General features: G+C 72.0%; 43 protein-coding genes and 1 pseudogene (1 of these 44 running past the window's edge). 28 read left to right on the plus strand and 16 right to left on the minus strand.

Translation table 11 applies throughout. From position 1 onward, the window contains the following. The 9 genes from ABFX50_RS44950 to ABFX50_RS44990 form a co-directional block, all read left to right on the plus strand. Window positions 1–695: acyl carrier protein (locus ABFX50_RS44950; protein ID WP_346155905.1), on the plus strand; the 695-nt coding region annotated here is incomplete at its 5' end. A gap of 4 nt (window positions 696–699) precedes the next feature. Next, complete coding sequence (locus tag ABFX50_RS44955) at window positions 700–5469, plus strand: type I polyketide synthase (RefSeq protein ID WP_346155908.1); 4770 nt, start codon at window positions 700–702, stop codon at window positions 5467–5469. An 8-nt stretch (window positions 5470–5477) separates the two neighbouring features. After that, window positions 5478–14810, plus strand: a complete 9333-nt coding sequence (locus tag ABFX50_RS44960; protein ID WP_346155910.1) for a type I polyketide synthase — start codon at window positions 5478–5480, stop codon at window positions 14808–14810. 45 nt (window positions 14811–14855) lie between these two features. Then, window positions 14856–15707: a 3-hydroxyacyl-CoA dehydrogenase family protein gene (locus ABFX50_RS44965; protein WP_183644341.1), complete on the plus strand. Its 852-nt coding sequence runs from the start codon at window positions 14856–14858 to the stop codon at window positions 15705–15707. A gap of 12 nt (window positions 15708–15719) precedes the next feature. Beyond that, entirely contained in the window at window positions 15720–15974 is a 255-nt protein-coding gene (locus ABFX50_RS44970) for an acyl carrier protein (protein WP_183644338.1), read from the plus strand. Continuing rightward, window positions 15971–17131, plus strand: a complete 1161-nt coding sequence (locus tag ABFX50_RS44975) for an acyl-CoA dehydrogenase family protein (RefSeq protein WP_346155914.1) — start codon at window positions 15971–15973, stop codon at window positions 17129–17131. The genes ABFX50_RS44970 and ABFX50_RS44975 overlap by 4 nt, the downstream gene beginning before the upstream one ends. Then, a complete protein-coding gene (locus tag ABFX50_RS44980; RefSeq protein WP_346155920.1) occupies window positions 17128–18201 on the plus strand; it encodes an HAD-IIIC family phosphatase in 1074 nt (357 codons plus the stop codon). The genes ABFX50_RS44975 and ABFX50_RS44980 overlap by 4 nt, the downstream gene beginning before the upstream one ends. Before the next feature lie 10 nt (window positions 18202–18211). Then, complete coding sequence (locus tag ABFX50_RS44985; RefSeq protein ID WP_346155922.1) at window positions 18212–19006, plus strand: thioesterase II family protein; 795 nt, start codon at window positions 18212–18214, stop codon at window positions 19004–19006. Beyond that, window positions 18997–19752: a 4'-phosphopantetheinyl transferase family protein gene (locus ABFX50_RS44990; protein WP_346155925.1), complete on the plus strand. Its 756-nt coding sequence runs from the start codon at window positions 18997–18999 to the stop codon at window positions 19750–19752. The genes ABFX50_RS44985 and ABFX50_RS44990 overlap by 10 nt, the downstream gene beginning before the upstream one ends. On the opposite strand, the gene ABFX50_RS44995 is transcribed toward ABFX50_RS44990, so the two are convergent. The 5 genes from ABFX50_RS44995 to ABFX50_RS45015 form a co-directional block, all read right to left on the minus strand. Then, window positions 19715–20875: an acyl-CoA dehydrogenase family protein gene (locus ABFX50_RS44995; protein WP_346155926.1), complete on the minus strand. Its 1161-nt coding sequence runs from the start codon at window positions 20873–20875 to the stop codon at window positions 19715–19717. The genes ABFX50_RS44990 and ABFX50_RS44995 overlap by 38 nt on opposite strands. Before the next feature lie 7 nt (window positions 20876–20882). Then, the gene (locus ABFX50_RS45000) at window positions 20883–24764 is read right to left on the minus strand and encodes an SDR family NAD(P)-dependent oxidoreductase (protein WP_346155928.1); all 3882 of its coding nucleotides are present in this window, start codon (window positions 24762–24764) and stop codon (window positions 20883–20885) included. Next, a complete protein-coding gene (locus ABFX50_RS45005; RefSeq protein ID WP_346155929.1) occupies window positions 24761–29458 on the minus strand; it encodes a type I polyketide synthase in 4698 nt (1565 codons plus the stop codon). Before ABFX50_RS45005 ends, ABFX50_RS45000 begins: the two co-directional genes overlap by 4 nt. Window positions 29459–29577: 119 nt before the next feature. After that, the gene (locus tag ABFX50_RS45010; protein WP_183644321.1) at window positions 29578–30363 is read right to left on the minus strand and encodes an ABC transporter permease; all 786 of its coding nucleotides are present in this window, start codon (window positions 30361–30363) and stop codon (window positions 29578–29580) included. After that, window positions 30353–31183 carry an ABC transporter ATP-binding protein gene (locus ABFX50_RS45015; RefSeq protein WP_346156022.1) on the minus strand — a complete coding sequence of 277 codons (831 nt, stop codon included), beginning with the start codon at window positions 31181–31183 and terminating at the stop codon, window positions 30353–30355. The genes ABFX50_RS45010 and ABFX50_RS45015 overlap by 11 nt, the downstream gene beginning before the upstream one ends. A 176-nt stretch (window positions 31184–31359) precedes the next feature. On the opposite strand from ABFX50_RS45015, the gene ABFX50_RS45020 reads away from it, so the two are divergent. Genes ABFX50_RS45020 through ABFX50_RS45030 form a run of 3 tightly spaced genes read left to right on the plus strand, consistent with a single transcriptional unit; the run spans window position 31360 to window position 33713 of the window. Further along, complete coding sequence (locus ABFX50_RS45020) at window positions 31360–32037, plus strand: phosphotransferase (RefSeq protein WP_346155932.1); 678 nt, start codon at window positions 31360–31362, stop codon at window positions 32035–32037. 18 nt (window positions 32038–32055) lie between these two features. Continuing rightward, window positions 32056–32475, plus strand: coding sequence for a DUF1707 SHOCT-like domain-containing protein (locus tag ABFX50_RS45025; RefSeq protein ID WP_346155934.1), 420 nt, complete (start codon window positions 32056–32058; stop codon window positions 32473–32475). A 2-nt stretch (window positions 32476–32477) separates the two neighbouring features. Next, the gene (locus tag ABFX50_RS45030) at window positions 32478–33713 is read left to right on the plus strand and encodes an acyltransferase family protein (RefSeq protein WP_346155936.1); all 1236 of its coding nucleotides are present in this window, start codon (window positions 32478–32480) and stop codon (window positions 33711–33713) included. An 18-nt stretch (window positions 33714–33731) separates the two neighbouring features. Here the strand turns inward: ABFX50_RS45030 and ABFX50_RS45035 are convergent, their stop codons facing one another. Beyond that, window positions 33732–34406, minus strand: a complete 675-nt coding sequence (locus ABFX50_RS45035; RefSeq protein WP_346155939.1) for a DUF1345 domain-containing protein — start codon at window positions 34404–34406, stop codon at window positions 33732–33734. A gap of 127 nt (window positions 34407–34533) precedes the next feature. On the opposite strand from ABFX50_RS45035, the gene ABFX50_RS45040 reads away from it, so the two are divergent. Further along, window positions 34534–34887, plus strand: a complete 354-nt coding sequence (locus ABFX50_RS45040; RefSeq protein ID WP_346155942.1) for a VOC family protein — start codon at window positions 34534–34536, stop codon at window positions 34885–34887. A gap of 58 nt (window positions 34888–34945) precedes the next feature. Here the strand turns inward: ABFX50_RS45040 and ABFX50_RS45045 are convergent, their stop codons facing one another. Continuing rightward, on the minus strand, window positions 34946–35611 hold the full coding sequence (locus ABFX50_RS45045; protein WP_346155944.1) for an AIM24 family protein: 666 nt from the start codon (window positions 35609–35611) through the stop codon (window positions 34946–34948). 473 nt (window positions 35612–36084) lie between these two features. Between ABFX50_RS45045 and ABFX50_RS45050 the strand changes: the two genes are divergently transcribed. The 3 genes from ABFX50_RS45050 to ABFX50_RS45065 all read left to right on the plus strand — a co-directional run bounded on the left by ABFX50_RS45050 (window position 36085) and on the right by ABFX50_RS45065 (window position 38494). Beyond that, a complete protein-coding gene (locus tag ABFX50_RS45050) occupies window positions 36085–36945 on the plus strand; it encodes an SDR family NAD(P)-dependent oxidoreductase (protein WP_346155948.1) in 861 nt (286 codons plus the stop codon). A 120-nt stretch (window positions 36946–37065) separates the two neighbouring features. After that, on the plus strand, window positions 37066–37500 hold the full coding sequence (locus tag ABFX50_RS45055) for a MerR family transcriptional regulator (protein ID WP_346155951.1): 435 nt from the start codon (window positions 37066–37068) through the stop codon (window positions 37498–37500). A 421-nt stretch (window positions 37501–37921) separates the two neighbouring features. Beyond that, on the plus strand, window positions 37922–38494 hold the full coding sequence (locus ABFX50_RS45065) for a DedA family protein (protein WP_346155954.1): 573 nt from the start codon (window positions 37922–37924) through the stop codon (window positions 38492–38494). On the opposite strand, the gene ABFX50_RS45070 is transcribed toward ABFX50_RS45065, so the two are convergent. Further along, window positions 38405–38743, minus strand: a complete 339-nt coding sequence (locus ABFX50_RS45070; protein WP_346155957.1) for a DUF6204 family protein — start codon at window positions 38741–38743, stop codon at window positions 38405–38407. The two genes, ABFX50_RS45065 and ABFX50_RS45070, sit on opposite strands and share 90 nt — an antisense overlap. After that, on the minus strand, window positions 38740–39378 hold the full coding sequence (locus ABFX50_RS45075; protein ID WP_346155959.1) for a TetR/AcrR family transcriptional regulator: 639 nt from the start codon (window positions 39376–39378) through the stop codon (window positions 38740–38742). Before ABFX50_RS45075 ends, ABFX50_RS45070 begins: the two co-directional genes overlap by 4 nt. 72 nt (window positions 39379–39450) lie before the next feature. Here ABFX50_RS45075 and ABFX50_RS45080 point away from each other — a divergent pair, with 72 nt between their 5' ends. Next, a complete protein-coding gene (locus ABFX50_RS45080) occupies window positions 39451–39981 on the plus strand; it encodes a DinB family protein (RefSeq protein ID WP_346155961.1) in 531 nt (176 codons plus the stop codon). Window positions 39982–40274: 293 nt separating this feature from the next. Here the strand turns inward: ABFX50_RS45080 and ABFX50_RS45085 are convergent, their stop codons facing one another. From ABFX50_RS45085 to ABFX50_RS51590, 3 genes and pseudogenes are all read right to left on the minus strand, one after another. Further along, a complete protein-coding gene (locus ABFX50_RS45085) occupies window positions 40275–40511 on the minus strand; it encodes a hypothetical protein (RefSeq protein ID WP_346155963.1) in 237 nt (78 codons plus the stop codon). Between the two features lie 60 nt (window positions 40512–40571). Continuing rightward, on the minus strand, window positions 40572–42329 hold the full coding sequence (locus ABFX50_RS45090) for a serine/threonine-protein kinase (protein ID WP_346155965.1): 1758 nt from the start codon (window positions 42327–42329) through the stop codon (window positions 40572–40574). Window positions 42330–42544: 215 nt separating this feature from the next. Continuing rightward, window positions 42545–42759: pseudogene (locus tag ABFX50_RS51590) on the minus strand (IS982 family transposase); the annotation flags it as partial. A 292-nt stretch (window positions 42760–43051) separates the two neighbouring features. On the opposite strand from ABFX50_RS51590, the gene ABFX50_RS45095 reads away from it, so the two are divergent. Beyond that, complete coding sequence (locus tag ABFX50_RS45095; RefSeq protein WP_346155968.1) at window positions 43052–43210, plus strand: hypothetical protein; 159 nt, start codon at window positions 43052–43054, stop codon at window positions 43208–43210. Window positions 43211–43220: 10 nt separating this feature from the next. Next, window positions 43221–43433, plus strand: a complete 213-nt coding sequence (locus ABFX50_RS45100; protein WP_346155970.1) for an NAD(P)H-binding protein — start codon at window positions 43221–43223, stop codon at window positions 43431–43433. A gap of 403 nt (window positions 43434–43836) precedes the next feature. On the opposite strand, the gene ABFX50_RS45105 is transcribed toward ABFX50_RS45100, so the two are convergent. Next, complete coding sequence (locus ABFX50_RS45105; RefSeq protein ID WP_346155971.1) at window positions 43837–44106, minus strand: hypothetical protein; 270 nt, start codon at window positions 44104–44106, stop codon at window positions 43837–43839. Between the two features lie 689 nt (window positions 44107–44795). Between ABFX50_RS45105 and ABFX50_RS45110 the strand changes: the two genes are divergently transcribed. The 3 genes from ABFX50_RS45110 (at window position 44796) to ABFX50_RS45120 (ending at window position 47415) form a co-directional block, all read left to right on the plus strand. Continuing rightward, window positions 44796–45359, plus strand: a complete 564-nt coding sequence (locus ABFX50_RS45110; protein WP_346155974.1) for a hypothetical protein — start codon at window positions 44796–44798, stop codon at window positions 45357–45359. A 372-nt stretch (window positions 45360–45731) separates the two neighbouring features. Further along, entirely contained in the window at window positions 45732–46274 is a 543-nt protein-coding gene (locus ABFX50_RS45115) for an SIS domain-containing protein (protein WP_346155977.1), read from the plus strand. Window positions 46275–46644: 370 nt separating this feature from the next. Continuing rightward, window positions 46645–47415 (plus strand): arylamine N-acetyltransferase family protein, encoded by a 771-nt coding sequence (locus ABFX50_RS45120; protein ID WP_346155979.1) that lies wholly within the window; start codon window positions 46645–46647, stop codon window positions 47413–47415. An 11-nt stretch (window positions 47416–47426) separates the two neighbouring features. Here the strand turns inward: ABFX50_RS45120 and ABFX50_RS45125 are convergent, their stop codons facing one another. From ABFX50_RS45125 to ABFX50_RS45135, 3 genes are all read right to left on the minus strand, one after another. Continuing rightward, window positions 47427–47837 carry a DoxX family protein gene (locus tag ABFX50_RS45125; protein ID WP_346155982.1) on the minus strand — a complete coding sequence of 137 codons (411 nt, stop codon included), beginning with the start codon at window positions 47835–47837 and terminating at the stop codon, window positions 47427–47429. A gap of 404 nt (window positions 47838–48241) precedes the next feature. After that, window positions 48242–49285 carry an alpha/beta fold hydrolase gene (locus ABFX50_RS45130; protein ID WP_346155985.1) on the minus strand — a complete coding sequence of 348 codons (1044 nt, stop codon included), beginning with the start codon at window positions 49283–49285 and terminating at the stop codon, window positions 48242–48244. Next, a complete protein-coding gene (locus ABFX50_RS45135) occupies window positions 49282–49542 on the minus strand; it encodes an AbrB/MazE/SpoVT family DNA-binding domain-containing protein (RefSeq protein ID WP_346155987.1) in 261 nt (86 codons plus the stop codon). The genes ABFX50_RS45130 and ABFX50_RS45135 overlap by 4 nt, the downstream gene beginning before the upstream one ends. Before the next feature lie 257 nt (window positions 49543–49799). Here ABFX50_RS45135 and ABFX50_RS45140 point away from each other — a divergent pair, with 257 nt between their 5' ends. The 6 genes from ABFX50_RS45140 to ABFX50_RS45165 all read left to right on the plus strand — a co-directional run. Next, window positions 49800–50873 (plus strand): YihY/virulence factor BrkB family protein, encoded by a 1074-nt coding sequence (locus ABFX50_RS45140; protein ID WP_346155989.1) that lies wholly within the window; start codon window positions 49800–49802, stop codon window positions 50871–50873. A gap of 857 nt (window positions 50874–51730) precedes the next feature. Continuing rightward, complete coding sequence (tuf, locus tag ABFX50_RS45145) at window positions 51731–52897, plus strand: elongation factor Tu (RefSeq protein ID WP_346155991.1); 1167 nt, start codon at window positions 51731–51733, stop codon at window positions 52895–52897. 291 nt (window positions 52898–53188) lie between these two features. Continuing rightward, the gene (locus ABFX50_RS45150; RefSeq protein ID WP_346155995.1) at window positions 53189–55024 is read left to right on the plus strand and encodes a S9 family peptidase; all 1836 of its coding nucleotides are present in this window, start codon (window positions 53189–53191) and stop codon (window positions 55022–55024) included. Further along, window positions 54988–56298, plus strand: a complete 1311-nt coding sequence (locus ABFX50_RS45155) for a serine hydrolase domain-containing protein (protein WP_346155997.1) — start codon at window positions 54988–54990, stop codon at window positions 56296–56298. The genes ABFX50_RS45150 and ABFX50_RS45155 overlap by 37 nt, the downstream gene beginning before the upstream one ends. Before the next feature lie 10 nt (window positions 56299–56308). Further along, complete coding sequence (locus ABFX50_RS45160; protein WP_346156000.1) at window positions 56309–57631, plus strand: serine hydrolase domain-containing protein; 1323 nt, start codon at window positions 56309–56311, stop codon at window positions 57629–57631. Then, window positions 57624–57671: the 5' end (the start) of a serine hydrolase gene (locus ABFX50_RS45165; RefSeq protein WP_346156002.1), read on the plus strand. 801 nt of this gene lie beyond the right edge of the window; only the first 48 of its 849 coding nucleotides appear in the window; its start codon is at window positions 57624–57626; the stop codon falls past the right edge of the window. Before ABFX50_RS45160 ends, ABFX50_RS45165 begins: the two co-directional genes overlap by 8 nt.

Genomic DNA, 57671 nt, shown 5'->3' on the forward strand with positions numbered 1-57671 from the left:
GTGTGGAGCAGGGGTTGGAGCTGTTCGACGCGGCTGTGTCGAGTCCTGATCCGTTGGTGGTGGCCGCGCGGTGGGACATGGCGGGGCTGCGCGCCAGAGCAGAGGCGGGCGAGCTGCCTGTCATGCTCCGCGGGCTCGTCCGCGCACCCCGACGCACCGCCGGAACCGGCGCCGGAGCCGGACCTGGCGCGCTCGCAGGACGCCTGGCCACGCTGCCCCGCCAGGACGCGCTCCGCCTCCTCGTCGACACCGTCCGCGCCCAGGTCGCCGCCGTCCTCGCGCACGGCAGCCCCGACAGCGTCCAACTCGACCGCCCCTTCAACCAGCTCGGCTTCGACTCCCTCACCGCCGTCGAGCTGCGCAACCGGCTCAACGCCGACACCGGCCTGCGCCTGCCGCCCACGCTCGTCTTCGACCACCCCACCGTCAACGCGCTGGCCGCCTACCTGGCCGAAGTCCTCGCCCCCGCGCCGCCCTCAGCCGAGGACACGCTGCGCAGGGCGCTGGAGCAGATCGACGACCTGCTCCTCAACGCCAACGGGGAGGGAGACGTCGTCCGCGCACGGCTCGTGCCGATCCTGCAGGGCGCGCTCACCAAGCTCGGAGCCGCCCCAGGGGACGCCGGCGGTGTGATGGACAAGATCGACACCGCCTCCGACGAGGAGATCTTCGCCCTCATCGACAACGAACTGTGACGACATGACCGCGACAGGAAAGGCTCCACCGATGGGGACCGAGGACAAGCTCCGCGCCTACCTCAAACGCGTGACCGTCGAACTGGCCCAGACCCGCCGCCTCCTCGCCGAGGTGGAGGAGCGACGCGACGAGCCCATCGCCGTCATCGGCATGGCCTGCCGTTACCCCGGTGGCGCGGACACCGCCGAGGGCTTCTGGGACCTGCTCAGGGACGGCCGGCACGCGGTCCGCGAAGTGCCCTCCACCCGGTGGGACATCGACGAGTACTACGACCCAGACCCGCGGGTCCCCGGCGGCATCTACACCCGCTACGGCACCTTCCTCGACGACATCGCCGGCTGGGACGCCGAGTTCTTCGGCCTGTCACCCCGCGAGGCCCTGCGCATGGACCCCCAGCAGCGCATGCTCCTGGAGCTCGCATGGGAGGGCCTGGAGAACGCCGGCCTGTCACCGTCACGGCTCAGAGGCAGCCGCACCGGCGTCATGGTCGGCTTCATGGACACCCTCCAGTACGGCAGGCTCCAGATCGAGTGGCAGGGCCGCGACGCCCTGTCCGACCCCTACCTCGGCCAGGGCGCCATCCCCAGCGTCGCCGCCGGGCGCATCGCCTACCAACTCGACCTGATCGGCCCCACCCTCACGGTCGACACCGCCTGCTCCTCCTCGCTCATCGCCGTCCACCTGGCCGCCGAGAGCCTGCGCAGAGGAGAGTGCGACCTCGCGCTGGCGGCGGGGGCGTCCCTGTCGCTGCACCCCACGCTCTACATCCAGGCGTGCGCCGGGCTCATGATGTGCCCCGACGGCAGGTGCAAGACCTTCGACGAGAACGCCGACGGCTACGTCATGGGCGAGGGCGGCGGCCTCGTCGTGCTCGAACCGCTGTCCAAGGCCCTGGCCAACGGCCGCCGCATCCGCGCCGTGCTGCGCGGCTCGGCCGTCAACCAGGACGGCCGCAGCAACGGGCTCACCGCCCCCAGCCGCAGGGCCCAGGCCGACGTGATCACCCGCGCGCTCGCCGCCGCGCACGTCACGCCCGACGAGATCGACTATGTCGAGGCGCACGGCTCAGGCACCCACCTCGGCGACGCCATCGAGCTGTCCGCGCTGCACGACGTCTTCGGCGGACGCCCCGCGAGCCGCCCCCTCATGGTCGGCGCCGTCAAGACCAACATCGGCCACACCCAGGCCGCCGCCGGGGTCGCCGGCCTGATCAAAACGGTGCTCATCCTGGAGAACGAGCTGATCCCGCCCAGCCTCAACCTCAGCACCCCTGCCGCCGCCATCCCCGGCGACGGCACCGTGCAGCCCGTCACCGGAGCGCTGCCCCTGCCCCGCCAGGACACCCCGAGGCTCGCCGGCGTCAGCTCCTTCGGGCTGTCGGGCACCAACGCGCACCTCGTCCTGCAGGCGCCCCCGTCCCCCGCGAGCGCCGACCGACCTGCGGGGGAGGTTCCGGCCGCGCCGTACGTGCTGCCGCTGTCGGCGGGCAGCGAGGCGGCGCTGCGAGAGCAGGCCGACCGCCTGGCCGGCTGGCTCGAAGAGCGGCCGGGTTCCGCCCTGGCCGACGTCGCCCACACGCTCCAGACCGGCCGCGCCGAACTGGACCACCGTCGCGCCCTCGTCTGCGCCGACACCGGCGAGGCCCTGCGGCAGCTGCGCTCCGCCGCCGCCGGCGGTCACCGCGTCAAGCGCCGCCCCCGCATCGCCTTCCTGCTCCCCGGCGTCGGCGACCAGTACGCCGGCCTCGGCAGGGAGCTGTACGCCGCCGAACCCGTCTACGCCGAGACCGTCGACCGGTGCGTCGAGCTCGTGCGTCGACGCTCAGGCGTGGACCTTCACCCCCTGTTCTTCCCCGAAGGCGCCACCCCCGCCGGCCGCCCCGCCGACCTGGCCGCCCTCCTCGGCCGGGCGCGCGAGGAGTCCGGCGACTCCCACGACCCGCTCGACCAGGCCGCGATCGCCCATCCCTTCCTGTTCACCGTCGAGTACGCGCTCGCCAGGCTCCTCGGCCACTGGGGCGTCACGCCCGACCTGCTCGTCGGCTACAGCCTCGGCGAGTACGTCGCCGCCTGCCTGGCCGGCGTGTTCACCCTCGAAGACGCCCTGCACGTGGTCGTCGAGCGGGCCCACCTGATCAGCGCCGTGCCCGCGGGACGCATGGTCGCGGTCGCCGCCCCCGAGGACCGGATCCGCGCCGCCCTCGCGGGAAGCGGCGCCGAAGTGGACGTCGCCGCCCGCAACGGGCCCGCGATGACCGTGCTCAGCGGCCTGCCCGCCGAGATCGACGCCGTGACCGCCGCGCTCGCGGCGGACGGCCTCGCCTGCCGTCCCCTGCGCTCGGCGCACGCCTTCCACTCCACGCTGCTGCAGCCTGCCAGGGAGAAGCTCGCCGCCGTGCTGGAGGGCGTGACCCGGCATCCTCCGGCCATCGCCATCGTGTCCAACCTGACCGGGCGGCAGCTCACCGCCGACCAGGCCACCAGCACCTCCTACTGGGCCGACCAGCTCGTCGGCACCGTCCGCTTCGCCGACGGCGTCCGGCACTGCCTGGAGCAGGAGGTGTCCGCGTTCGTCGAACTCGGCCCCGGCCAGACACTCGGCGGGCTGGTCCGCCAGAATCTGACCGGCGGCACCGGCGGCGCCGCCGCCGTCCTCGGCACGCTCACCCCGCGGTGGAACGCGGCGGAGAGCAGGCAGAGCCATGGCGACCTCGTCGCCACCTGCGCCACGCTGTGGGAACTCGGCGTGGACGTCACCTGGGACCTCGCCAGGCCGGGCCGCGGCCGGGTCCTCGACCTGCCCACCTACCCCTTCCAGCGCGTCCGCTTCTGGCCCGAGCCGACCCAGCCCCTCCCCGAGACCGCCGGGACAGGGACGGCCGAACCCGCCGATCACACCTTCGCCCCCACCTGGCGGCGCGACCCCGCCGCCCGCGCCACCTCACCGGCCGGCCGCCCGCTGTCCGGCCCGCTCGTCGTCTTCGCCGACCCCGAGGGGGCCGGGACGGCCCTCGCCGACCTGGCCGCCGCGTCCGGCACTCACGTCGTCGAGGTGGTGCCCGGCACCGGGCCGCGCCGCGAAGGACGCCGCCTCACCATCGACCCCGCCGACCCCGCGCAGTACGCCGAGGCGTTCGCCGGGCTGGGCGACGGGCCCGTGCACGTGGCCCATCTGTGGAGCCTGGCCGTTCCCGGCGCGAAGGGAGCGGCCCCGCCCGGCGATGACGACCTGCGCGCCGCCGTGGAGCACGGCTTCCACAGCCTCATGCTCGCCGTGCAGGCGCTGGGGGAGCGGCCCGCCCGGTTGCTCACCGTGACACGGGGGGCGGCGGACATCCTCGGCGGCGACGCCACCGCGCCCCACCAGGCGCTGGCCCACGGGCTGGGCCGCGCGGCGCGGCACGAGTACCCCGGCCTCACCTGGTCAGGCGCCGACCTCGACCCCGGCGCCCCGCTCGACGACGCCGCCCCGCAGCTCCTCACCGAGCTGCTCACCGAGCCCGGCGCGGGCGACGCCCCCGACTCGCCCGACCCGCTCACCGGCTGGCGGCGCGGCCGGCGCTGGGTACGCGGCTGGACCCCCGTCCCCGGCCACGCCGAGCCGGACCTGCCCCCCTGGCGCCCCGACGGCACCTACCTCATCACCGGAGGCACCCGCGGCCTCGGCATGGCTCTGGCCAGGCACCTCGTCCGCGCGGGCGTCCGCCGCCTCGCCCTCCTCGCCCGGACCCCTCTGCCCGAGGGCGACGAAGAGGTCGCGCGGCTGGAGGCCGCGGGCGCCGAGGTGCTGCTGCTGACCGCCGACGCGGGGGTCCCCGAGCAGCTGCGCGCCGCCCTCAGACGAGCGCGGGAGCACTTCGGCGCGCTGCACGGCGTGATCCACGCCGCAGGACTGCCCGCCGGCGGGCTGCTGGTGCGGCGCACCCCCGCCGAGGCCGCCCAGGTGCTCGCCCCCAAGGTGTACGCCATGGGCCCGCTCGCCGAGCTGGTCGGCCAGGACACCCCCGAGAACGAGCGGCTCGAACTGCTCGTCCTCTACTCCTCCGCCGTCACCGCCTTCGGCGGCATCGGCGAGGGCGACTACTGCGCCGCCAACACCGTGCTCGACGCCTACGGCCAGGCCCTGGCCGGCGCCGCGCCCTCCACCCGGGTCGTCTCCGTCGCCTGGGGGCCCTGGCAGCACGACGTCTGGCAGTCGGAACGGCTCGGGACCACCGGCGGCCTCGCCGACAGGGTCGCCGCCTACCGCGCCCGCTACGGCTTCGCCGACGACGCCGGATGCGCCCTCCTGGACCGCATCCTCGCCGGTGGCCACGGCTCGGTCATGGCCGTCAGGCAGCCGCTGCGCGAGGTGCTCGACGCCTGGACGAACATGCTCGACCTGGACGGCCTCCTCCAGGCGGCCACGGCCGCGCCGCAGGGCGAGCGCTTCCCCCGGCCCCGCCTGCGCACCGACTTCGCCGCACCGAGGACCGAGGCCGAGGCCAGGATGGCCGACCTGTGGGGCGCCTACCTCGGCATCGACCAGGTCGGCGTGCACGACCCGTTCTTCGACCTCGGCGGCAACTCCCTGACCGGCATGGCCATGGTGCTCGCCATCGAGAAGGACCTCGGCCGTCCCATCGCGCCCGCGGTGCTGTTCGAGCACCCCACCGTCGCCGCCTTCGCGGCCGCACTGGACGGCGGCGGCGACCCCGGCGCGCAGGAGGCGCTCTCCACCAGTTCCGCACGGGGGCAGCGGCGGCGCCGGGCCCGTTCAGGCAATCGCAAATGAGGCCGGACATGAGGACGGTAGACGTGATCGACGACATCGACGGCCCTGGCACCGACATCGCGATCGTCGGCATGTCCGGCCGCTTCCCCGGGGCGTCAGGCGTCGCCGAGCTCTGGTCGGCCATCCGCGCGGGAGCCTCAGGGATCACCCGCTTCACCGACGAGGAGCTGCGGGCCGCCGGCGTCCCCGCCGAGCTCGTGGACGACCCCGCGTACGTGAAGGCCGCGCCGGTCATCGACGGCGTCGAGGAGTTCGACGCGGCCTTCTTCGGCTTCAGCCCAAAGGAGGCCCAGATCCTCGACCCGCAGCACCGGCTGTTCCTGGAGCACAGCTGGGCGGCGCTGGAGGACGCGGGCTGCGACCCCAAGCGCTTCGACGGCGCCATCGGCGTGTTCGGCGGTTGCGCCCACAGCTCCTACATGCAGAACAACCTGCTGCCCAGCGGCATCACCGCCGTCATGGGCGACCTCGCCGTCGGCCTGGCCAACGACAAGGACTCGCTCACCACCCGGGTGGCGCACACGATCGGCCTGTCGGGCCCCAGCTACGGCGTGCAGAGCTACTGCTCCACCTCGCTCGTCGCCGTGTGCGCCGGCGCCTCGAGCCTGGCAGGCTACGAGTGCGACCTGGCCCTGGCCGGCGGCGTCGCGGTCAACGTGCCGCAGCGGGTCGGCTACCTGTACCAGCAGGGCGGCATCGCGCCGCCGGACGGCAGGTGCCGCGCCTTCGACGCGCGCGGCCTCGGCAGCCCGCTCGGCAGCGGCGTCGGCGTCGTCGCCCTGCGGCGCCTGGAGGACGCGCTGGCCGACGGCGACCAGATCTACGCGGTCATCCGCGGCTGGGCGGTCAACAACGACGGCGGGCGCAAGGTCGGCTTCACCGCGCCCGGCGTGCAGGGCCAGGCCGCCGTCATGGCCGAGGCGCTGGCCAGCGCCGACCTCTCGCCCGCCGACATCGACTACATCGAGGCGCACGGCACAGGCACCGCACTCGGCGACGCCGCCGAACTGGCCGCGCTCCAGCAGGTCTACGGCGGCCAGTCGCTGCTGATCGGCTCCGTCAAACCCAACGTCGGCCACCTGGACCGGGCCGCGGGCGTGACCAACCTGATCAAGGCCGCGCTCGCCCTGCGCCACGACGAGATCCCGCCCACGCTCAACCTGTCGGAGCCGAACCCGCAGCTCGGCACCGGTGAGGCCCGGCTCGACGTGGTCACCAGGCTGCGCAGCTGGCCGCGCGAGGCCGGCCGCATCCGCAGGGCAGGGGTGAGCGCGTTCGGCATCGGCGGCACCAACGCCCACGTGGTGCTGGAGGAGGCGCCGCTGGTGCCCAGGACCGAGGAGAGCCCGCGCCCGGAACCGCTGATCTGGTCGGCGCGCACGGCCGCGGCCGCCGACGAGATGACCGCCCGGCTCGCCGGCCACCTCGCGGGCGACGGGCGCGAGCACCGGCTGGCCGATGTCGCCCACACGCTGCAGGCCGGACGGCAGCAGTTCGGACACCGCAGGCTGCTGGTCGCCTCCTCCACCGCCGAGGCCGCCGTGGGGCTGGCGGGCGCGACCGTGCTCGGCCGCGCCGAGAGCCGCACCGACCGGCCCGTCGCCTTCCTCATCGCGGGCACCGGCGAGCAGTACCCCGGCATGGCCGCCGAGCTGTACGTCAGCGAGCCGGTCTTCGGCGAGGTGCTCGACGACTGCCGCGCGCAGCTGCGCAGGCTCATGGGCGGCGCCGACCCGCTCGCCGAGATGCTCGCCCCCAGGACGCCCCCGGCGGACGGCACGCTCGGCGCGCTGTTCGGCCGCGCGCCCGAGCCCGCCGCCGCGACCCCGACCGGCGTGCTGCAGCCCGCCCTCTTCGCGGTGGAGTACGCGCTCGCCAGGCTCGTCCAGTCGTGGGGGATCCAGCCGGCGATGCTGGCCGGGTACAGCCTCGGCGAGTACGTGGCCGCCTGCCTGGCCGGCGTCCTCTCCCTGGAATCGGCGCTCGCCCTCGTCACCCACCGCGCCCGCCTCATCGACGAGCTGCCCGCCGGCGCCATGGCCGCGGTGCCGCTGGCCGCCGCGGACGTGCTGGAACGCATCGAACGCGCCGGCATCCCCGGTGTCGGCGTCGGCGCGATCAGCGGGCCCGAGCTCACCGTGCTGTCCGGCGAGCCGCAGGGCATCGCCGCCGTCAGGGCGCTCCTGGAGGCCGAGGCGGTGCCGTGCAGGCCGCTGGCCACCACGCACGCCTTCCACTCCGCCATGATGGAGCCGCTCCGCGAAAGGCTCACCTCGTGGATCGCCGCCAACGTGCCGCTGCACGCGCCGCGCGTGCCGTACGTGTCCAACGTCACGGGCGAGCCGGCCGTCGCTGAGCAGGTCACCGACCCGGCCTACTGGGCCGAGCACATGTGCGCGCCCGTCCGCTTCCACGACGTGCTGCGCACCCTCCTGCGGCAGGAGGGCGAGCCCGCGCTCCTGGAGATCGGGCCCGGCCAGTCGCTGGGCGCGATGGCGCGCGGTCACGCCGGCTGCCCGCCGGAGCGCTGGCCGCTCATCGTGGCGTCCATGCCCGGCGCGAGCGACCCCCGCCCCGCCCAGGCCGTGCTCGCCGAGGCGGCGGGGCGGCTCTGGCTGGCGGGCGTCCCGATCGACTGGACCGGCTACCGCCAGGACCGCCCCGTCGCCAAGGTCGGTCTGCCCACGTATCCCTTCCAGCGCGAGCGCTTCTGGGTGAACCCCCCAGGAGGCGGCGCAGCCGCCCTCCCCGGCGGCGCGCTCGCCCGCGACACCGCTCCCTCCGTCGGCGAGCCCATCCCCTCGAACGGGCGGGCGGGGGAGGGCGCGTCCGCCAGGGGCGGGGCCGGAGACGGCGCTTCGCGGGCCGCTCACGTGACGCTGATGACCCCCCGGTGGACACCCGGCGCGCCCGCAGAGGCCGGAAAGCAGGTCGCGCGCTGCGTCATCCTGCCCGACGACGCGGGAGCCGGCGAGGCGCTGGCCCGGGCGTTGCGCGCCGCGGGCACCGAGGTCGTCACCGTCACCGGCGGGAACGCCTTCACCGAGACGCCGGGCGGCTTCACCATCGACCCCGCCTCACCCGCCGACCACGCCGCCCTGGCAGAGCGCCTCGCCACCTCCGCCGGCGTCACCGTGGTCGACCTGCGCCTGCTCGACCGTCCGGAAGACGGTGACGGCAGGGACACGCTGCCTCCCGTGGCACGGCTGCTCGCCGCCTGGGGCGAGGCGGGCGCCGACTCCGCCCGCGTCCTCCTCGTCACGCGGGCCGGCCAGGCCGTCTCCGCCGGCGAGCGCCCCGATCCCGGGCAGGCCGCCGCCGCCACGCTCCCCATGGTCGCCAACCAGGAGTACCTGAACCTCGACTGCGCCACCGTCGACGTGGCACCCGGCGCGGACGCCGCCGAGGTGGCAGGCGCGCTCGCCGCAGAGGTGCGCCACCCGTCCGGTGACGTCTTCGTCGCCTACCGCGAAGGATCCCGCCTGATCCGCGCCTACACCCCCGCCGAGCCCGCGTCCGGGCCAGACGGAACGCCGATCCGGCCTGGCGGGACGTATCTCGTCACCGGCGGGCTCGGGGACGTCGGGCTGCTGCTGGCCGGGCACCTGGCCAGGAAGGGCGCAGGCCGCCTGATCCTGCTGAGCAGGGGCGGCGTGCCCGACGACGAGGGGCATCCGCGCCGCGTGGCCGTGGACGCGCTGCGCGAGCTGGGCGTCGAGGTCAGCACCCCCAGGGTGGACGTCACGGACGCCGCAGCCGTACGCGCGCTGCTCGCAGGGGAGAGCCGCCTGGACGGCGTCGTGCACGCCGCCGCCGTGACCACTCCCGACACCTTCAGCCCGCTGCGCGACCTCGAAGGTGACGGCGTCGCCAGGCACTTCGACGCCAAGGTCACCGGCGCCCTGACGCTGGAGCGGGCCCTCGCCGAGACGGACCACGCGCCCGACTTCTGCGTGCTGTTCTCCTCCACCTCCGCGTTGCTCGGCGGCATCACCTTCGGCAGCTACGCCGCCGCCAACGCGGCGCTGACCGCGATCGCCCACCGCCAGCACGAAGGCCCCGCTCCGTGGACGGCCGCGAGCTGGGACACCTGGTCGGTGACGCTCGACCGCATCGAGGGCGGGTTCGGCGCGGCCATGGCCGCCCACTCCATGACCGCCGACGAGGCGCTGGCCGCCTTCGACCGGCTGCGGGCCGCAGGCCACCCCCACGTCGTCGTGGCCGCGGGCGGCCTGGACGACCGCCTCCCCAGGGCGGTGCCGACGCTGCCGGGGGAGGCCGCAGCGGGGTCCGCGGCCGGAGGCGCCGACCGGTTTCCGCGGCCCGAGCTGCCCCAGCCCTACGCGGCGCCGACCTCGCAGTCCGAGCGCGACCTCGCCGGGCTCTGGTCGGAGGTGCTCGGCGTCGAGCCGGTCGGCACCCGTGACAACTTCTTCGACCTGGGCGGCAACTCCCTGGTGGCGCTGCAGATGCTGGCGCTGGTGAAGAAGCGCCACGGCATCGCGGTGCCGACCGTGACCCTGTTCGAGGCGCCCACGGTGCAGACGCTGGCCGCCGTCCTCGACGAGCGGCGCGGCGAAAGCGCCACCCAGCCCGTCCGGCAGCCCGTCAGGGCGGCGCCCGTCCATGTCACCGAGCGCGCCGACGAGGACCGGCGGATCGCGATCGTCGGCATGGCCGGCCGTTTTCCCGGCGCCCCCGACGTGTCCGCGTTCTGGCGGAACCTCAGGGACGGCGTCGAGTCGATCACGTTCTTCTCCGAGGAGGAGCTGATCGCCGCCGGGGCGGACCCCGCGCAGGTGCGCGACCCCGCCTACGTGCCCGCCAGGCCGGTGCTCGACGACGTCGGCGGCTTCGACGCCACGTTCTTCGGCATGAGCCCGCGCATGGCCGCGATCACCGACCCGCAGCAACGGGCCTTCCTGGAGGTCTGCTGGGAGGCCCTGGAGCAGGCCGGCTACGCGGCACCCGAGCACCGGGGCCGGGTCGGCGTGTTCGGCGGCGCCAACATCAGCACCTACCTGCTCAGGATGACCGACCACCTGCTCGGCGGCGGCCAGAAGGGCTTCACCGACTTCGAAGTGATCATGGGCAACGACAAGGACGCCCTGCCCACCACCGTCTCCTACCTGCTCGACCTGCACGGGCCCAGCGTCGCGGTGCAGACGTTCTGCTCCACCTCGCTGGTCGCCGCGCACCTGGCGGTGCAGAGCCTGCGCAACGGGGAGTGCGAGCTCGCCCTGGCCGGCGGCGTCTCCATCCGCGTGCCTGACCGCGTGGGCCACCTGTACGGGCCGGGCGGGCAGGAGTCGCCCGACGGGCACGTGCGCACCTTCGACGCCCGGGCCAAGGGCAGCATGTTCGGCGACGGCGCCGCCGCCGTCCTGCTCAAGCGCCTGCCCGACGCGCTGCGCGACGGCGACCACATCTGGGGGGTGATCCGCGGCTCGGCCATGAACAACGACGGCGCCATGAAGGTCGGCTACACCGCGCCGAGCGTCGTCGGCCAGTCCCGGGTGATCGCCGACGCGATGGCCGACGCCGGCGTCACCGGCGAGGACATCAGCTACGTCGAGGCGCACGGCACCGCCACCGAGCTGGGCGACCCGATCGAGGTGGCGGCGCTCACCCGCGCCTTCGGGCCCACCCGCGACAACCGGTACTGCGCGATCGGCTCGGTCAAGACCAACGTCGGCCACCTCGACCGCGCGGCGGGGGCGAGCGGCCTGATCAAGACCGCGTTCGCGCTGCGCGAAGGCGTGATCCCGGCCAGCCTGCACTACACCAGCCCCAACCCGGAAATCGACTTCGAGTCCGGCCCCTTCTACGTCAACACCGAGCTGTCACCGTGGCGGACCCGCGACGGCCGTCCGCGCATCGCGGGACTTAACTCGCTCGGCATGGGCGGCACCAACGTGCACATGGTGATCGAGGAGCCGCCCGCCCGCCCCGACGCGCCGCCTCCCGTCCGCCGCTACCAGGTGCTGCCGGTCTCGGCCCGCGGCGCCGCCGCCGCGGACGAGGCGTGCCGCCGGCTCGGCCGCCACCTGGCCGCCGAGCCGGACACGCGGCTCGCGGACGTGGCCTACACCCTGCAGGCCGGGCGCAAGACGTTCGAGCACCGGCGCGCGCTGGTCGCCGCCGACGCCGGCGCAGCGGCCGCCGCGCTGGGCGTCTGCACCGGCCTGCTCGGCAGGGTGGACACCGTCCAGGGCCGCAAGGTCGCCTTCCTGCTCGCAGGGGTCGGCGAGCAGTACCCCGGGCTCGCCGCCGACCTGCACCGGCACGAACCGGCCTTCCGTCAGGCGCTCGACGCATGCCTGCACCTCCTGGAGGAGGTCGTGGACCTCGAGGACGTCGCCGCCCTGCTGACCGGAGCCCGCGCCGCAGGCCCCGGCCTGGCCGCGCTGCTGGGCCCCGACGGCCCCCGCGACGAGCGGGCCGCGGCGCTGGCGCGGACCGAGGTCGCGCAGCCCGCGATGTTCGCCGTGGAGTACGCGCTGGCGCGCACCCTCATGGCGTGGGGCGCGCGGCCGGAGATCATGCTCGGGTACAGCCTCGGCGAGTACGTCGCGGCCTGCCTGGCGGGCGTGCTCTCCCTCGAGGACGCCGTCGCCCTGGTCGCCTACCGGGCGCGGCTCATCGCGGGCCTGCCCGCCGGGTCGATGCTCGCCGTCTCGATGCCCGCCGCCGCGCTGAGCCGCCGCTTCCGGCTGGAGGAGCGCGGGCTCGACGTCGCCGCGGTCAACGGCCCCCAGATCACCGTCGTCGCCGGTCCCGCCGAGCCCGTCGCCGCCCTGGCCGCCGAGCTGCGCGCCGCCGAGATCCCCTGCCGGCCCCTGGAGACCACCCACGCCTTCCACTCCCGCATGCTGGAGCCCGCGGCCCACGACCTCACCCAGTGGATCAAGGCCAACGTCACGCTCAACCCGCCCGCCATGCCGTACATCTCCAACGTCACCGGCGGCGTCGCGGACGCCGAGCTGGTGTGCGACCCCGGCTACTGGGCCAGGCACATGTGCGCGACCGTGCGGTTCGCCGACGGCGCCGACCGGCTGCTGGCCGACCCCGAGCTGGCCGTCGTGGAGATCGGGCCGGGCCAGTCGCTCGGCGCGCTGGTGCGCGGCGCCGGCTGCCCGCCGGAGCGGTGGCCGCTGATCACGCACACGATGCCCGCCGCGAGCGACGCCACCCCCGGGGACGAGGCGCTGGCCGGCTGCCTGGCGCGGCTCTGGCTGTCCGGCGTCACCCTCGACTGGGACGCCTACCACGGCAGGGCGGCGGACGCCGCCGCCGGCGGGCTGCCCGGCCGCATCCCGCTGCCCACCTACCCCTTCCAGCGACAGCGCCACTGGATCGACCCGCCCGCCCGCCGCGCGCCGGCCGCCGCCGAGCCCGAGGACCTGTTCGAGGCCGTCGCCGGCCTGCCCAAGCTGCCCGAGGACGAGTGGCTCTACCTGCCCGTGTGGCGGCAGACCGCGGCCCCCGCGCCCGCCGCGGGGCAGCCCGGCTCCTGGCTGGTCCTCACCCGCGACGGCCTCGCCGACGAGGCCGCGCGGCGGCTGAGCGCCACCGGTGCCGCCGTCACCCTGGTACGGCCGGGCGAGGCCTACACCGTCACCCCCCACGGCCACACCATCAGGCCGGGCAGCGTCGCCGACGCGCTCGGCCTGCTGCGCGAGCTGCGCGCCGCCGGCCGCCCCCTGGAGCGGGTCGTCCACCTGTGGACGCTGGAGCCCGGGCCGCACGACCTCACCGTCGCCCGCGGCCTGCACACGCTCGTCGCGCTCGCTCGCGCCGCCGGAGAGTCGGGCATCGGCGGCTGGTCGCTCGACGTGGCCGTCTCCGGCACCCAGCAGGTGCTGGGCGAGGAGGTGACCGACCCCTCCGGCGCCACACTGACCGGCCCCTGCCTGGTGATCCCGCTGGAGTACCCGGGTGTGACCACCCGCCTCATCGACCTGCCAGGCGAGCCGGCCGCCGCGGACCTGGACGCGCTGGCCGCCGAGCTGTCCCGTCCGCACGGCGACCGCACGGTGGCGCTGCGCCGCGGCCGGCGCTGGCTGCCCGGCTACGACCCGATGCCCGTCCCCGCCACCCCGGAGCCGCTGCGGGACGGCGGCGTCTACCTGATCACCGGCGGGCTCGGCGGCATCGCCCTCGGCCTGGCCGAGCATCTGGCGCGCGAGCGCCGTGCCCGGCTCGTGCTGCTGGCCAGGAACGGCCTGCCGCCCCGCGCGGAGTGGGCCGCCATCCTGGACGGCCGGCAGGCGGCCACGGAGACGACCAGGCGGCGCGTGGCCCAGGTCGCAGGACTGATCGAGCTGGGCGCCGAGGTCGAGATCGTCACCGGCGACACGGCACGGGCCGCGGACGTGCGTCGCGCCGTGGAGGCGGCCCTGGACCGCTTCGGCGCGCTGCACGGCGTCCTGCACGCCGCCGGGGTGCCCGCCATGGGGCTCATGCAGTTCAAGCGTGCCGAGGAGCTCGACGAGGTGCTCGCCCCCAAGGTCGGCGGCACGCTCGCGATCGCCGAGGCGCTGCGCCTCGGCCGCCCCGACGAGATCGAGCTCGACTTCCTCGCCCTGTTCTCCTCGATCACCTCCGCCACCGGCGGCGGCCCAGGCCAGGTCGACTACTGCGCCGCCAACGCCTACCTCGACGCCTACGCCTGCCGGCTCGCGGCCACCGGCCGTCGCGTGGTCGCCGTCGGCTGGGGCGAGTGGACCTGGAACGCCTGGGTGGCCGGGCTCGAGGGGTACGAGGAGGCGCTGCGCGACTTCTTCCGCGACAACCGGGCCCGCATCGGCATCGGGTTCGACGACGGCTGGCGCTCTCTGCTGCGCGCCCTGGCGACCGGAGAGCCGCGCGTCGTCGTCTCCACCCAGGACTTCCCCACCCTGGTGGCCGGCAGCGCCCGGTTCACGCTGGAGGCGGTGACCTCGCCGGGGCTGGGAGGCGGCGGCGAGCGGCACCCCCGCCCCGAACTGCTCACCCCCTACCAGGAACCGGCCGGCCCCACCGAGGAGGCCATCGCCGCGATCTGGGGGGAGTCGCTGCGCCTGGAGCGCGTCGGCGTGCTCGACAACTTCTTCGAACTCGGCGGCAACTCCCTGCTCGGCGTCACGATCGTGGCCGCGGTGCGCCGCGCGTTCGAGCTGGACGAGCTGCCGCCGCACATCCTCTACGAGGCCCCGACCGTGGCCGCGCTCGCCCGCACCGCCGAGGCGCTCGCCTCCGGCGCGACGCCCGCGGCCGCCGACCCAGGCGGCAGCCAGGTACGCGCCCAGCTGCGCAGATCCGGGCTCGAAGCCTCCGCCGCCCGCAGACGCGGCCGGTGACACCACATCCACAGAAGGAACCACGATGAGCGGAACGGAGCGCACATGACCGTGATCGGCGTAATCGGCGCCGGCGTGATGGGCGTCGGCGTTGCCCAGAACCTCGCCCAGACCGGCCACGACGTGGTCCTGGTCGACAAGGACGAGCGTGTCCTGCGGGAGGCGCTGGCCACGATCGGCCGCAACGCCAGGATGAGCCGCCTCATGGGCGGCCCTGCCCTGGACCCCGACGAGGTGCTGTCCAGGATCACCACCGCGGTCGGCGCCGCCGGCGCGGCCAAGGCCGACCTCGTCATCGAGAACGTGACGGAGAACTGGGACGTCAAGCGGGAGGTGTACGAGACGCTCGACGCCGAGTGCGGCCCCGGCACCGTCTTCGTCGTCAACACCTCCGCCATCCCCATCACCAAGGTCGCGGCCGTCACCCGGCGGCCCGACAAGGTGATCGGCGTGCACTTCATGAACCCCGTCCCCGCCAAGCCCGCCGTGGAGCTGATCCCCGGCTTCCATACCTCACAGGACACCGTCCAGCGCACCAGGGACCTGCTGGCCGCCATGGGCAAGAAGGCCATCGACGTCAAGGACTCGTGCGGCTTCGTCTCCAACCGGGTGCTGATGCTGACCGTCAACGAGGCCGCCTACCTCGTGCACGAGGGGGTGGCCGACGCCGAGTCGGTGGACGAGGTCTTCCGCAGCTGCTTCGGCCACCCGATGGGCCCGCTGGAGACCGCCGACCTGATCGGTGTCGACACCATCCTCTACAGCGTCGAGGTGCTCTACGAGCACTACGCCGACAGCAAGTACCGCCCCTGCCCGCTGCTGAAGCAGATGACCGACGCGGGGCTGCACGGACGCAAGTCCGGGCGCGGCTTCTACACCTACGACACGCAGAACTGAAGGAGTCACCGCATGTCCACCACCGCCAAGGGCCAGATCCTCGACTTCATCCGCGGCAGGTACCCGCAGGCTGAGATCGACGAGTCGCAGGACATCTTCGCGCTCGGCTTCGTCAACTCGCTGTTCGCCATGGAGCTGGTGATGTTCGTCGAGAAGACGTTCGAGGTCACCATCCCCAACGAGGAGCTGCGCATCGACAACTTCCGCACCGCCGACGCCATGTCCGGGCTGGTGTCCAGGCTCGCGCCCGACCTGGCCGTCGCGTGACCCTCACCGGCACGGTGCCCGCCACCGCGGCGGGCACCGGACCCGTCACCGACCGGCGCTCGGCCCGCGCCTTCGTCGACACCCACGTCGTGCCGTACGCCGACGCCTACGACAGGAGCGGCCGCGTTCCCGAGGAACTGCTGCGGCGGGTCGCCGAGGCCGGGCTGTGGGCGCCGTTCCTGCCGCCTGACTCGGGCGGCGCGGGGATGGACATGGTCACACTCGGCGAGATCCACGAGGAGGTGGGCCGCGGCTGCTCGTCGCTGCGCAGCCTGCTCACCGTGCACACCATGGTCTCGTGGACCGTGCAGCGCTGGGGCACCCCCGAGCAGCGCGAGCGATGGACGGCGGCGCTCGGGCGAGGAGACACGCTCGGCGCGTTCTGCCTGTCGGAGCCCAGCGCCGGCAGCGACGCCGCAGGCATCACCACCACCGCCACCCAGACGGGCGCCGGCTGGGTGATCAACGGCGTGAAGAAGTGGACGACCGGCGGCCAGCGGGCCGACGTGTTCCTCGTCTTCGCCCGCACCCCCACCAGCATCGGCGCGTTCCTCGTGCCGAAGGACACCCCCGGGGTGGAGGTCCTGCCGATCGACGACATGCTCGGCACCCGCGCCTCCATGCTGGCGGAGATCTCCTTCACGGACGTGGCCCTCGGCCCCGACGCGCTGCTCGGACCGAGCGGCTTCACCGCCGGCATGGTCCTGACCGGCACCCTCGACCTCGGCCGCTACAGCGTGGCGGCCGGGTCCCTCGGCATCCTCCAGGCCTGCCTGGAGGCGTCCGCGAGCTACGCCGCCCGCCGGGAGGTGGGCGGCCGCCCGCTGGCGCAGCTGCCGCTGATCCAGGCCAAGCTCTCCGACATGGTGACCGACGCGCGCGCGGCCCGGCTGCTGGTCGCGCAGGCGGGCCGGCTCAAGGACGCAGGGGAGTCCGCCACGATCATGGCGACCTGGGTGGCGAAGTACTTCGCCTCCACGGCGGCGGCAAGGCACGCCTCCGAGGCTGTTCAGATCCACGGCGCGAACGGCTGCGCGCCGGGCTCCCCGGTGGCGCGCTTCTACCGCGACGCCAAGGTGATGGAGATCATCGAAGGCAGCAACGAGGTCCAGCGGATCACCATCGCGGGCCAGGCAGAACGGGAGACGACCAGATGACCGTGACCACCGAGCGGCCCGACGCGCTTCCCGCCAAGCCCGCGCGCGGCCGCATCAAGTGCATCGTGTGGGACCTCGACAACACGCTGTGGAGCGGGGTGCTGCTGGAGGACGGCGAGGTCAGCGTGCGGCCCGACGTCGTGGAGCGCATCCACGAGCTCGACCGCAAGGGCGTGCTCCACTCCATCGCCAGCAAGAACGATCGCGACGCGGCCATGGGGAAGCTGCGCGAGCTCGGGCTGGAGGAGATGTTCCTGCACCCGCAGATCAACTGGAACGCCAAGTCCGACTCGATCAGGACCATCGCCAAGGCGCTCAACCTCGGCCTGGACGCCTTCGCCTTCGTCGACGACCAGGAGTTCGAGCGGGCCGAGGTGGCCCACCAGGCTCCGGAGGTGACCTGCGTCGACATCCTGGAGCTGGAGGAGGCGCTGACCAGGCCCGAGTTCCGGCCCAGGTTCGTCACCGACGAGTCGGCGCAGCGGCGCGCCATGTATCGCGGCCAGATCGCCAGGGAGGAGCTGGAGCAGGAGTTCGTCGGAACCAACGAGGAGTTCCTGGCCGGCCTCGGCATGACCTTCACCATCGCGCCCGCCCGCAGGGAGGACCTGCAGCGGGCCGAGGAGCTCACGGTCCGCACCAACCAGCTCAACTCCACCGGCCGCACCTACTCCTACGACGAGCTCGACGCGCTGCGCGAGTCGCCCGACCACCTGCTTCTCGTCGCCTCCCTCACCGACATGTTCGGCAGCTACGGCAAGATCGGGCTGGCGCTGGTGGAGAAGGGCGAGGACGCCTGGCGGCTGTGCATGATGCTGATGTCGTGCAGGGTGATGTCGCGCGGCGTGGGGATGGTGCTGCTCAACCACATCATGCGGCTGGCCGCCGAGGCGGGCGTCGCCGTGCGGGCCGACTTCGTGGAGACGGGCCGCAACCGCATGATGCAGATCACCTACGCCTTCGCCGGGTTCAGGGAGGTGAGCAGGGACGGCGCCCACGTGGTGCTGGAGGCCGACCTGAGCGCCGTCCAGCCGCCGCCCTCGTACGTGAAGCTCGACATCGCCGAATGAGGGACCGACCATGACCGTCCATGACCTGACCGACGACGACGTCCTCGTCCGGTGGCTGCCGTTCAGGACCCTGACCGGCGCCGAGCCGGGGGCGCTGCCGCTCTACTGCCTGCCGCACGCCGGCGGCGCCGCCTCCGCGTTCCGCATGTGGCAGCGCAAGCTACCGGGCGTCGCCGTCCAGCCCGTGCAGCCGCCCGGCCGGGAGGGCCGGCACAAGGAACCGCCCTACCTGCACATGTCCGAGCTGGCCTCGGACCTGGCCGACGTGGTGCTCGCCGACGTGGAGCTGTCGGCGGCCGGCCGCCGCTACGCCTTGTACGGGCACAGCCTGGGCGCGCTGGTGGCCTTCGAGCTGGTCCGGGAGGTCCGGCGGCGGGGCGGGCCCGAGCCTGTGCACCTGTTCGTCTCGGGAGCCGACGCCCCGCACGTCACCTACGAGCCTGGACCGCCGGTGTCGGGGATGACCAGGGCGGAGGTGGTCGCCCTGCTGCGGCGGCTCGGCGGCACCCCCGAGTGGCTGCTGGCCGATCCCGACGCGCTGGAGATGATCCTGCCCGCCGTGCAGGCCGACTTCACCGTCAAGGAGACCTACCTCTACCGGGAGGAGCCGCCGATCGACGTGCCGATCTCCGCGCTCCCGAGCGCCTCGGACCCGCGCGTCGCGCCCGCGAAGGTGGCCCGCTGGCGTGACCAGACCACGGGCCCCTTCGCGCTGCACCCGTTCGACGGCGGGCACTTCGCGGTGTTCGAGCAGGCGGCGCGAACCCAGCGGCTGCTCGCCCAGGCGCTGCTCCCGTGGGTGTGAGGCACCGGCGGGCGCTCTTCGGGTCGCGGGTCTCACGCGTCCTGCCGGATCCGGCGGACGCCGCGGGCGTGCGGGTGTGGCGGGTGGACCTGGACAGGGCGGGCACCCCCCGCGGGTGGCGCCTGCTGTCCTGCGCCGAGCGCGAGCGGGCGCTGGCCTTCGCCGACCCGGTCGAACGGCGCCGCTACGTGGTGGCGCACGCCGCCCTGCTGGCGCTGCTCGGCGGGCTGTGCGTCGTGGCCGCGGACCGGCTCGGCTTCGGCCGCGACGGCTCAGGCCGTCCGTGCCTGCTGCCCCTGGGCCGGCGGCCGGTGCCCGATTTCAACCTGTCGCACTCCGGTGCGTGGGCCCTGGTGGCGACCGCGCCGCCGGGCGCCCGCGTGGGCGTGGACGTCGAGCAGGTCCGCGCCGGCTTCGACCACCTGGCGCTGGCCCGGCGCTTCTACCAGCCCGAGGAGGTCGCCCGGCTGCGGGCCGCGGGGCCGGAGGGGTTCTTCCGGCTGTGGACCGCCAAGGAGGCCTACGTCAAGGCGTCAGGCGTGGGCCTGGCCGGGATGAGCGACGTCCTCGTACGCGAAGGGAGCGCGACGCACGCCACCGTGCTGTCGCGCTCCGCGCGCTTCCCCGAGTGCCGGGTCCGCTGGCTGGACGTCGCGCCCGGCTACGCCGCCGCCCTGGTCACGACCGCCCTGGTCACGACCGCCCCAGTCACGACCGCTTCGACACCGGCACCACGTACCGGCTGAACACCAGCTCGCGCAGCACGTCGTCACCGCCCTCGACGATCGAGACGTAGCGCATGTCGCGCAGCAGCTTGCCGATGACGGACTCGTGCGTGTAGCCGAGCCCGCCGAACATCTCCGAGGCAGCCGAGGCGATGCGCCACCCCGTCTGGCCGCAGAACATCTTGGCCGTCAGCGCCTGCTTCAGCGTCCCGACGCGCAGGAACTCCTCGCCCGCGTCCGGCCGGGCGGCGATCGCGTCGTAGGCGCGCGCCGCGGCCGTGCACTGGTTGGCCATGACCTCGATCTCCATCTCGAACTGGCCGAGCCTGCTGGCGAACACCGCGTTACCGGTCAGCGGGGCGCCCTTCACCGTCTTGGTCGCGCCGTACTCCATGCACACGTCGCGCACGCGGCGGGCGACGCCGAGCGCCGTGGCGGCGATGAGGATACGGCTGGCGTTCAGCCCCACCTCCAGCAGGCGCAGCCCGTTGCCGCGCAGCACGTTGCCCTTCGGGACGCGCACGCCGGACAGCGACACCTGGTAGGTCGCCGACGAGCGCAGCCCGATGACGTCCCACCGCTTGTCCACGGTGACGCCCGGCGTGTCGCGCGGCACCAGCACGGCCAGGTACCCGGACGGGTCGTCCTGCGCGCGGGCCACCACCACGAGGAAGCGGGCGAAGTCGGTGTTCGTGGAGAAGGCCTTCTGCCCGTCGAGGACGATCGTGTCGCCCTCATGACGGGCGGTGGTCGTGATCCTGGCCAGCTCGCTGCCGGCGGCGTGCTCGCTGCCCAGCGTGGCGCAGAAGCCGTTGCCGGACACGAGCTCGCCCAGGTGGCGCTCCTTGAGCTCCTCGCTGCCGTACCACGCCACCATGCTGGTGGTCAGCACCGGGATGAACAGGGTGAACGCCACCCCGGCGTCGGCGTAGGCCAGCTCGGCGGTGATGCGCACGCTCTCCTCGAGCCCGAGGCCGAGCCCGCCGATCTCCTTGGGCAGCCACCAGTTGGCCAGACCGGTGGCGGCGAAGCGTTCGTAGAGGGGGAGCGGCGCGTCGGCGAGCGAGTCGAGATAGGCGTCCTTGCCCGCCAGCTCGCGGCGGGCGAACCCCTGCACGGCCCTCAGGTACGCGGGCTGCTTCATCGGCGGTTCACTCCTCCTCGTCGTCGCGGACGTCGAGCAACTCGGCGAGCTGGCGGACCGTCGGGCACTCCAGCAGGCCGGTCACCGGCACCGACGCGTCCAGCGCCTTGCGGATCCGGGTGGTGAGCTCGATCGCGAGCAGCGAGTGGCCGCCGAGCTCGAAGAAGTTGTCCAGGGCGCCGATCGGATCGATGCCGAGCACCCGGGACCAGATCGCGGCCAGCGTCGCCTCGGTGCCCTCGCGCGGCTCCACGTAGGCGTTGTTCAGCTCGGGACGAGGGTGCCGCTCCCGGTCGTCATCGTCGTCGCCGGCCTCGTGGATGTCGCCGGTGACCCACTGCGCGATCCGGGCGTCGAGCGAGCCCGTCGAGATGACGAGGTGGCCGGCGCGGTCGGCGGCCGACAGCGCCCGCTCGAACACGTCCACGCCCTCGGCCGGGGTCATCGCGAAGTCGACGACGGCGCCGCTGTGGCCGGCGACCCGGTCAGGGTCGATGTTCCAGGTGTCCCAGTCCACCGTGACCCACCGCCCGGCGCCGCGTGTGCGGGCGACGCGGACGTAGGCGTCAAGGGCGGCGTTGGCGGCCGCGTACGGCCCCAGCGTCATGCCGCCGAGCACGGCCGCGATGGACGACAGCGTGATGCGGCGGTCCTGGCAGCGGTCGCCGAGCACCTTCTGCAGGACGTGGAAGCCGGTCACCTTGGCGGCCAGGTGGGCGTCGCACTGGGGCCGGTCCATCAGGTGGGCGAAGTTGAAGTAGGCGCCGTCCTGCACGCCCGCTCCGTGCACCACCACGTCGATGTCGCCGAAGCGGGCCACCGCCTCCGACACGACGGCGCGCATCCGCTCCTCGTCGGCCACGTCGGCCGACAGCGCGAGCACGGTGGCGCCCCGGCTCTCCAGGTCGAGGATGTTGCGGATGTGCCGGGCGGTCCGCTCGCCGCCGGGCGGCACGTCGGCCAGGTAGGCCTCCCATCCCTCCCTGGGCGGCAGGGGGGAGCGGCCGGTCAGCACCAGGCGGCAGCCGTACGCGTCGGCCAGGTGGCGTGCCAGCACCAGCCCGACGTCGCCGAGCCCGCCGGTGATGAGGACCGTGTCGCCGTCGCGGAACGGCCGCCGCTCGGGGTCGGGCTCGGCCACGGGGTACGGCTCGTAGCGGCGCAGCCACGTCTCACCCGCGCGGACGGCCATCGGGCCCTCGTGCGCGCAGACCGACGCGGCCAGCACCGCCTCCGCCAGCGCCGCCAGGCCGGGGCCTGTGGCCTCCGTGGCGTCGAGGTCGACGTGGCGGCAGCGCAGCCGCGGGTTCTCCTGCTGGAGGCTGGGCGCGAGCGCCGCCAGCGTGGCGTGCTCGGGGTGGCGCAGCTCGGCCCCCGCGACGTTCACCGCGAGGGAGGTGAGCAGGACCAGCTCGACCCTGGGCGCCGAGCCGGTGTTGTCGACCAGCTCGCGGGCCAGCTCGAGCGCCGAGTAGAAGCCGCGGTTCTGTTCCGCGGCGAAGTGCGCCACCGGGTCGGCGCCGGGCGCCGGCTCGGCGGATGCGAGGCTGAAGCCGTGCACGATCGCGCGGGGGCTGACCACCAGCGAGTAGAGCAGCTCGGCCATGTCGCCCGGCTTGCCCGAGCGGATCGTGAAGTCGCCGTCGTCGTGCTGCTCGAACCGGTCACCGTCCCGTACCGCTGTCACCTCGGCGCCGGCCAGGTTCAGCCGCTCGACCAGCGCCTCGCCGCGTTCGTCGGCGGTGAACACCAGCCAGGGACCGGCCTCTCGCAGCCGCTCGTCCAGGTCGGCGACGGGCAGCGGGCGCTGCCTCCAGGACGGCAGGTGGGTCCACTGCGACCGGTCGAAGTTCTTGCCCTCGCCGGCCGGCGGGCGCGCCTGGCCGGCGGTGGCCTTGACCCAGAACCTGCGCCGCTGGAACGGGTAGGTCGGCAGCTCGACGCGGAGTCCCGCGCCGCCGTGCAGCTTCGCCCAGTCCAGGACGCTGCCCGCCAGCCAGAGCCTGGCCAGGGTGGACAGCAGCCACGTGGCGGCGTCGGCGCCCTCCTCGGGCGTGATCGGCACCTCCTCGGCCTGCGCGGCGTCACCCTCGCCCACCAGGTGGACGCCCAGCCCGGCCAGGCCCTCGGCCAGCGCGCTCAGCGCCTGCTCCCTGCCCGCACCCCCAGCCGTCGCCGTCGCCGTGCCGGGACGCAGCACCGCCTCGACCGCCGCGTGCAGCTCCGCCCACCAGGAGTCCGGCGGACCTGCGGGGGCCGCTCCGTCAGCGCGGGTCTCGCCGGCGGGCGGGAGGCTCGCCGGCACGGCCAGCCGTACCTTGGGGTTGCGGCGCTGGGTCTTGCCGTCGATCCAGCGCGACGGGTCGGCCAGCGCGGCCACCGCGTCGTCGCGGTCCCCGCAGACGACCGCGCGGCGCAGCGCGAAGGCGCCCCGCGACATCTGCAGGGTGAACGCCACGTCAGCGAGATCGGCGCCTCGCTCCTCGTCCAGGTGCCGGCGGAGCCGCTCGGTGAGGTCGGACAGGGCCTGCTCGTCGGCTGCCGAGAACACCAGCAGGTGCGGGCCGGGCCTGGCGGGCCGCGCCGGCCGGGGCGGCGCCTGCTCCATCACCACGTGCGCGTTGGTGCCGCCGAGCCCGAAGGAGCTCACCCCGGCCCGCCGCGGGTGCGGGCCCGCAGGCCACGGCCGGTCCTCGCTCAGCACGGTGAACCGGTCACGCGCCGTCGCCAGCGCCGGGTTGGGTGTCGCGTAGCCGGGCGTGCCCGGTAGCAGCTCGTGCTTGAGGACGAGCGCGGCGCGCATCAGCCCCGTGACGCCGGAGGCGCGGTCGAGGTGCCCGAGGCTCGGCTTGACCGATCCCAGCACGCACGGCGTCTCCGTGGCCTGGGTGAACACCCGGCTCATCGCCGCCAGCTCGATCGAGTCGCCCAGCATGGTGCCGGTCGCGTGGCATTCGACGTAGCCGACGGTCTCGGGCTTGACCCCGGCCACGCCCAGCGCCGACTCGATCACCTCGGCCTGACCGTCGACACCGGGCGCGGTGTAGCCGGCGCGCAGGCGGCCGTCGTTGTTGGCCGCCGATCCCAGGATGACCGCGTGGATGACGTCCCCGTCGGCGATCGCGTCGGACATGCGCTTGAGCGCCACCGCGCCGGCCCCGCTGCCCATCACCGTGCCGCCCGCCTCGGCGTCGAAGCTGCGCACCCGTCCGTCCGGCGACATGATGCCGCCCTGCTCGTACAGGTAGCCGGACGGCTGGGGGAGCGGGGTGAAGGCGCCGCCGGCCACGGCCAGGTCGCACTCGTAGGTGAGCAGACTCTGGCAGGCCAGGTGGACGGCGACCAGCGAGGTCGAGCAGAAGGTCTGCACCGACACGGCGGGACCGCGCAGCCCGAGCTTGTAGGAGACCAGGGAGGCCAGGGAGTCGCGCTCGTTGCCGATGGCCATCAGCATGGCGCCGCCCGGCTGGGAGGTGAGGTGCTGGATGTTCTGCACGACGTAGTCGGGGAAGCCGCAGCCGCCGTACACGGCGACCTGGCCTGGCACGTCCGTCGGGCAGTAGCCGGCGCCCTCCAGCGCCTCCCACGAGCACTCCAGGAACAGCCGGTGCTGCGGGTCCATCGTCTCGGCCTCGCGCGGATTGATGCCGAACACGCCGGCGTCGAACCGGTCGAGACCGTCCAGCGGGCCGCCGACGCGGACGTAGCGCGGGTCGGCCAGCTCGCCGGGGTTCACCCCGGCCTCGCGCAGCTCCTCCTCGGTGATCGTACGCAGGCCCTTGACACCCGCCAGCAGGTTGTCCCACAGCTCAGCGACGCCGGCGGCGCCCGGGAATCGCCCGGACATGCCGATCAGCGCGACCGCGGACTCGTAGTCGGTTCCGGTCATGATGTCCTTCCGCTCCTGAGCATGTTGCGCCGCTGCGCGATCCTGGACCGCTGCTGCTCGCGGGCCTCGGCAGGCTGTTCGCCCGCCTCCTGGCCCGCCTTGGCCGCCTCGGCCAGCGAGGCGATGGTCGGGGCCTGGTAGAGGATGTGCGGCGGCAGGTAGGACAGCTCCAGCGCCTTCCTGACCTCGGCGATGATCTCCATGCCGAGCAGCGAGTTGCCGCCGAGTTCGAAGAAGTTGTCGTGCACGCCGACCTGCTCCATGCCGAGCGCCTCGGTCCACACCCCGGCGATGGCCTCCTCGGCGGGCGACTGCGGCTCGACGTAGGCGGTCGACAGCTCAGGTCTCGGGTGCCTGCCGAAGGCGTCGCGGATCTTCTTCACCGTCGCCTGGTGGCTCTCGATGGACGACCGGCGGCTCATCGCGACCATCGGCGCGAAGTCCTGAGTGGAGGCCACCACGTGCGGCTCGCCGCTGGCCAGCACCCGCAGCAGCGTCTGCCAGCCCTGGTCGAAGGTGAGGCCGAAGTTCTCCCTGTACCACTCGAAGTACTGCCGGGAGCCCTCGTCGTAGTTGTCGAGCCCGTCGGTCCAGCCGTTCCACGTCCACTCGCACCAGTCGATCGAGGTGACGGTCACGCCGGGCAGCGGGTCGCTGAGCGCGAAGGAGTCCAGGAAGGCGTTGGCCGCGCAGTAGTCCACCTGGCCCGCGCCGCCGCCCGTCGCCGACGTCGTGGAGGAGAACAGGGCGAGGAAGTCGACCGGCACCTCACGCAGCACCTCGGCCAGCGCCAGCGTGCCGGCCACCTTCGGCGCCAGCACGCGCTCCATGTCGGCGACGGTCTTGAACTGCATGAGGCCCACCGCCGGCACACCGGCGCAGTGGAGGACGCCGTCGAGCTCGCCGAAGTGCTCGAGCGCGGCGTCCACGGCTCGCCGTACGTCCTCGGCGCGGGAGACGTCCCCCGCGACGGTGACCACGCCCGAACCGGCCGCCTCCAGGCGGCGCAGCCCTTCCAGCCGCCTGCGGACCTCGCCCGCGGCGTTCCCGCCGGCCAGGATCGACGCCCACTCCTCGCGCGCGGGCACCGGCGTGCGGCCGAGCAGCACCAGCCGCGCCCGGTACTGCTCGGCCAGCCTCTCGGCCATCGCGAGCCCGATGCCGCCGAGCCCGCCGGTCACCAGGTAGACGCCGCCCTGGCGGACCCGGGCCGCCGGCGGGGCCTGCTCGATGACGGCGGCGTCGAGCGTCTCGTAGTCGGGGATCCAGCGCCGACCGGCGCGCAGGGCGACGACCTGGTCGGCGGGCTCCGCGCGCAGCTCGGCGAGCAGCCCGCGGGTCGCGGAGCCGGGACCGAGGTCGATCAGCCGGGTGCGCGTCCTCGGGTACTCGACGGGGATGAGGCGGGTGGGGCCGAGCAGGGTGCCGCTCGCGGCGTGCACGCGGTCGCCGGGGTGCACGCGGTGGGCGCCGCTGGTGACGATGTCGAGGGTCCAGCCGTGCAACCCCAGGTCGCCGCAGGCGCGGGCGAACGCGACCAGCGTGTGCAGGCCGCGCCGCAGGCACTCCTCGACGGGCCGGTCGCCGTCGGCGTTCCACAGGTGCACGATCCGCTCGGGGGCCCAGTCGCGGCCGGTCAGCTCGCGTAGCGCCGCGACGGCGTCCTCCGGCGAACCTGGCCGCACCTGGATGCCGTCGGGGCCGCTGGCGAACGCCTCGCCTGGCCGTATCAGCACCGCCTCCCCGCCGGTGGCCGCCAGGTGCGCCAGCAGCGGCGCGGCCAGCTCGTCGGCGAGCCCGGCGTCGGTGTAGACCAGCCAGCGGGCCGCCTCCTGCGGCATCGGCGCTCGCGGGGTGGTCTCGCGCCAGAGCGGCGCGTGGATCCAGCGGGTGTCGGGCAGCCGGGGGTAGGCCTTGGCGATGCTCTTGGGATCGCTCTCGTCGAAGGCGGGCGTGCCGCCGCCCAGCGCGGACTCGTCGATCTCCAGCCAGTACTCCTGGTGCTCGAACGGGTAGGAGGGCAGCGGCACGCGGCCGGGCGCCCAGCCGGCGCCGTCGTCGTGCAGCGCCGTCCAGTCCACCGGCACGCCGGTCAGCCAGAGCTTGGCCACCGCCGTCGCCAGCGCGGCGCCCGCGTCCTGAGGGTCGCCTGCGGCGGGCAGCGTGGTCACGATGAGCGGCCACCGGCCGCGCTCACAGGCCGGGTGCCCGCGGGTCAGCGCGCCCAGCGACTGGCCGGGGCCGATCTCGGCGAGGGCCAGCTCGGGGATGCCGAGCACGTGGTCGAGCCCTGCGCCGAACTCGACGGTCTCGCACATGTGCCTGGCCCAGTACCCGGGGTCGGTGACGAGCTCCTCGGTGGCTGGCGCTCCTGTCACGTTGCTCAAGTACGGCATGGACGGCGGGCGCAGGGTGATGTTGTCGGCGATCCACGTGGTCAGCTCGCCGGCGACCGGCGCGAGCATCCGCGAGTGGAAGGCGTGCGTCGTCTCCAGCCGCCGATGGCCGATCTTGGCTTCCAGCAGCCGGGCCGCCGCCGCCTCGACCGCGGCCACCGGTCCCGCGAGCACCACCTGGGAGCCGGTCCTGACGGCCACGTCCAGATCACGGCTGCCCTCCTCTCCCAGCACCGCGGTCAGCCGCCGCTCGTTGGCGGAGACGGCCAGCATCGCGCCCTCGGGCTGGGAGGTGATGAGCTTGGCCCGGTAGGCGACCAGCCGCAGCGCGTCGGGCAGCGACAGCACGCCCGCCAGGCAGGCCGCCACGTACTCGCCCAGGCTGTAACCGATCATGACCTCGGGCCGCAGGCCCCACCGCATGAGCCGGCGCGCCAGCGCGTACTCGGCGACGAAGACGGCGGGCTGCACCAGATGGGCCTCGGTCATGGAACGCGGCGCCTGCCCGCCGACCCGCCCCATCAGCCTGGCCAGGTCGCCCGCCCCGTCGGAGGTCCGCTCGGCGGGGGTGAACACGTCGGACAGCTGCCCCGGCTCGGTGAGACCGAGAACGGCGAGGCACTCGTCGACGTCCGCCCTGAAGCCGGGGTCCTCGGCGTAGAGCCCGGCCACCATGCCCGGATACTGCTCGCCGACCCCGGCGATCAGGAAGCCGACCTGGCGTCCCACGGTGGCGTCCGTACGGCCCAGCGGCCCCGCGGGGTCGGCGAGCAGGGCGGCGGCCCGGCCGGTCGAGTCGGCGACGACGACCTTTCGATGGTTGAACACCTTGCGCCCGGCCTGCAGCGTGTAGGCCACGTCTCCCAGGTCGTCGGCGGAGCTCTCCAGATGCTCGGCCAGCCGGGCGCAGGAGCGCTCGGCGGCCGCCGCCGAGCGCGCCGACACGGGCAGGATCTGCCAGCGGCGCGGGCGGGCCGGGCGCTCGGCGGGCTGCGGGGCCTCGGTGATGATCGCGTGCGCGTTCGTGCCGCCCATGCCGAGGGAGCTGATGCCCGCGATGCGGGGCCGGTCGCCGGTGCGCGGCCACGGCGTCGGCTCGGCGGTGACGCGGAAGGGGCTGGCCTCGAAGTCGATCTCCGGGTTGGGGGAGCGGTAGTGCAGCGTGCCGGGGATCAGCTCATGGCGCAGCGACTGGACCACCTTGATCAGCCCTGTCACGCCGGAGGCCCTGTCGAGGTGGCCGACGTTCGGCTTGATCGAGCCGAGCACGCAGTACTGCCTGCGCTCGGTCGCCCCGAAGGCGCGGGTCAGCGCGGCCACCTCCATCGGGTCGCCGACCTCGGTGGCGGTGCCGTGCGCCTCGACGTAGGAGACGTCGGCCGGATCGACGCCCGCCCTGGCCAGGGCCGCCGACACGCAGCGGCGCTGGCCGTCGATGCTGGGCGCCAGATAGCTGAACTTCATCGCGCCGTCGTTGTTGATCGCCGAGGCGCGGATGACGGCGAGCACGGTGTCCCGGTCCTTGACCGCGTCCGACAGGCGCTTGAGCGTCACCACGGCCGCCCCGTCGCCGAACATGCTGCCCCGGCCCTCGGCGTCGAAGGTGCGCACGTGCCCGTCGGGCGACTCCTGGCCGCCCTCCTCCCACAGATAGCCGATCCGGTCCGGGATGCGCACCGACACACCACCGGCCAGCGCCATGTCGCACTCGCCCCTGCGCAGGCTCTCGCTCGCCAGGTGCACCGCGACCAGCGACGTGGAGCAGAACGTCTGCACCGACACGCTGGGGCCGTTCAGGTCGAGCCTGAAGGAGACGTTCGTGGCCAGCGAGTCCTTGTCGTTGCCGATCATCAGGGCGGAGGTGTCGATGCCCATCTCGAACGCCCTGAGCCGGGTCAGCAGGTAGCCGCTGATGTTCATGCCGGCGAACACGCCGACGCTGCCCCTGCCCTGGGGCGCCGCGTAGCCGGCGGACTCCAGGGCCTCCCACACGCACTCCAGGAAGATGCGCTGCTGCGGGTCGGCGAGAGTGGCCTCGCGCGGGTTGTAGCCGAAGAAGCCGGCGTCGAACCCCCGGATGTCATCGAGGATCGGCCGGGACCTGACGTAGTTCGGCTGCTGGAAGGTGGCCGGGTCGACGCCCGCGCCGGTCAGGTCCTCGTCGGAGAACCGCGTGAACGACTCGACGCCGGTGCTGATGTTGCGCCAGAACGTCCCGATGTCGGTCGCACCGGGGAATCGACCGGCCATGCCGATGATCGCGATGTCGTTGTCGCCCGGTGAATGTCCGTGATCCATCAACATGCCTCTATTCACTGGAGTTGGCTTGCGGTGCTCACCGCAGCGCACACGAAGCGCTCACGACGTTCACATCCGTGCTCACGTCCGTGCTCACGCCAGGTGCCCGCATCAGGTGCTCACATCAGCCCGCCGCGGCCCCAGCCGCGCGCGAGCCTGCGGGCGGCGAACGCGCCGGCCATGACGCCGATCGCCAGCAGGACGGCCGCCGGGCGCAGGGTGCCCGCCACGTCCCCGGCGACCGCGGACTGCATCATGGTCAGGGCCCAGTAACCGGGCGAGGCGGGCGCGGCCACCTGCGCCCATTCGGGCATGAGGCTCAGCGGCACCAGGGCCCCGCCCAGCGAGCTGAGCGTGAGCGCGCCCACGTCGGAGATGACGCTGAGCTCGCCATGGCTGCGCACGATCGTGGCGAGCGCCGCCCCGATCGCCAGCAGGGCGAACGCCCAGATCACGATGGACATGAGCACGATGGCGGGATTGGGCGGAACGGGCAGCCCGATCGCCAGGCAGCCGTACACGAGCAGGATCGACTGCTGGGCGACCATCACCACGAACAACGGCAGGGTCTTGCCGATGAGCAGCTCGGCCGCAGGGGCGCGGCTCACCCGCAGCCGGTCCCAGGTGCGCCAGGTGCGCTCGGACAGGATCGCGTTGCCCGCCAGCGAGATCGCGAAGACGGAGAACATGACCATCAGGCCGGTGGCCACCTGGGTGGCGCCGGCGTCCAGCGCCCTGACGTACAGGGGCCTGAGCACCAGCATGAGCACCATCGGCATGGCCACGTAGCTGATCATCTGCCCGGGGTCGCGCAGCCGGAGGAGCAGGTTGAGCCTGGCCAGGGCGGCGATCCTGTGCACGGAGCCGAGCACGCCGAGGCCGGGCCGTGGGGCGTCAAGGAGCATCGTGGACCGCCAGGGATCGATAGAGGTCGTCCAGGGACGGGTTGCGCACGTCCACCGAGCTGATCGGGCGCTCGGCGTGGTGCAGGAGGTCGATGAGCGTCGCGGCCGGATCCGAGGTGGAGATCCTGAGCTCCTCCTCGCCCTCCAGCGTCACCCGCACCTCGCCCGGCAGATCCTTGGCCAGTTCCTCGTAGCTGCCCCTGGCGATGACCCGGCCGTCGCGCGCCACCGCGATCGTGGCCTGCAGCTCGGTGAGCTCGGGCAGGTAGTGAGTGGTGTAGACGACGGCGGCGCCCTCGCCCGCGCGCTGCTTGACGACGTCGAGCATCGCCTGCCGGGTCTCCAGGTCGGCGCCGGCGGTGGGCTCGTCGAGGAGCAGCAGGCCAGGCCGGTGCACAAGCGCCGTCGCGGCCTGCGCACGGCGCTGCTGGCCGCCCGAGAGCTTGCCGGTCCGCCTGTCCATGAGCTCGGTGAGCCGTAGCACGGCCGCCAGGTCCTCGATCGCCGAACGCAGCGCGGCTCGCCGGAGCCCCGAGAGCCTGCCGTACAGCTCCAGATGCTCCCGGACGGTCGCCGACGGGTACAGGGCGATGTGCTGGGGAGCCACGCCGACCTGGCCGCGTACGGCGGCGGGCGGCTTGCCGTCGATGGTCACCCTGCCGCCGTCCGGGCGGATCAGGTGCGACACGATCTCGACGAAGGTCGTCTTGCCCGCGCCGTTGTGCCCAAGAAGCCCGACGATTTCTCCGGCTGCCACGCTCAGAGTGAATCCGTCGAGCGCCTGGATTTCGCCATAACGTTTGACGAGGTCGGTTGCCACCAGCAACGTGTCACCTCCCCATATTCAATGGAATAAGCAGGTGAATGAGGGTCGAATCCATGGTCGCCTCACGCTAGCGATAAATACCGGCTCGCCCGCTGGCAGGAAGTTGCCGGAAATAACGGTCACCGCGCTGAGGTACTGTTTTTCCGGCTTTACCGCCTAATCTGACAGATATGCAGGTTGGATCGTTGATCGCCGCCGGCTACGACTGCGAGATCTTCGAGGCGGGGCCCGGCCGGGTCGTCCGCCGCTCGCGTGACGGCCGCAGCCTCGAACGCGAGGCCGCGGTGATGCGGCACGCCCGGCGGCACGGATTCCCCGCCCCCGAGGTCTTCGACGCCGACGGGCCCGACATCCTCATGGAGCACGTGGCGGGGCCGAGCCTGCTCGAGGAGACGGCCCGCGCCCCCGCCAGGGCCGCCGAGCACGGCGAGCTCCTGGCCGGCCTGCTGCGGCGGCTGTCCACCGTGCGGTCGCCCGGCTGGCTGCAGGCCGCCGCAGGCCGCCCAGGGAACCGGCTGCTCCACCTGGACCTGCATCCCGGCAACGTGCTGCTCACCGGCGACGGACCCAGGGTCGTCGACTGGGCCAACGCCGCGAGGGGCGCGCCCGGCGCGGACGCCGCGTGCACCTGGCTCATCCTGGCCACCGCCACCGTCACGCAACCGTCCCTGGAGGAGGGACGGGCCGGCCTGCTCGCCGCCTTCCTCGACGGCGTCGACCCGGCGGCGGCCCGCCCCCACCTGAGGGCGGAGGCGCAGCGGCGGCGCGCGGAACGCGATCTCACGGCGGAGGAGCAGGCCGAGATCGACCGCTTCCTGGCCCGCGAGGCCGGCGAAGCGTCCCTGTAGCCCCCACAGGAGGTAGAGATGGCCGAGCACCGCGACGTGCGGGCATCGGACGACGATCGCGAGGCCGCCACCCGGCGGCTGCGGCTGGCCGTCGAGGAGGGCTGCCTCGATCTCCAGGAGTTCGACGACCGGGTGGGCCGGGCGCTGGGCGCCACCACTCGCGGCGAGCTGGCGGGGCTGCTCGCCGACCTGCCCGCCGAACGCCGGCAGAGCCTGCCGCCGGTGCGCCGGGGCGCGCCCCGGTGGCTGAAGACGCTGTGGGCCGTCTGGGGTGCGGTGCTGGCGGTCAACGTCGTGGTGTGGGCCGCGGTCAGCGTGGCGGAGGCGTGCCCGCTGGACTTCTGGCCCAAGGACCTGCTCGCTCCCGCCGTCGTGCTGGCCGTGGTCACCGCGGCGCACGCGGCCCGCAGGCGCGCCTCCCTCCCCTCCGGCGGCTGACCGTGACCTCCTCACAGACCGCGCCCGCGGCCGAGCGGCGGACGGATGTGGACCTGCTGCGCGTCGTGGTGGTGGCAGGGCTGGTGCTCTTCCACTCGGCGCTGGTGTTCGACGCGCGCGACGACTTCTACGTCAAGAACGCCGAGACCACCGGCGTCACCATGGTCGTCACCGTGCTGGGCGTGCTGTGGGCGATGCCGCTGCTCTTCTACGTCGCAGGCCTGGCCGCCCGCCACTCGCTGCGCCGCCGCGGCCCCGCCGGCTACGCCGCGGAGCGCTTACGCAGGATCGCGGTGCCCCTGGTGTTCGCCACGGTGGCCATCGTCCCTGTGCCGCAGTGGCTGCGCTCGCGCGCCGACCCCGCCCACCAGGAGTCGTACCTGGAGTTCCTGCCCCGGTTCTTCCAGGTCGAGCTGGACCTCGCGGAGTTCCCCTTCGTCCTGCAGGGCGAGTACTTCGAGACCGGGCACCTGTGGTTCCTCGTCCTCCTGCTGACCTTCTCACTGCTGCTGGCGCTCGCGGCCCGGTGGCGGACGCCTCCGCGCCTCGGGGAGCGGATGGCCGAGCTCACCCGCAGGCGCGGCGCGGTGCTCCTGCCCGCCCTGCCGCTGGCCCTGATCAGCATGATCCTCGGGCTGGAGGAGGAGTACGCCGGATGGAGCCGGTGGGCGTACCTGATCTTCTTCTGCTACGGCTTCGCGTTCGCCGCCGATGAGCGCTTCCGCCAGGCGGTGCGCCGGGACCTGCGCCTGGTCGCCGCGTGCGGGCTGGCGCTGTTCGCGGCCGGGGTGCCCGTGCTGCTGTCCGCGGGAGACGACGCCTTCACGGCCTCCGCGCCGCTCGCCGTCCTCGGGCGGGCGCTGTACGGCGCGGCGGGATGGTGCTGGCTGCTGGCGATCCTCGGCTTCCTCGACAGGGCACCCGCGCGCCCCGCCGCCGGTCCGGCATCCCGTCCCCCGCGCGGGGGCGCTCTGCGCGGCTATCTGTCCGAGGCCGTGCTGCCCCTGTACGTACTGCACCAGCCCATCGTGGTCGCCGTCGCCTACCAGGTGGTGCGCTGGGAGGCGCCGATCGCGGTCAAGTACGCCGTCATCGCGGCCGGCTCGCTCATCCTGACCGTGCTCGCCTATGACCTGCTGGTGCGGCGGACCAGGCTGACCCGTTTCCTGTTCGGGCTGCGGCCCGCGAAGGCGGATGCGGGGGAGCGGCCGGAGCGCGGGGCGTCGGAGCCCGGATGACGACGACCGTGCCGAGCGCTACCTGCTGCTGAGGCTGGCCACCAGATTGATCGTGGTGGCCAGGATGCCCGTGCCGAACAGATAGGACAGCAGCGCATGGCGCAGGGCGGCACGACGTATCAGCGTGGAGCGAAGCGCGGTGTCGGACACCTGGAAGGTCATGCCGATGGTGAACGCCAGGTAGGCGAAGTCGCTGTAGGAGGGCGGGCCCGATCCGTTGAAGTCGATGCCGCCATCGGGTCCCGCGTAGTACAGATGCGCGTACCGCAGGGTGAACACCGTGTGGACCACCGCCCAGGACAGGACGACCGAGGCCAGGCCCAGCGCGACTCCGACCAGTTCGGCGGCCCCTCGGCTGTGCGTGGCCCGCACGATGACGATGCCGACCGCGACCAGGCTCGCGACGGCCGAGGTCAGCAGCACGATGTCGGTGACGGCGCGGTCGGGATCGGTTGTGGTCGCCCGCCGCGCGGTCTCCGCGGCGTCACGCCGTAGGATCCCGGTCCAGATCCAGGTCAGGTAGACCACGCATGCGGTGTCCCAGCCCACCAGCACGCCCAGCGCCGGAGAGCTGACCCAGACAAGGGGGACAGCGATCGCCATGCCGCACAACGCGGACACCAGCACCTCTACCTGGGCGGACACCCCGCGGCGTGCTCGCGGCTCGCGTGGCTGATCGACACTTCTCGGCATACTCCCATCGTCCCCACTCGGCCCCAGGCAGCGCACGCGGGCCCGGTGAGGTACCCCCGGGCAGGCTCTCGTCGGCAGGCGAGCGATCGGAGTATCTTCACGTCAAGACATGCGTGAGGAGTCGTGGGTGCTGCATCACATCCAGCTGGCCTGTCCGCCCCGCAGCGAGCCCGTCCTGCGGGAGTTCTACGCGGGCGTGCTCGGCTTGGCCGAGATTCCCAAGCCTTCCGTCCTCGCCGCCCGTGGCGGCTGCTGGTTCCGTGGCCACGGCATCGAGCTGCACCTCGGTGTCGAGACCGACTTCCGTCCCGCGCGGAAGGCGCACCCTGGCATCCTGGTCCGTGACCTCGACGACTGGGCCCGGCGGCTGGGCGAAGCCGGTTACCCCGTCGCCTTCGACGACGACTTCCCCGGGATGCGCCGCTTCTACAGCGAAGACCCGCACGGAAACCGTCTGGAGTTCCTCGAACCGCTTCCCTGAGAACGGACAACGAGAACGGAAAACCGCCGGCCTCGGAGGTTCGCCCACCCTCCGAACGCTACTGCGCCTGGACCACCGGCGGACCCTCGCTCGCCTGGACCAGAACGAAGCCCTGCCCCTGGAACGCGAGCTGCATGGCCTCACCGCTGCCACGGCCGATCAGCGCCCCGGCCTTCATCGTGCGGTTGACACCCACGTGCAGGTCGGCGCTCCAGCACACGGCGGACTGTCCGTCGGCGAAGGTGGGCATCTGCGAGGTGTCGAGGAGCACGGGGGTGCCGTGGGTGGTGACCGCGACCCAGCCGGTGCCGCTGATCGTCATGTTGAACAGTCCGCCCGCGGCGACGCCCGCGCCCTGCACGCGTTTGATCTCCCAGGTGAGCGGGGCGTCGAAGGCGAGCAGGTTGCGGCCGTTGACGGTCAGGGCCTCGTCCTCGAGGTAGAACAGATGGATGTCGTCGGCGTTGTCGGCCAGGAACAGCAGACCCTGCCCTCTGACCCGCATGAGCGGCGCGCCCTCGCCGGTCATCACCTTCTTGAACAGCTTGCCGACCCCGCCCGCCCCCTCGTAGTCGAAGTCCATCTGCCCCTGGAAGGCGACCATCGAGCCCTGCCTGGCGAGCACCTCGTGGGGCAGCTGGACGCGGAGCATCTTGGGGTTCTGCAGGGCGAAGTTGGCGGGAACCTGTTGGGTGTCCAGGTTGCTGAAGAGCGCGCTGCGCATGAGGGCCCCTTTCGGCGGGCGTCGTCGACATGGGTGACGACGAACGGGCCAGTGCTCCGGTTCCTTCGCCCCCGCCGCCGTGGAGGTGGCGCTCGGCGTCGCGCTGCCCGCGGACCTGCGCGCGCTGTACGGCATCGCCGACGGTGACGGCGACATCATCAACCCGCTGTTCGACCGGCACCCGTGGCTCTCCCTCGCCGAGATCTGCGACCAGGATGACGAGTGGCTCGACAGCGCGCGGGAGTGGCACGACGAGCCCTGGCGCCGGCTGGGTGTTCGATGCCACGCCACCGAACACCGTCCGGAGGTCGTCGCTGCGTCCGGGCTGGATCCGGTTCGCGGTCGACACCGGCGGCCGCACGAGGGGGCGACTCATCCTCGGTCGGCGATTTCGGCTCCGGTCGCGATCTTCCGTTGTGGTGGTCACGTCCGTTTTGCGTTTGAGCGCGCTCGAAGCCATAGCGTTCCCGGCCATGACGACACAAACCTGGATCATCACCGGCGCGTCCCGCGGCTTCGGGCGCGCACTGGCGGAGTCGGCGCTCGCGGCAGGCCACCACGTGGTGGCGGCGGTGCGCCGGCCCGAGAGTGTGGCCGACCTGGAGTCCGCCCACCAGGACCGCTGCCTGGTCGCGAAGTTCGACGCCCGGGACATCGCCGCGGCCGCGGGCCTCGTGCACGACACCCTCGACCGCTTCGGCCGGCTCGACGTGCTCGTCAACAACGCGGGCCGGGCCGTGGTCGGAGCGGTCGAGGAGGTCAGCGACGCGCAGTTGCGTGAGCTGATGGATCTGCACCTGTTCGGCCCTGCCGCGCTCGTCCGCGCGGCGCTGCCCGCGATGCGCGCGCAAGGCGCCGGGACGATCGTGCAGATGAGCAGCCAGGGCGGGCGGGCGTCGTTCCCCGGCGTGTCGGCGTACTCCGCGTCGAAGTTCGCCCTGGAAGGCTGGTCCGAGGCCCTGGCAGGGGAGGTCGCGCCGTTCGGGATCCGCGTGATGATCGTCGAGCCCAGCCGGTTCCGTACCGGCTTCAACGGGGGCGACGTGCTCGAGTTCGCCGAGCCGTCCGAGACCTACCGTGACCTGCTCGCCGGCGTCCGTGCGGACATGGCAGGGACCGACGGCCGCCAGGAGGGCGACCCGGCGCGAGCGGCCGAGATCATCGTGTCCCTGGCGCACAGTGCCGAGGTGCCGCTGCGGCTGCCGCTCGGACGCGAGGCGGTCGAGCGTATCTCGGGCGCCTACCGGCGCGGCCTGGACGAGGTCGAGCGGTGGGCCGAGACCGCCCGCCGCGCCGACTTCGAGGGCGTCCCCGCCTCGGTCCGGCCCATCTAGGCTCGTGGTCATGGCCACCGACGATCTGATGACCAGGGCGCTCGAAGCGATTGGGGACGACGGTCCGAGTCGGTCGAGGCGATCCACCGCCTCGACGATCTGGCCGACCTGCCCGAGACGATGACGATCGCCGAGGTCGCCGGTCTCCCCGACGTCTCGCCCCACACGCTGCGCTATTACGAGCGGGCCGGGCTGGTCGAGGTGGCCCGCGACGGCAACGGTCATCGCGTCTACGACGCCGAAGCGGTTCGGCGACTGGTGGTCCTTACCCGGATTCGGCTGCCCGGTATGCCGATGCGTGACCTGCAGCACTACATCTCGCTCGTCGACGCCGGAGGGCACAAGGTGCCCGAGCGGCTTGATGTGCTGGTCGAACATCGCGACACCACCCGCCGCCGGATCCCTGAGCTGACCCTTTCCCTCACGGCGGTCGAATACGAGATCGCCACGTACGGGGGCTCGACCGGGCCGGACGTTCAGGCCCTCGACACCACCGGTACCGACCGCACCGCGCTGCCTGACGAGCCGCTGCGACGGGCACTCCCGGCAGAGTGAGGGACGCTGACGCCGACGTTCGCCGGGCTGCTCGTGTCCTTGGTCGGAAATACGTCGACATAAGAGGCGAGAGCGTCGAAGATCTCTTCGGCGGGTTTTGTCCAGACGATGGGCTTGGGTTCCTGTGTCTAGAGGGGATCCAGGTGCGGATGTCCTTTTCTAGCGCGTGTACCGTCTTGTGGACTCCGCGTCGTATCTGCTTGGTCGTCAGCTCGGTGAACCAGCGTTCCACCAGGTTCAGCTGGTCGGGGTGAAGAGAAGGTGGAAACGCGGGTGCGCCAGCGGCCTTTTGTTGATCGCAGCCTGGCTCGAGTGGTGCCCGACAGCGGCGATCAAGGATGTTCGACGAATCAACGGGGGTGGCGGGGTGGACTTCATTACGGAGGTCGTTCGGGCGATCAGCGATTTACCCTTCCCTGTGGTGGGGGCGGTGGCCGGGCTCATGGCGTTCGCCGAGTCCGGCCTCGGCCTTGGGTCGATCTTTCCCGGGGAAACGGGCGTGCTGCTACTCGGAGCCGCCGCCGCCACGCCCGTGCGGTTCGCCGTCATGCTCCTGATCGTCGCCCTGGGCGTCACAGCAGGTGATCACGTCGGCTACCTGCTGGGCCGCCGCTACGGCGAGCGGATGCGCGAGCTGGCGGTGGTGCGGCGGCTCGGCGTGCGGCACTGGGACCGCGCCACAGCGGCACTGCACCGGTACGGCGCGGCGGCCGTGTTCATCACCCGGCTGATCCCCATAGTGCGCACACTCACGCCGGCCGCGGCCGGCGCCGCCCAGGTACGGTACGGGCGCTTCCTGCCCGCCTCGCTGGCGGGATCGCTGCTGTGGTCGGCGTTATACGTGAGCCTGGGCGCGTTCGCGGGTGCCTCCGCCGCCCACCTGGAGCGGCTGCTGGGACGCGCGTCATGGATCCTGCTCGGCGCCCTGGCCGTGCTCGTCGTGGTGGTGAGCCTGATACGGCGCAGGCGCGCGAAAGCGAAGACATCGCCGTAACCAGGGTGACCTCGCGCAGGGTGACCTTGACGAAAGCGGATCTTCCGTGATTCGACTGCGGCGATCTATCCGTGATCGTTCTGGCCCGGCGGGCATCCGGCAGCGGAAAGTGAAGGCCGATACGCTCGCGTCGTGAGTGAACGCGCCCACTTCGGTGTAGGCGGCGCTGCTCGCCGCCATCACGGCGGCCCGGTCGGCGGCGTCGAGCCCTTTGAACTTGCCTCTGATCGTCACTCTGAACACGGTCATTCCTCTCGTACGGCATAGCCCAGGACTCGCTCACCAAGCAGGCTCTCCACGATGTCCAGCAGTTCGAGGACGGCCTCGGCGATCGCGTCGGGACGCTCGCCTGCAGCAGTTCGCCTGCCGATCTCAGTCATGACCAGTGCGTGCAGGCAGCCGATGTGCCAGGCGACCGCGCGCGGCAGCGGATCGTATTTGGGTGCGTCAGTCTCCTCGGCGAGTACAACCGTCAGCGCGTCCGTCATCTGGCGGCCGAGGTCCTCCAGCCGGGCGGACAGCGTGGGCGCGGCTCGCATCATCTCCAGTACGCTTCCGAATCCAGCGCTCAGCCCGACGCGGCGCTCGCGGCCGTGCACCTCCTCCCGAAGGCGCGCCAGCACCGCGCCCGCCGCGGACTCCCCCGGCCGACGCTGCCGCACGATGTCGGCCAGCCGCTGCGGGGAGGCCTCCTCCGGCGGCAGGACAAGATCCTCTTTGGACTCGAAATAGTTGTAGACGGTGTTGACCGACACCTCGGCGGCCGACGCGACCTCGGCGATCGTCACGTTCTCGAAGCCGCGCTCCACGAACAGGCCGATGGCCACTTCGGAGATGCGCTGCCGAGTTCGCCGTTTCTTGCGCTCCCGCAGTCCTTCCTGCATAAGAGGAGTCTACTGCAAAGCTTAAGCCACTGCATATTTGCAATGGACTCTAGTTTCTGTCATGGTCAACCCATGCATGTATCCCGATGCGAGCTGCTGCGCTGGCAGTTCGACTTCACCTGGTCGCTGTTCGATTACCACCTGGAACGACTGCAACCCGCGGACTTTCTTTGGGAACCCGCCACTCTTTGCTGGACTGTGCGCCTTGACGCCAGGGGAACATGGGTGCCCGACTGGACGGAGACCGAGCCCGATCCCGTCCCGGTTCCCACCATCGGCTGGTTGAGCTGGCATATCGGTTGGTGGTGGAGCGTGGCCATCGATCACGCTCAGGGACGCAAGCCTCGGGACAGAACCGAGATCACCTGGCCGGGTGATGGAACGAGCGCCGTCGAGTGGTTGCGTGGCCTCCGCACCACTTGGCTGACCGTGCTGGCTGGCCTCACCGACGCCGACCTGGACGCCCCGGCGGCCCCCTTCCCCTGGCCGCAGGACTCTGAGCACACCGTCGCCCACACGATCGCCTGGGTCAACTCCGAGCTGATGAAGAACGTCAGCGAAATAGGCCAGCTTCGCATGGTGCGAGCTGCGTTCTCGGAGTGAGTTGTTCTCAGCGCAAGATCGAGTCAGCCTGCCGCCGGCTCGGTGAGCCGGGCTTCCAGGTCAGTTGATACACCGGCGCCGATTCGTCGCCCGGTTCCTCGGCAGGCTCCCGGCCGGGCTGTTCGGCGAGGATCTCCTTTGACCACCTGCTCGGCCACCCGCAGCCGGTCCAGGTCGTCTTCGGCCTCGGCTGGCCGGGTGCACAGATGATCGGCGCGTTCAACTGGGCAGCAGCCGCAGCGCGGCGAAGACGTTCATGACGGCGAGCAGGCCAGGCGAAGGAGCACGGCCGATCACCCTGCCGCATGCGCCTCCCTCTCCTGACGGCAGGAGCTCTCGCACGCCACGCGAAGCTTCATATGGCCATGACGTGGGCGGATGAAGTTATCGGCAGGCACAGTCTCCACCGCGAACCGGCGCTGGAACGAACCACGGATACGCAGCTCAGCCGCCGCGTACAGGGCAACCTGGATCTCGAAGCCGATCAGCCGGTCGGTGACCAGGTCGTTGACGTAATCCTCCCGGGACACGCGCCCGAGACACCGGTGGGACGTGAGGCGCCGACCGGGTTCCGGCCCTACGCCGTCCGATCACTGTCCGTCCTGGTAGACCATGGGACCCGACTCCTTGAACGCCGCACGCGAGGCGTCCTTGAGCCACTTCGTCGCGCTGGAGTCTCTGGTGAGGTTCGTGTAGACGGCCAGGGTACGGATCACATATCGGCCGGTCTGCCCGGTCCACGAGTACAACTGCACATTCCACCAGTTCGAGGTGAAGCAGATGCCGGTCGATCCCGGCCCAGTCTGGGGGCACCGGATCCCCCAGTCCTGCACGTAGACGTTCTTGAGCCTCGAGTACGCGGCGCCGGCCCTGCCGGAGTCCTTCAGCGGAACGACCCAGACGGTCACCATGATGCGCCCGTTCGGAGCGCCCGAGCTGATATAGGCACCCACCGCCATGTCGTCGCAGCGTGCCTTGCGGAGGGCGGACTTGACTCTGGCGTCGGGCCACGGGCTCGGGCAGTCCTCCACCCCGAACGCCTTGCGGCTGAAACGCACCCCCTTGGCGCTCGTGAAGGACTGCGGAAGCAGGGCGTCGGCCGTGATCGGGGTCGGGTCGGTGCTCTCCTTGTTGAGGTCCGCGGGGTTGAACGACTCCTCGGTCGGCTCCTCCGAAGCTGTCTGAGAAGGCGTCTGCGAAGGTGTGTCGGAAGGGCTCGGTCCGGGGGAGTAGGTGGAGACGGGCTGGGAGGTGGAGGACTGATCGCCCGACAGCGCTCCTCGGACCGCGTTCTTGACTACGGCCCGCACGCCCACCACGGCCAACACCAGGGCAACTGCTCCAGCGCCGACGGCGAGGCCGATCTTCTTCGACCGGCCGCCGCCGCTGGGTGGAGGCGGGGGAGGGACGCCCCATCCAGGCTGCCCAGGCGGCTGCGCCCAGCCGGCAGGCCCGTTCGCCTGCGTCGACAGGTGCGGCCGGAGAGTGAGTTGCTCGGCCTCCGACATGCCCATCGTGGCGTGCGCCGTGGGCCACCGCGCGAGTGGGGCGGGAGCCTCGTCGCCGGTCAGGCGGCGCAGCAGGGCGGCGGCGCTCGGCCGGGCCGCGGGGTCCTTCGCCAGACAGGCCGCCAGCGCCGGGCGCAGTTCCTGCGGCACAGCCGACAGGTCGGGTTCACGAGTCAGGATGGCGTGCATGATCACCGGAAAGGTGTCTCCACTGAAGACCTGCTGCCCGGTGGCCGCGTAGATCATGGAGGTCGCCCAGCTGAACAGGTCGGCCGCCGGGGTGATCGGCGTCCCGCCGAACTGCTCCGGCGCCATGTAGACGGGGGTGCCCACCACGCTGTGCGTAGCCGTCTGGGCGGTCACCCTGGCAATCCCGAAATCGATCACCACGGGCCCCTCGGGCCCCATGATCACGTTGTGCGGCTTGAAGTCACGGTGGACTATCCCGGCCCGGTGGATGGCCGCCAGCGCGGTGAGCGTGGTCACCGCGAGCCGCTCCAGCCCACTGCCCGAACGCGGACCCTCGGTCCTGACCAGCAGGTCGAGCGAAGGGCCTGGGATGTGTTCACTGACGATGTACGGTCGGCCGCCCACCAGGCCCGTGTCCAGCACGCGCGCCGTGCAGAAAGGAGCAACCTGGCGGGCCGCCTCGGCTTCGCGCAGGAACCGGCGGCGCGCGTTCTCATCCGTCGCGGCTCCAGCGTGTAACACCTTGACCGCGACCTGTTCGTTGGACGGCCCCTGGCCCAGGTAAACCGTTCCCTGACCACCCCGCCCCAGTACACCAGCGAGCCGATAGGGGCCGATCTGACGTAAATCTTCCGGCGTGAGCGATTGCACAAGATCTTACCTTAGCGTTTGCTGGCAAGATCTCCTTAATGTCACACATTGGGTCAAGTCACTGCGAAGCCTTTGTGGCCGTTGGCAGCGATCTCGGCGGACCTGACGCGGTAAGGGCCGACGCCTCCGACGGCCTGATGCGGTGCTCGCCGACCGCGGCTACGACCACGATAAGTACCGCCGCCTAGATGAATGAGTTCAGGGGTCTGGTCACGTTAGTGGTCGTAGGCGATCAGGGATCGTTTGATCGGCTGGCTGGTCTTGTCGTTGTGCCAGGTCACGGTAGTCAGCGCGAGGATCCTGGACGGCACCGGATGATGACTCCGGCTGGGGTCCGGCCTCTGTGGCGTTCCAGGTCGAGCTGCCCCTTGAAGGTCTGGTTGATCGATTCGATGGTCTGACGCAGCGGTGCAAACAGCCGCGCCGGGGCCGGAGCTGTCCGGCCGGGGTTGACGCCGAGCACGGTTCCGCTGTTGGGAGCAGGTGAGGGCTGCACAAGCAGTTCCAGCCGCTGCGGCCAGGGACGATCGCGAAAGGTCTGCTGATTGAAAGCGAGCGCGTACTGGGTGGCGATTTCGGGCGTGACACCGTTTCTCCCACCGGTAGACCTTCTCCGCCCGCCGCATCATCGACCCCCTGTCGCTGATCCCGCTCCTGACAGGGCGCGACGCCGTCCTGTCGGCGCTGGGGCCGCGCGGACGTACCGCGCGACCTCGGTCTGCATGAGCGCCGTGGAGGGCCTCATCGAGGCGATGGCAGGGGCGGGCGTACGCTGGATCGTCGCCATCAGCGCCCAGCCGGTGCTGCGCGGCGGGGCGGGGGAGCCGTGGTGGCACCGCCCGGCCGCTGCTGCGGACGATCTACCGCCACGTCTACCGTGACCTGGAACGCATGGAGCGAACCCTCGCGGCCGGCGACACCGACTGGACAGTCCTTCGGCCGCCCTACCTCACCAACGACCCGCCCGCCGGTCGCTACCGCACCGCCATGGACGCCAACGTTGCCGGCTGGAGCCTGGCACGGGGCGATCTTGCCCGCGCCATGCTCGACGTCCTGGACCGCCCAGCCACCATCCGCCGGGTCGTGGGCGTCGGGCGGCACTAAGGAAACGCTCCGTATCGGCCTGCCGTCGTAGAAGCCGTCACCAGGTGCACGCGATCGCCTTGCGCCTGGTCAGTAACCCCATCCCCGCCGGCCCGATCTGACGGAACGGGTCCGTTGTCTGGTGCCGCCGCACCTGTCACCTGCGCCTCCGCGATCGCGTGTACCTGTGACAGCAGTCCTGACGACACCCCGATTCGCCGTGGAGGTACGGCGGCGCTTGTGGGGGAGCGGCGGTCGGCGGGGAGATCGGCGACGACGTGCCGGCCGTCAGGCCGCTGATCGCGACAGCTGGGGCGTGTCGGTCGAACGTGTGCAGGAGGGCGTCGAGGCGGGCCGCGTACACCGTGTGCCGCAGGTGGGCCGCGACCCGGAGGTGGCCGTCCGGGCCGCGGGTTTCAGCTGGTTACCTGGTCAGGACCATCAGCGTGAAGAAACCCGTGTACTCGCAGTAGTAAGAAAGGTACGTCCCGTTCCGTCGTAGTTCCGCGCCCTTCGCCTTGCACTTCGCCTCGGTGGAGTAGTCGCCGTACTTGATCCAGGTGGACGCGACCGAGGTGCTCGACGCGGTGGAGCCGGTGGCCGCGGCGGCGGGGGTCGCCAGTGCGGTTCCTGCCACTGCCAGGGTGAGCGCCGCGAATGACGTCGCAGCCAGTCTGGTGAGCTTGGTGGACATGAGGCATCCCTTCAGGGTGGGGGATAGGGCCGTTCCCGGCGCGGCGGCGCACCGCCTTCGCCATCACCATGATCATAATCGCCCGAGGTCCAAAGATCACTCATATCAGTATTTATCCGTAATGTCGGCAGTTAGTGCTGTTCGGGGCCTGAACGGAGGGTCACTAGGAGCGGGAACGGCCTGTCCTGACGCCGCCGTGCCGGTCACGAACCCGATGAGTGAGTGCTCGTTCGTCCTGCCGGACAGCGCGGCCCAGCGCCCGCGACCGACTCCGACCGGCACTCCGCCGGGTCCCGCCGGCCATCCAGAGGCTCTGCGGCGGCACCTTGACGAAGGCGCTGCCCGAGTCCTGGCCGGATGCTGATCCCCGGCGGGCGTCCGGTGCCGCCGGCCGTCCCTGACGGCGAAGCCGGGCGTCGGCCTGCCGTCTCGTCGCACCGGCGAGCCCACCGAGCCGGCACGTGCACGGATGAGGGACCGGGGGCGCCGCCGCTCAACGCCTCGTCAGGCCGACCGGTACGGCCGGTTGGCCTGCCCGGTGCTCCATCGCCTGGAGCCGCCCCGACCTGCGGAAGCGGGTCAACCGGTAAAAAGACCGCTTCGTTGTGTGCATTCGTACGCACTCCTTGGGCGGGAATCGCGATGTACTCCACGTCGTGACAGGGGGCCCATAACTCAGAGGAGTAGAAGTGAAGCTCAACCTCGGGCGCAGGACCGGTCTACGCGCGTTGGCGACGGGGGCACTGCTCGCCATCCCGCTCGCGACCGTCGGCGCCACACCCGCCATGGCCGCCACCAATGTGGTGGCGATCAGCGGGAAGCTCTCAGTGAACTCGAGCAACATCGGCGACGAGATCAACATCAGCGTGGAGGGAGGGTTCCTGGTGGTCAGGAACTTCAAGGACACCCTCCTCGCCGGCAGCTTCACCTGCACGAATCTCGACGCCAACACCGTCCGCTGCAACAGCGCGGGGATCACCAACATCCTCGTCAACACGCAGGGCGGAGCCGACACGGTGCGCAACAACACCACGCTGCCGTTGAGGGGCTTCCTCGGTCCCGGCGGCGACGTCTTCTCCGGCGGCTCGGCCCGCGACTTCGTCTCCGGGGACGGCGACAACGACATCATCGACGGCAACGGAGGCAGTGACATCCTTCTCGGCAACGACGGCGGTTTCGACCAGGTCTTCGGCGGAGCCGGGACCGATCTCTGCGACGCGGAGGCGGAGACCTCCTGCGAGGTCGACGCCTGACCCATCCCACCAAGGGCCATCCCGCCACGGCGGGATGGCCCTTCCGCTGTCTGGACCCTCGGCGAAGCGGCGACGATGGCACGTTTTGCGGATTCTCGGCGAAACGGTGATGCCGGGGGGACGCCTCGGCGGTGCCGTCCGTTGCAAGCGGGGAGCAGGCGCACGCCGCGCCACCCGAGCGACGGCGCCGGCATGGGACAAGCGCCGCATCGCTTGAGTCTCCGGCCACGGGCCGTCGCCCTGCTCCGACGGTGACGGGTCCGGTGGAGGCCAGACAGATCCATGCCGTCTATGAGCAACAGTGCGGGGTAACCAAGAAGCACGGTTGCCAGACCGAGGGCATGATGACGAACTGCCATGAGCGACAACCTCATGCGCGCCGCGCTCGACGAGCTTGGCGCTGCGCTTGCGAAGGTGGACGACGGGCTGATCGACGCGGCCTGCCGGATGATCGCTGACGCGAGAAGGATCGGGGTCTACGGCTGCGGCAGGGAGGCGCTGCAGATCAAAGGGTTCGCGATGCGCCTGTTCCACCTCGGCCTGCCGGTAGGGGTGGTCGGCGACGTGACCATGCCGGCGCTGGGACACGGCGATGTCCTCCTCGTCACCTCCGGTCCCGGCGAGACATCCACGGTGCTGGCGCTGATGCGGACGGCGAGAGCGGCGGGTACGACGAACCTTCTGCTCACGGCTGAGCCTGAGAGCGGCGCGGCACGGCTGGCCGACTTCGTGCTCGTGATCCCGGCGCAGACCATGGCCAGCGATCAGGGCGAAGGGCAGGTCTCCGTCCTGCCGATGGGTTCGGTCTACGAGGGCGCGCTGTTCGTGCTGTTCGAGGTGATGGTGTTGAAGCTCAGGACGCTGACCGGCGCGACGGGCGAGGCGATGCGCGCCAGACACACCAACATGGAGTGAGCAGGCCGTTGTCCATGTATCACGGCTACGGCGTCGTCCGCGCCAGGGGGACAGGCGACCGAGCAGACGGCTCAGCGTGAGCCGGCCAGCTTATGATTCATCAACCCGCGGCGGTCGCGGGGCGAACACGGACCAGCTGACGTTCATGGAGGAGACCATCGACCGATGGGACGGCGAGATGGTCGAGCGGCTCTTCGGCCTGGGCCGGTCCGGTGAGAGCCCGGCCGAGGTGGCGCGCGCCGCGTTCGCCGGCCGGCGCGGCCATGGGCGTGATCTGGATCGTCGACGGCCGGTACCGCACCGAGCGCGCCGTCGTCGCCGCCTGGACCCCGCGGATGGATCCAGGGGTCGCCAAGCTTCAGGAGTATCGATGAACGAGTCGCGGATCACCGGCTATCTGGACAGGCTCGGCGTGGCTCGGCCCGCGGTGCCGGACGCGCAGAGCCTGCGGGCCCTGCAACTCGCGCATCTGAAGGCCGTGCCGTTCGAGAATCTGAGCATCCATCTCGGCGAGCCGATCTCGCTCGAATCCGAGGCGCTCTTCGACAAGATCGTCGAGCGCCGCCGCGGTGGCTTCTGCTACGAGTTGAACGGGTTGTTCGCCGAGTTGCTGACCGCCCTCGGCTACCGGGTGACGCTGCTGGCCGCACGGGTCTTCAAGGGCAGCCGACCGGGCCCGCTGTTCGACCATCTGGCGCTGCGCGTCGATCTCGACGAGCCGTGGCTGGTCGACGTCGGCTTCGGGGATTTCGCCGACGCGCCGCTGCGCCTCGACGAGCGCGCGGAGCAGAAGGACGACGCCGGTGTGTCTCAGATCGGGCCCGCTCCCAGTGGCCACGGGGACCTCGACGTCGTGCACAACGGCGACCCGGCTTACCGGCTGACCGCCCGGCCGTACGAGCTGGAGGACTTCGTCCCGATGTGTTGGTGGCAGGCGACCTCTCCGGAGTCGCACTTCACCAGATCGCCGGTCTGCTCGATGCGCACCGACGAGGGCCGGATCACGATCAGCGGCAGCAAGCTGATCCACACCGCCTCAGGCGAGCGCACCGAACGCGTCCTGCGGGAAGGCGACCTCCTTCCCGCCTACGCCGACCACTTCGCGATCACGCTCGACCGCCTTCCCTCCATGGGAAGATGAACGTCGTTGGTTCAGGTCCTGGCCGGAGCTCGTTTGCGGGCACGGCCCAGCAACGTGTCGAGCGCCCACACCCGTGGGCCCAGCACCGCGATCAGCAGGAACGACCAGGAGTAGACGGCGGCCAGCTCCCCCTCGTTCTGCAGCGGCCACAGGGCTTGCGGCTGGTGGACGACGAAGTACGCGTAGGCCATCTCACCCGAGCAGATCAACGCCGCGATTCGAGTGGCGAGGCCGAGAAGGACGAGGCCTCCTCCGACAAACTCGATGATGCCCGCGTACCACTGTGGCCAGACGCCGACGGGGACCGCCTCGCCGCCGAGCACGCCGAACAGCTTGGCTGCGCCGTGGCAGGCGAAGAGCAGTCCGACGACGATGCGGAATATCGACAGGACGTACGGCCTGGCCGTCTCCAGAGAGTTCATGATGGCTCCTCTTCAGGTGGCCCTGCCCGTCCGCCGAGAAGTGCTCTGGCAGTCCAAAGGACATTTGCCGGGTATTTGACTGACCCGCGAAAACAAGGCGGGGGCACTCTCGACTCGACCGCGTGCGCAACGTGGCGGGAGCGCCTCTTCGAACTCGAACGCGCGGGCAACGTGGCGACCACGCGGGCGGACGACATCGAGCCGCGGCTCTCACGGGCCTCGGCTCCCGGGGCCCGACGGTGCCACCGTGTCGGGACAACCGGCCCCCGGCGCCGGGAACGGGTTCCAGCCGGCGCGGCAGCAGGGTGACGAGACGGGCCTGTGGGGGAACGTGGACCTTCAGGACTGGAGGTGCGCTCTCGCTCCACGCGGCGGATTTCGTCGGCTGCGTGATGCGCGGGCCGTCATCCCCTGGGAGGGGACCCGATCAAGGACGGGAGCGTGTCGGCGAAATCGGTCACGGCGGCGATGAACTCGCGAGGTTCGTCGTCGTGGATGACATGCCTGGCGTCGATCCGGCGGTAAACGGTCTGAGGGACGAGCTCACGTACCCTGCAGGCGTCGTCATCATCCATGGCGCCGACGAGTCCGTACCTCTCGTACCTGTTCCAGTTGGCGTGCAACAGCAGGACGGGGACGGTCGTCGCCCGTAGGACGGCCTCGTGAGAGAAGTCGCCGTAGAAACGGCCGTCGACGAACGCCCTGGCGAAGTCGGGGTCGAACATCGACGCCGCCCGGATCGGCTCGCTCAGCGACCGTGGCAGCCACCGAACGCCGAGACCGGCCGGGCGGCCGGGGTGCTGCCGTCGGTGACGGGTCACCAGGTGGTCGAGGAAGTCGATGAAGCGATCCGGAATCCGGACGGTCCTGGTCTCGGAGACGGGGATCTCCTGGCGAAGGATGTCGGCCACACGCTGATGATCGAGGTCACCGAGCACCTGTACGGCGTGAGCGAGGCTGCTGTGGACCCAGCGGTCCCGGTCACGGAAGCGCGGCAGCTCGGCCGAGAAGATCGGCGGGTCCTCCAGGACGATCGCTGCGACCTGCTCCGGGACACGGGCGGCACACCACAGGGCGAGGATGCCGCCGGAGGAGTTCCCGCTGACGATCGCGGGTCTCCCGACGACCTGCCGCAGGAAGTGCGCCACGTCCGTGCCCGCGGAGTCCCATGAGTAGTCCCCTGGCGTCCAGGAGGAGTTCCCGTGCCCTCGGACATCGACGGCGTACACCGTGAACCGCCGCGCGAGCTTCGGCATGACCAGGCGGTAACTGCTCCACAAGCTCATCTGGCCGGGGACGAGGAGGAGGGGCACACCCACTTCGGGGCCGCGGACGTAGCTGATGAGCACGCCGTCGAGCTCGGCGAACTCCTGGCGGAAGCCGGCTCTGACCAGCTCGGACGGCAACGGTTCTCGCTGCCCCTCGAAGGGGTTGCGGTAACCGGTCACCGGTCCTTCTCCTTGCCGGGATCGGCGGACGCCTCCTCCTGCACGGCGAGGACACCTGTCGCGAAGTTCCGGAACCTCTCGTTGTCGACCAGCGCGATGCCCTGCTTGCGGTCCACGAGCACGAGCAGGGTGTCGCCCGGTTGGAGGCCGAGCAGGTCGCGCGCATCCTTCGGGATGACGATCTGCCCCTTCTCGCCGATCTTCACGGTGCCCACGATGTAACGGCCGTCCGGCCCCTCGATCATCTTCCCTGCCATGCGCCCACCCCTCCCAGTGTCCTGAGCGCGACTTTACCTACTTTTCCTACTTTTCGCACCCGACCTCAGCGGCCCTCGTTCGATGGAGTTCGCGACCAGGGGTCTCAGCTCGGGGAGGCCGGCACAACTCGTCGAAGAGGTCGGCGACGCTTCAAACGCATCCCCAACCACCGCGACACTGACTGGATCTCCGACGACGCGGCGGTGCCCCGCCACCCGGAATGTAACGTTCGGTCAGGGATGGGTAGCTTTACCCCGTGGGATCCGCAACCCTCGTCCCCCAGACGCGCACGATGGAGCTTTCCGCCGACGACGCGTGGACGACCCTCAAGCAGTACGGCATGCGCCGCCTCGCCCATGACTCGTTCGTGCGTTTCCGCTACGGCGACGGCATGAGCCATTCGCGTGCCCTGGCCTTCCAGCTGTGCCTGTCGATCATCCCCGGCACGATCGCGCTGGTCGGCCTCGCCTCCTTGGCCCATCAGGAGCACCTCGGCCAGGTGCTGCAGCAGGCGCTGAGCAACCTGGCCCCGGGCGAGGGCGGGGCCGCGGTGCTCGAGATCCTCAACCAGGGTGCGCGCACCCGCGACGCGGTGGCGCTCTGGCTCGGCCTCGGCACCGCGCTGGCCTCGCTGACCAGCACGATGGCCCAGGTCGAGCGGGGCGCCAACCGCATCTACGGAATGGAGCGCGACCGGCCCTTCCACCGCAAGTACGGCAGGGCGATCATCCTGGCGCTGACCGCCGGAGCACTCATGGTGGCCGGGTTCGTCGCCATGGTCGGCGGCGCGGCCATCGGCGACGCGCTGGCGAGCGTGTACCAGTGGGGCCCTGGCCTGCGCGGCGCCTTCGACCTGACGCGCTGGCCCGTCGGCTTCCTGCTTGCCCTCGCCTCGACCTCGGTGCTCTTCCGCGCCGCGCCCAGGCGCAGGCAGCCCGGCCACACCTGGCTGGCGTTCGGGGCGCTGGTGACGCTGGCGTTGTGGATGACCTTCACGATGGGCCTGGCCCTCTACACCGGCACGAGCGGCACCTTCGGCAGCACGTACGGCCCGCTGACCGCGGTCATGGCGCTGCTGCTGTGGGCGTTCCTCAGCTCGATCGCCCTGTTCCTCGGTCTGGCCTTCGCCGCCCAGTTGGAGAGCTGTCGGGCCGGTTGCGTGGAACCCGCACTGCCCGACAAGGGCCCGACTGCCCAGGAGGAGCGCGAACCGCTGGTCGGCGCGGTCGGCTCCGCCGCCATCGCCGCCGGCCGCCGCCTCATCCGGCTGACCCATCGCGGCGGTCCACCACTCCCACGCGACGGCGAGCCCGGCCGTCCGGAAGCCTGAGCGTTCGGCAACCCCGGGCGCACCGCGTCCTGGAGGAGTCGGTCGACCCCTCCACGCGTACTGCCGCGACCGGCGGGTGGGTGCCCGCCGAGCGGCAAAGGTGCCGTCTCAGCCAGCTGACTGCGTGGACCAATCCGAACTGTGTACGACTGTCAGGATGTTGCCTGTCTTTGGGGCGGCGATAACGTGCTGAATCTAGCTCGCGCGGCGCAGGTTCGAGTCGTCGAGAGTCTCTGGGCTGTCCATAGGTGACTCGACGCGACAACTGGGTTCTTGGGCGACGGGTTTGCTCTGGACGCGAACTCGGGTTTTGCCGCAAATGTCGCAACGCTGTGTGACCACCAACCCGATCGCCTCGAACGTCGTCCATGAATGTCTGAAGTGAAGACCTGCCAAAGCCCCTCATTTCGGTCGGGGCCAAAAGGTATCAAACGGCGGAAGGCGCGGCACGATCGACGCCGCAAGTAAGTCTTTCGGGTGTTCACGACAGCAGGAGTCGCCGGACGCCTCTCTGGCGATGCGCGCCTCGGGCTCAGTCACGGAGCGTTACCTGCCCGATAATGCGGGGCAGCCGCAAATAGCGTGGCCATTCTCTTCTGGGGCGGGCCACACCGGAGGCGGGCGGCACAGAGCCTCCGGAATAATCCGTTGCCTGCCGGTGCTCGTATCCGGCACTATGACGCTCATGTTCCGCCACGCTCACCTGACGACGCCCGCAGCCGCGGGCGCGTTCGAGCGTGCCTTCGACGGCCTGGAGCGCTGACCTCTTCCCGTAAGTCCTGATGTGACCCGGCGGGGGGAGGTTGACCGACCCGCACACGGGTCACACCACATCTCAGGCGTCAAGGGAAGGAACCATGGCCAAGCAGGCCTATGTGCGCAACAAGCCGCACCTCAACATCGGCACGATGGGCCACGTCGACCACGGCAAGACCACGCTGACCGCCGCGATCACCAAGGTGCTCGCCGCGCGGGGCGGGGCGACGTACACGCCGTTCGAGAGGATCGACCGCACGCCCGAGGAGGCGCAGCGGGGCATCACGATCAACATCTCGCACGTCGAGTACGAGACGGACACCCGTCACTACGCGCACGTCGACATGCCCGGTCACGCCGACTACGTGAAGAACATGATCACGGGGGCGGCGCAGCTCGACGGGGCGATCCTGGTCGTCTCCGCGCAGGACGGCATCATGCCGCAGACCCGTGAGCACGTGCTGCTCGCCAAGCGGGTCGGGGTCGAGCACCTGGTCGTCGCGCTGAACAAGGCCGACGGCGCCGACCCCGAGCTGGCCGACCTGGTCGAGCTGGAGCTGGGCGAGCTGCTGGCCGAGCACGGCTACCACGACGTGCCCATGGTCCGGGTCTCCGGGCTGCGCGCGCTCGAGGGTGACCCCGAGTGGACGGCCTCCATCGAGGCGCTGCTCCGGGCCGTCGACGAGCACATTCCGGTGCCGGTCCGCTACGTCGACGCCCCGTTCCTGCTCCCGGTGGAGAACGTGCTCACCGTCACAGGGCGCGGCACGGTCGTCACCGGAGCGATCGAGCGCGGCGTCGTCAAGCTGGGCGACACCGTCGAGGTGGTCGGGTTCGGCGAGACGTTCACCGCGGTGGTGACCGGGGTGGAGACGTTCGGCCGGACCATGGAGAGGGGCGAGGCCGGGGACAACGCCGCGGTGCTCCTGCGCGGGGTACGGCGCGAGCAGGTACGCCGCGGCATGGTCCTGACCACGCCCGGCTCGCAGACCGCCCACCGGCGGCTCACGGCCAGGATCTACCTGCTCACGGAGGCCGAGGGCGGGCGGCGCAAGCCGATCGCCGACGGCTACCGGCCACAGTTCTACCTCCGCACGACCGACGTGCCAGGCCAGATCGTCATCGACGCGCCGGCCGAGCCGGGAGACACGGTCGAGGCGGTGGTGGAGCTGGGCAAGGCGGTGGCCCTGGAGCCCGGGCTGGGCTTCGCGATCCGCGAAGGCGGCTTGACGGTCGGCGCCGGCACGGTCCTGGCCGTCCAGGACTAGCCAGGCCCGCTCCGGGCCGCGACGGCCGGACCCCTTCGGGGGTCCGGCTGTTTCGCACGGCGAAGGTGATCCCGACCGCAGGGCGGCCCACCAGCGGAGCGGCCGGATGGAGGCGGTGCCGGCCGCGCCGCGACCAGAAGACCGTGATCGTTCTCGGGCGGAGGCCGGAGCCGGGCCCTGTTGACCGTTCCGGGGGGCTTCGCTCCTCCTCGTCGGCGCGCACAACGAAGCGGTCCTGCTTTTGTACGGACGGCCGAAGATGACCCATGATCACTGGCCTACCGTTCGACCATGTCCCGCCTCTCGCTGACCGACCTGTACCGCATCGCCGTACCGGGAGATCCACAGCTGCGTCCCGACGGCGCGGCCGTCGCCTACACGGTGACCACCGCGGACAAGGACTCCGACGAGAACCGGTCGGAGATCTGGCTGGCCGCGCCCGGCGCCGAGCCCCGCCGTCTCACCAGCGGCCCTCACGACCTGGCGCCACGCTGGTCGCCCGACGGCCGCACGCTCGCGTTCCTGCGCCCCGTGGACGGCAGGCCGCAGCTGCACCTGCTGCCCATGGACGGCGGCGAGCCGCGAGCGCTCACCGGCGCCGCGGCGGGCCCCGCGGTCTGGTCGCCGGACGGCAGCCGCCTGGCCTTCACCGCCCCCCACGGCGAGCCCGACCCGAACGCGCCGGTCGTCGCCGACACCCTGGAGTACAAGGCCGACGGACCGGGGCTGCTGCGCGGCCTGCGCGCCCACGTCTTCGTCGTCGAGGTCGCCACGGGGCAGCGCGCCCAGCTCACCGACGGCGACTTCCACGCGGGCCCGCCGTCCTGGTCGCCCGACGGGCAGCAGCTGGCCTTCGTCACCAGCATGGAGGAGGACAGGGACCTCACCCCCGCGGGCGCGGTCTACGTCGTCGGGCTGGAGGGAGCAGCACCCAAGCGGCTGACCGAGCAGGACGTCATCTGCGCGGACGTCTGGTGGCTCGGCGAGCGCCTGGTGGTCGCGGGCTTCAAGGGCGATCCCACCGGCCACACCAGGCTGTTCACCCTCGAGGCCGGCGGCCTGGCCGAGGTCGAGACGGGCCTGGACCGCAACGTCATGCTCGGCCACTCCGGCTACCCCGGCGCCCCGCCCGTCCTGCTCGGCGAGGAGCTGCTGTTCTGCGCCCGCGACGGCGGTCTCACCCACCTGTACGGCGCGCCGGGCCGGACGAAGGTCGGAGGCGAGCACAGCGTCAGCGGCGTCAGCGTCGCCGGCGCCCGCCTCGCCTACGTGGCCGCCACCCCCTCCAGCCCCGGCGACATCTATCTCGACGGCGAGCGGCTCACCGACCACACGCTGCCGGACCTCGAGCTCTTCCCGCTGGAGCGGCGTCTGTTCACCGCCCCCGACGGCACGCCCGTCGAGGGCTTCCTGCTGCGCGACCCCGAGCGGACGGGCGCGGGCCCGCTCCTGCTCGACGTGCACGGCGGCCCGCACAACGCGTGGTCGCCGGTCTTCGACGGCGTCCACCTCTACCACCAGGTGCTCGCCGCCCGTGGCTGGAGCGTGCTCACCCTCAACCCGCGCGGCAGCGACGGCTACGGCGAGGCCTTCTACACCGCCGCGGTCGGCGCATGGGGCCTGGCCGACGCCCACGACCTCCTCGCTCCGATCGACGCGCTCGTGGCCGAGGGGATCGCCGACCCCGACCGTCTCGCCGTGACCGGCTACAGCTACGGCGGCTACATGGCCTGCTGGCTGTCGGCCACCGACGGCAGGTTCAAGGCGGTCGTTCCCGGCGGCTGCGTCAGCGACCTGACCAGCGTGTCGGGCACCTCGGACGCGGGCTACTTCATGAAGATGTTCGAATGCTGCGGCGACCTCGCCGCGCAGTCGCCGCTCACCCACGTCGCCGCCGTGACCGCCCCCACCCTCCTCCTGCACGGCGAGCGCGACGACCGCTGCCCCGTCGGGCAGGCCGAGCAGTGGTTCTCCGCGCTCCGCGAGCGCGGCGTGCCCGCCCGCCTGGTCAGGTACCCGGGCGCGAGCCACCTGTTCATCATCGACGGCCGTCCGTCCCACCGTCTCGACTACAACGAAAGGATCGTCGCGTGGCTGGAGCAATGGGTGATCGGCTCGGAGAGCTGATCAGCGAATACGACGTCCCTGGCGCCGCACTGGCATACCTCCATCAGGGCGAGCTGCACGAGAGCGCCGCCGGCGTGCTCAACACGCGCACCGGCGCGAAGGCGAGCCCCGACTCTCTGTTCCAGATCGGCTCGGTCACCAAGGTCTGGACCGCCACCCAGATCATGCTGCTGGCCGAGCAGGGCCTGCTCACCCTCGACACGCCCGTCGCCGAGCTCCTGCCCGAGTTCAGGGTCGCCGACCCCGAGGTCACCAGGACGGTCACCGTCCGGCACCTGCTGACCCACACCTCGGGCATCGACGGCGACCTGTTCCTCGACACCGGACGTGGCGACGACTGCGTCGAGCGTTACGTCGAGGCCTGCGCCGAGCTGGCGCAGAACCACCCGCTGGGCGTCACGCAGTCCTACTGCAACTCCGGCTTCATCATCGCGGGACGCCTGGTCGAACGGCTGACAGGAAAGGTGTGGGACCAGGCGCTGCGTGAGCAGATCATCGAACCGCTCGGCCTCACCCATACCTGGACCCTGCCGGAGGACGTGCTGCGCTTCGGCGCGGCCGTCGGCCACGTCGACGGCGAGCCGGTCCCCGCCTGGGGCCTGATGCGCTCCTGCGGCCCGGCCGGCCTGATCAACGCCCGCCCCGCCGACGTGGTCGCCTTCGCCCGCGCCCACCTCGAGGGCGGCCTGCTCAAGGATCCGAGGGCCATGTGGGAGCCGCAGGTCGAGCTCCCCAACCCGCACACCCTCGGCAGGCACTGGGGCCTCGGCTGGATCCTCGACGAGTGGCACGGCCACCGCGTCGTCTCCCACGGCGGCAACACCATCGGTCAGTCCGCGATGCTGTGGATGCTGCCCGACACCGGCACGATCGCGTGCGCCGTGGTCAACGGCGGCCACAGCGCCGCCTTCATGCATGCCCTGTCCACCGAGCTGTTCCGCGACCTCGACGGCGTGGCCGTGCCGCCGGTGCTGGGACCGCCCGAGCAGCCCGTGGAGGTGGACGAGAGCCGCTTCGCCGGCGTGTACGAGCGGGTCGGCGCGCGGATCACGGTCGCCGAGCGCGACGGCGGCCTCTCGCTGAGCATGGAGTCGACCGGCGCCCTGAAGGTCCTGGACGAGCCGGTCACCTTCGACCTGACCGCCGTGGACGAGGTCACCTTCGTCGGCCGCATGCCGGGAGACCCGCAATGGCTGTCGGCGGTCTTCTACGAGCTGGCCGACGGCTCACCGTACGTCCACCTGGGCGCCAGGGCCACCCCCAAGATCTCCTGAGGAGCGCGACATGGACCTGCAGAAGCGTCTCGACGAGGCCGCCCGCCGCCACGACGTGCCGGGAGCCGCCGTCGCGGTGTGGACCGGCACCGAGCTCGTCGAGGCCGCCACCGGCGTGCTCAACAGGAACACGGGCGTGGAGACCACCACCGACAGCCTGTTCCAGGTCGGCTCCACGACCAAGATCTGGACCTCCGCCCTGGTGATGCGCCTGGTCGAGGAGGGGCTGGTCGACCTCGACACGCCGGTGCGCACGTACCTGCCCGAGTTCGCCGTGGCCGACCCCGAGGTGAGCGAGACGGTGACGGTCAGGCACCTGCTCACCCACACCAGCGGCATCGTCGGCGACCTGTTCGAGGACACCGGCCGCGGCGACGACAGCCTCGACCGCTACATCGCGTTCCTGCACGGCGCGGGCCAGGCGCACGCTCCAGGAGAGCTGTTCTCCTACTGCAACTCCGGCTTCGTCGTGCTCGGCGCCCTGGCGGCCAGGTTCGGCGGCGGCACCTGGGAGCAGGCCATGCGCGAGCGGCTGCTGGACCCGCTCGGCGTCACGCACGTGGGCCTGCTGCCGGAGGAGGCGATCCTGTTCCGCGCCTCGGCGGGGCACGTCGGGCCTGACAACGCGGTGAACCCCCACTGGCAGATGCCGCGCTCCAACGCTCCCGCGGGATCGACGATGTGCCTGGCCCCGCGCGAGCTGGTCCGCTTCGGCCGGATGTTCCTCAACGGAGGCGACGGCGTGCTCAAGGCCGAGACCATCGCCGCGATGACCACCCCTCAGGTGGACGTGCCAGGCGTCCGCGGTCTGATGGCCGACCGGTGGGGGCTCGGCTTCGAGCTGTTCGACTGGGGCGCGCCCGTCATCGGCCACGACGGCGGCACGATCGGGCAGAGCACGTTCTGGCGCATCATCCCGGGCAGCGACGTCACGATCGCGATGAGCGGCAACGGCGGCGGCTTCCTCGGGCTGATCAGCGACCTGGCCCTGCCCATCATCCGCGAGCTGACCGGGCTGCCCGTCCCCGCCCTGCCCGTCCCGCCCGAGCGGCCCGAGGAGGTCGACGCGGCGCCGTACACCGGCACCTACAGCGCACCGTCCGCCGTCCTGGAGGTGACGGCGGCCGACGGCGGCCTCGACGTCACCACCATCCCCGGCGAGTTCATGGTCAAGGCGGGCGCCCAGCGGGCGACCGAGAGGTACGTGCACCTGTCGGGCCAGACGTTCATCAAGGCGGAGGCCGAAGGAGGAGGTCACATGACGATCACCTTCGTGCTCAGGGACGGCAGGGCCGCCTACCTGCACAACGGCAGGGCGGTGCCACGTGCGTGAGCTGTTCGAGGCCGCGGGCGTGGAGGGCTTCCTGCACGCC

Origin of the sequence: Nonomuraea recticatena (genome assembly GCF_039533245.1) — a bacterium.
Lineage (GTDB): Bacteria > Actinomycetota > Actinomycetes > Streptosporangiales > Streptosporangiaceae > Nonomuraea > Nonomuraea roseola.

What these genes read in the sequence shown, in the direction of transcription:
- ABFX50_RS44960 (WP_346155910.1), top strand. Translation starts at nt 5,478, where the DNA reads ATGAGGACGGTAGACGTGATCGACGACATCGACGGCCCTGGCACCGAC.
- ABFX50_RS45010 (WP_183644321.1), bottom strand. Translation starts at nt 30,363, where the DNA reads ATGCTCCTTGACGCCCCACGGCCCGGCCTCGGCGTGCTCGGCTCCGTG.
- ABFX50_RS44955 (WP_346155908.1), top strand. Translation starts at nt 700, where the DNA reads ATGACCGCGACAGGAAAGGCTCCACCGATGGGGACCGAGGACAAGCTC.
- ABFX50_RS44995 (WP_346155926.1), bottom strand. Translation starts at nt 20,875, where the DNA reads ATGAAGCAGCCCGCGTACCTGAGGGCCGTGCAGGGGTTCGCCCGCCGC.
- ABFX50_RS45105 (WP_346155971.1), bottom strand. Translation starts at nt 44,106, where the DNA reads ATGTCCACCAAGCTCACCAGACTGGCTGCGACGTCATTCGCGGCGCTC.
- ABFX50_RS45150 (WP_346155995.1), top strand. Translation starts at nt 53,189, where the DNA reads ATGTCCCGCCTCTCGCTGACCGACCTGTACCGCATCGCCGTACCGGGA.
- ABFX50_RS45025 (WP_346155934.1), top strand. Translation starts at nt 32,056, where the DNA reads ATGGCCGAGCACCGCGACGTGCGGGCATCGGACGACGATCGCGAGGCC.
- ABFX50_RS45135 (WP_346155987.1), bottom strand. Translation starts at nt 49,542, where the DNA reads ATGGCAGGGAAGATGATCGAGGGGCCGGACGGCCGTTACATCGTGGGC.
- ABFX50_RS44980 (WP_346155920.1), top strand. Translation starts at nt 17,128, where the DNA reads ATGACCGTGACCACCGAGCGGCCCGACGCGCTTCCCGCCAAGCCCGCG.
- ABFX50_RS45115 (WP_346155977.1), top strand. Translation starts at nt 45,732, where the DNA reads ATGCGCGCCGCGCTCGACGAGCTTGGCGCTGCGCTTGCGAAGGTGGAC.
- ABFX50_RS44965 (WP_183644341.1), top strand. Translation starts at nt 14,856, where the DNA reads ATGACCGTGATCGGCGTAATCGGCGCCGGCGTGATGGGCGTCGGCGTT.
- ABFX50_RS45035 (WP_346155939.1), bottom strand. Translation starts at nt 34,406, where the DNA reads ATGCCGAGAAGTGTCGATCAGCCACGCGAGCCGCGAGCACGCCGCGGG.
- ABFX50_RS44970 (WP_183644338.1), top strand. Translation starts at nt 15,720, where the DNA reads ATGTCCACCACCGCCAAGGGCCAGATCCTCGACTTCATCCGCGGCAGG.
- ABFX50_RS45070 (WP_346155957.1), bottom strand. Translation starts at nt 38,743, where the DNA reads ATGACCGTGTTCAGAGTGACGATCAGAGGCAAGTTCAAAGGGCTCGAC.
- ABFX50_RS45100 (WP_346155970.1), top strand. Translation starts at nt 43,221, where the DNA reads ATGGAGCGAACCCTCGCGGCCGGCGACACCGACTGGACAGTCCTTCGG.
- ABFX50_RS45075 (WP_346155959.1), bottom strand. Translation starts at nt 39,378, where the DNA reads ATGCAGGAAGGACTGCGGGAGCGCAAGAAACGGCGAACTCGGCAGCGC.
- ABFX50_RS45095 (WP_346155968.1), top strand. Translation starts at nt 43,052, where the DNA reads ATGAGCGCCGTGGAGGGCCTCATCGAGGCGATGGCAGGGGCGGGCGTA.
- ABFX50_RS45055 (WP_346155951.1), top strand. Translation starts at nt 37,066, where the DNA reads ATGACGATCGCCGAGGTCGCCGGTCTCCCCGACGTCTCGCCCCACACG.
- ABFX50_RS45005 (WP_346155929.1), bottom strand. Translation starts at nt 29,458, where the DNA reads ATGGATCACGGACATTCACCGGGCGACAACGACATCGCGATCATCGGC.
- ABFX50_RS45120 (WP_346155979.1), top strand. Translation starts at nt 46,645, where the DNA reads ATGAACGAGTCGCGGATCACCGGCTATCTGGACAGGCTCGGCGTGGCT.
- ABFX50_RS45160 (WP_346156000.1), top strand. Translation starts at nt 56,309, where the DNA reads ATGGACCTGCAGAAGCGTCTCGACGAGGCCGCCCGCCGCCACGACGTG.
- ABFX50_RS45045 (WP_346155944.1), bottom strand. Translation starts at nt 35,611, where the DNA reads ATGCGCAGCGCGCTCTTCAGCAACCTGGACACCCAACAGGTTCCCGCC.
- ABFX50_RS45000 (WP_346155928.1), bottom strand. Translation starts at nt 24,764, where the DNA reads ATGACCGGAACCGACTACGAGTCCGCGGTCGCGCTGATCGGCATGTCC.
- ABFX50_RS45125 (WP_346155982.1), bottom strand. Translation starts at nt 47,837, where the DNA reads ATGAACTCTCTGGAGACGGCCAGGCCGTACGTCCTGTCGATATTCCGC.
- ABFX50_RS45050 (WP_346155948.1), top strand. Translation starts at nt 36,085, where the DNA reads ATGACGACACAAACCTGGATCATCACCGGCGCGTCCCGCGGCTTCGGG.
- ABFX50_RS45080 (WP_346155961.1), top strand. Translation starts at nt 39,451, where the DNA reads ATGCATGTATCCCGATGCGAGCTGCTGCGCTGGCAGTTCGACTTCACC.
- ABFX50_RS44985 (WP_346155922.1), top strand. Translation starts at nt 18,212, where the DNA reads ATGACCGTCCATGACCTGACCGACGACGACGTCCTCGTCCGGTGGCTG.
- ABFX50_RS45020 (WP_346155932.1), top strand. Translation starts at nt 31,360, where the DNA reads ATGCAGGTTGGATCGTTGATCGCCGCCGGCTACGACTGCGAGATCTTC.
- tuf (WP_346155991.1), top strand. Translation starts at nt 51,731, where the DNA reads ATGGCCAAGCAGGCCTATGTGCGCAACAAGCCGCACCTCAACATCGGC.